Below are 57,671 nucleotides of genomic sequence, written 5' to 3'. Positions count from 1 at the left end.
GAGCGCCGGGGCGAGCTCGTGGCGGCGGACGAGCGCGAGCCCCTCGGCCACGGTCGCGTCGGCCGAGACGATCACCGGCTCGGTCGTCATGAGACCACCGGCCGTGTCCGGCTCGTACTCCAGGAGCATTCGGACGTCCTGCGCCTCCTCCGGCTCCATGAGCTCGAGGAGGGCCTCGCTCCGGTCGTCCGGGAACTGCGCGAGCACGTCGGCGGCGTCGTCCGGCTGCATCTGGTCGAGGACGTCGGCGGCCCGGGCGTCCTCGAGCCGGCTGAGGATCTCGATGCGCTCCTGGTCGGGCATCTCCTCGAGCACGTCGGCGAGGCGGTCGTCGGGGAGCTCCTCGGCCACCTCGAACCGGCGCTCCTCGGGCAGGTCGAGCAGCGTCGACGCGAGGTCGGCCGGCAGCAGGTCGGAGTACGCGGCGATGACGTGCTCGGCGGACTGCGCCTCGCCCGGGAGTTCGTCCTCGGTGACCTCGTTCCACGTCGCGAAGGTCGTCGGGCCCTTGCCGAACGGGGACGGCGTCGTCTTCGGCTTGCGGAGGAAGAGTTGCGAGACCTCCCAGTCGCCCTGCCCGCGGTCCTCGATCGCGACGTCCTCGATGGTGGCGCGGATCCGCTGGTTCTTGATGAGCACCTTGCGACCGAGCATCTCGGCGATCACCCGGACCTCGCCCCCGCGCTGCTCGAAGCGGCGCATGTTCACGAGGCCGGTCGTGATGACCTGGCCGGCACCGATCGACGTGATGCGGCCGATCGAGACGAAGATGCGGCGCTTGCCGGGTACCTCGACGATGAGCCCGACCACGCGCGGGGAGTCGACCCGTCGGTAGACGACCAGGACGTCCCGGACCCGGCCGACGCGGTCGCCCGCGGGGTCGAAGACGGAGCACCCGGCGAGGCGGGCGACGAAGACCTTCGTGGCGCTCACCCGTCCAGCGTAGTCGGTCGCTCGCTGGGCGTCGCCGCGCGGGGTGGGCGGCTTCCCTGAGAGTGCACGTGCGATCGCAAGGTGCCCGGTGGATGATGGCTGGGTGAGCAATCAGAGCCCCTTCGGCGGACGAACTGCCCAGGCCTTCCCGACGCTGCCGCGCGGTGACGTCCTCGGCACCTACGACAGCTACCCCGAGGCCCAGCGTGCCGTGGCGAAGCTCGCCGAGGCGGACTTCCCGGTGGCGAAGATCTCCATCGTCGGCAACGACCTGAAGACCGTCGAACGCGTCACCGGCAAGATGACGTACGGTCGCGCCGCCATCGCGGGCGCCCTGTCCGGCCTCTGGCTCGGCATCTTCTTCGGCATCGTCCTCACGCTCTTCTCGCCGAGCGCCGGCGGTCTCATCCTCGCCGCCGCGATCATCGGCGCGGCGTTCGGCATGCTCTACGGCATCGTCTCGTTCGCGATCACCAAGCGGCAGCGCGACTTCACGAGCGTCCACCAGGTCCTCGCCACGAACTACCAGATCATCGTCGACCCGCAGCTCACCGGGCAGGCGCAGAAGATCCTCGGACAGTTCGGCGCGACGCCCTCGACGCACTGGAACTCGCCGTCGCCGTCCCAGGGCGCCCCGATGCCCCGGCAGGAGCCGTGGCGGCCCGAGCCGCGCCAGCAGCAGTCGCCGTACGGCGGGCACGCGACGCCCCACCAGCAGCCGGGAGGCACGCAGCAGCCCGGCACGTCGGCCTCCGCTCCGCAGGCGGGAGCGCCGCGCTACGGCACGAACGAGGGGCCCCGCTACGGCGAGGTGCCGTCCGGTGCGGGTGCCGGTGCCGCGCAGGCCGGACCGTCGAATGCCCCGGCTGGTCCGCCGCGCTACGGGACGAACGACGGCCCCCGGTACGAGGCCCCCGCAGGGACCACCGGCGCCCCGTCCGAGTCCGCTGCCCGCCCCGACCAGCCGCCGCAGTACGGCGAGCGGGTTACGCCCACCTCGGCTCCATCGTCGGCGCCGACGACCTCAGGCGAGGAGCGTCCGACGTCCGACGAGGACCGTCCGACTGGCAGCAGCGACCGCGCCTGACCCGTCACGCCGGACTTCTGGCGCCGGATGCCCCACGTCGGACGTCGGACGTCGGACGCGCGACCCGGACCGTTGACCCTGGACGGCGAGCGGGCCGCCCGAGGTTCCACGACTCACCGCCCGTCGTACGCCGAGGTTCCACGGAGCGGCGGGTTGGTGGCGCGAGGTTGCATAAATTCGGAACCCCGAGCCGAATCGGGACGCCGGTGCCGAGCGCTGAGCCTGGGCGGCGAGCGGGCCGGCCGAGGTTCCACGACTCACCGCCCGTCGTACGCCGAGGTTCCACGGAGCGGCGGGTTGGTGGCGCGAGGTTCCAGAATTTCGGAACCCCGAGCCGCGAGCGGGAAGCGCGCGGGAAGAACGGACGGGCGCTACAGCACCTTCGAGTAGCAGACGGAGAGCTCGGCGCCCACGTACGGACCGAAGTTCGCGATGCGGCTGAAGCCCTCGCGCTCGTAGAACCCGATCGCCGGCTTCTGCTCGGTCCCGGTCTCGAGTACGAGCGCCGGTGAACCGAGGTCGAGCGCGGCTTCCTCGAGGCGGCGGAGGATCGCGGTCGACACCCCGGCCCCGCGCGACTCGGGCCGCACGTACATCCGCTTGATCTCGGTGATCCCGTCCTGCACGATCCGCAGCCCGCCGCACCCGAGTGGCGTGCCGTCGGCGTCCCGCGCGAGGAAGAACACCGCGATCGAGTCGGCCGTCGGCTTCTCGCCGGGCTCGGTGTCCTGCCCGTACGCGCGGTCGATCTCCAGACGCTGGGCGGCACGGAGCCGCTGCGCGTCGGGGGAGTCGAAGTGCTCGACCTCGATCGAGAGGTCGTCCGTCGGCGTGGTGTCGGGCGTGGTCACCCGCTCAGGCTAGCGGCCGGACCGGGCGATCCACCCCTCCACTTCCGAGGGGGTCCGCGGGATGCCGACCGACAGGTTCTCCGCGCCGTCCTCGGTCACCAGGATGTCGTCCTCGATCCGGACGCCGATGCCCCGGAACTCCTCGGGCACGGTCAGGTCGTCCTGCTGGAAGTACAGCCCGGGCTCGATGGTGAACACCATTCCGGCCTGCACGACCCCGTCGATGTACATCTCGCGGCGGGCCTTGGCGCAGTCGTGCACGTCGAGGCCGAGGTGGTGGCTCGTCCCGTGCACCATGTAGCGGCGGTGGAACTGGTTGTCCTGCTGCAGCGACTCCTCCGCGGTGCCGGGCAGGAAGCCCCACTCGGCGGTCTTGCGGGCGATGACATCCATTGCCGTCGCGTGCACCTGCCGGAAGGTGATGCCCGGCTTTACGATCGCGAACGCGGCGTCGGCGGCTTCGAGGACTGCTTCGTAGACCATCCGCTGCACGTCGGTGAACGTGCCGCTGACCGGCAGCGTGCGCGTGATGTCGGCGGTGTAGAACGAGTCGACCTCGACACCCGCGTCGATGAGGATGAGGTCGCCGGGCTGCACGGCGCCGTCGTTCCGGGTCCAGTGCAGGATGCAGGCGTGGTGGCCGGACGCCGCGATGGTGTCGTAGCCGACCGTGTTGCCGTCGGCGCGTGCCCGGCGGTTGAAGGTGCCCTCGACGATGCGCTCGCCACGGGGGTGGTCGAGCACGGCGCCGAAATCGGCGATGACGTCGTCGAACCCGGAGCCCGTGGCCGCGACGGCCTTGCGGAGCTCGTGCACCTCGTACTCGTCCTTGACGAGCCGGAGCTCCGAGAGGTCGCGCGCGAGCACGTCGTCGGTCGCGGGCGCGCCGTCCTGCTCCGGGGCGCCGCCGACCGTGCTGCCGAGCCGCTCGTCGAGCGACCGCGTCAACTCGGTGTCGGCCTCGCGCACGAGGAGCACCGTCGGGTCGAGGTCGGCGAGCACGGCGTCGAGCTCGCCGAGGTCGGCCGTCGCGAGGCCGAGGTCGGCGGCGACCTCGTCCAGGGACGGCCGCGGCCCGACCCAGAACTCGCCGATCTCCGGGTTGGCGTAGAACTCCTCGGAGTCGCGCCCCGCCGTCGCACGGAAGTAGAGGGTGGCGTCGTGTCCGGTCGCGGTGGGGGTCATCACGAGGACGGAGCCGACGACGGTGTCGGTGCCCCAGCCGGTGAGGTGGGCGAAGGTGGAGTGCGGGCGGAACGGGTAGTCGCAGTCGTTCGACCGGACCTTGGCCTGGCCGGCCGGGACGACGATCGTGCGGCCCGGGTGGAGTTCGGAGATCCGGGCCCGTCGCGCCGCGGCGTACGGCGCCTGCTCACGGGGCTCGGGCAGCGGGCGCTCCCGTTCGGCCCACTGCGACCCGATGTAGTCCTTGAAGGTCGAGGAGCCGGGGGTCGTGGAACGGTTGCTCGTCGCGCGGGGAGTGGTGTCGGCCATGCCCCCATCCTCGCACCGTCCGGTCGTCCGTGGCCTGGACGCCCACCGACCTGTGGATACGATTGGGAACGTGCCCGATCCGTTCATCGACCTGCACACGCACTCGAGCGTGTCCGACGGTACCGAGCGGCCCGCCGAGCTCCTGCACGCGGCGGCGGACGCGGGCCTCGACGGCGTGGCGCTGACCGACCACGACACGACCGCCGGCTGGGACGAGGCGATCGCGGCCGCCCGCGAGCTGCCGCTCACGCTCCTGCCGGGACTCGAGCTGAGCACCCGCGTCGGGTACCGCAGCGTCCACGTGCTCGGCTACCTCGTCGACCCGACGGACGCGGCGCTCGTGGCGGAGACGGCGAGGATCCGCGAGGGACGTCGTTCCCGCGCCCGCCGCATGGTCGACCGGATCGGGGCCGACTACCCGCTCACCTGGGACGACGTGCTCGACCACGCGAGCGAGGGCGCCACGATCGGCCGCCCGCACATCGCCGACGCCCTCGTCGCCCTCGACCTCGAACCGGACCGCAGCGCGGCGTTCCGCGGCATCCTGCACCCGGCGTCCGGGTACTACGAACCGCACGACGCGCCGTCGCCCCTGCGCGGGGTCGAACTCATCCGAGGCGCCGGCGGCGTCCCCGTGATCGCGCACCCCGCGGCCTCCTCCCGCGGCATCGTGATCGACGAACCGGCCCTCCGGGAACTCGTCGACGCCGGACTCGGCGGACTCGAGGTCGACCACCGCGAGAACCAGGCCCACGGCAAGCACACGCTGCTCGAGTGGGCGGGCCGCTACGGGCTGTTCGTCACCGGGTCGAGCGACTACCACGGCACGGGCAAGCCGAACCGCCTGGGGGAGCACCGCACCGAGCGCGTCGCGTTCGACGCGATCGTCGCCGGCGCGACCGGCACCGAACCGGTCGTGGGCGCCGGCTCCGCCCTCACCTGACCGCCGGCCGGCACGGACGACGAAGGGTCCGTCGCGTCAGCGACGGACCCTTCGGTCTGGAGGCGCTACTCGCCGTCCGACGACCCCTGCGGCGCCGAGGCGGTCGCCTCGGACGACCCGCCGCCGGCTCCGCGACGTCGGCGGCGACGCCGACGCTTGGCGGCGCCGTCCGTGGAACCGTCGGCCGACCCGCCCTCGGTGGCCGCGGCCTGCGGAGCCGCTGCGCCGTCGGCCGGGGCCTGCGTGGCGGACTGCCCCGTGCCTCCCGAGCGGGAACCGGACCGGGTCCGGCTCCGCGGCGGACGCGAGCTGCTGCGCTGTCGGTCGCCCGAGGACTTCTCGGCGGGACCGCCGGCGGACGCCGCGTGTGCCGAGGCGCCGGGCAAGCGACCCTTCGTGCCCGCCGGGATGTCGAGGTCGGTGAAGAGGTGCGGCGACGACGAGTAGGTCTCGACCGGCTCGGGGATGCCGAACTGGAGGGCCTTGTCGATCAGCGTCCACTTGTGCAGGTCGTCCCAGTCGACGAACGTCACCGCGATGCCGGTCTTGCCCGCTCGGCCGGTGCGGCCAGCACGGTGCAGGTAGGTGTCGGGGTCGTCGGGGATCGTGTGGTTGATGACGTGCGTGACGTCGTCGACGTCGATGCCGCGCGCGGCGACGTCGGTCGCGATGAGCACGTCGCGCTTGCCCGCCTTGAACGCGGCCATCGCGCGCTCGCGCTGCTCCTGGTTGAGGTCGCCGTGGACGGCTGCGGCGTTGAAGCCGCGGTCCTTCAGCTCCTCGACCAGCTTGGCGGCCGCGCGCTTCGTCCGGGTGAAGATGACCGTCTTGCCGCGGCCCTCGGCCTGGAGGATGCGGGCGATCACCTCGTCCTTGTCGAGCGAGTGCGCGCGGTAGATGACGTGCTTGATGTTGGCCTGCGTCAGGCCTTCGTCCGGGTCCGTCGCGCGGATGTGGACCGGGCGGGACATGAAGCGACGGGCGAGCGCGACGATCGGCGCGGGCATCGTCGCCGAGAACAGCATCGTGTGGCGGACGGCCGGCACGGCCTGGAAGATGCGCTCGATGTCCGAGAGGAAGCCCAGGTCGAGCATGCGGTCGGCCTCGTCGAGCACGACCTCCTGCACGTGGGAGAGGTCGAGCAGTCGCTGGCGCTGCAGGTCGATGAGGCGACCCGGGGTGCCGACGACGATCTGTGCGCCCGCCTTGAGCTGCTCGATCTGGCCCTCGTACGCCTTGCCGCCGTAGATCGACACGACCGTCGTCGGACGGTTGGACGTGGCGAGCTCGAGGTCCTCGGTCACCTGCACCGCGAGCTCGCGGGTGGGCACCACGACGAGCGCCTTGACGCCCGGTTCCGGGGCAGCGCCGAGACGCTGCACGAGGGGCAGGCCGAAGCCGAAGGTCTTGCCGGTGCCGGTCTTGGCCTGGCCGATGATGTCCTGGCCGGTGAGGGCGAGCGGGATCGTCTGCTGCTGGATCGGGAAGGGCTCGGTGATGCCCTTCGTCGCGAGCGCGTCGACGATGTCCTGCTCGATGGAGAGTTCTGCGAAAGTCAAAGAATCACCTTGGTCCTGGTGGAAGTCCCGGCCAGTCTACCGGTGCCACCGACGCAGCCGTTGCCCAGGCGGTCGCCCCCTATGCTGCTGCCGTGGTGTCTTGGTGGAACCGGAAGCGCGCGGCGCGGCTCGCTGCGGCGTGGCTGGCGTCGCGCAACCCCAGGAACGGGTCCGGCGAACGGCTGCAGCTCGACGACGTCAGCCCCGAGCTGGACGTCTACCTCGGCCAGGCCGCCTACCTCCAGCTGTCGATGTACGAGACCATGGGGCGCGCCGGGGCTGCGGCGCCGACCCTGTCCGGACGACTCGTCACGGGCGTCCTCGCGACCACCGCGCTCGAGCGGCACCGCACGATCGTGGCGGAGATCGAGCGCATCGGGCAGGACCCGGCCGAGCTCATGGCACCGCACCGGCAGGCGATCGACCGGTTCCTCGAGCGGACGAGCGGCGCGGACTGGTACGAGTCGATGCTCACGGGCTACGTCACCGCGGGCATCCTCAACGACCTGTTCGACAACCTGCTGCGGTCGCTCCCGATCGACGTCCGGCAGCGGCTCCGCACGGTGTTCGACGCGCGTGAGGAGCCGGCCGTCGTCGAGGAGCTCACGGCGCACATCTCCGACGACCCGCGCGTGGGGTCACGCCTGGCGATGTGGGGACGGCGACTCGTCGGCGACACCCTGCTCGTCGCACGCTCCGCGCTGGCGTCGCACGCGCGTGAGGACCAGTCGCGGCTCGAGCCGGTGTGGACGGAGCTCATCGCGGCGCACAGCCGGCGGATGGACGCGCTCGGCCTGACCGCCTGACGTTCCGCGAGGCCGCTCCCGCTGTCGAGCGGGGGAGGTCCCCTCTGTCGAGCAGGGACGACTCAGGCCCCGCGGGCCTTGGCTGTCGAGCAGGGAAGACTCAGGCCCCGCGGGCCTTGACCTGCTCGTAGTAGCTGGCGTCGGCGCGCTCACGGCGTCGGCCGAGCACCCACTCGACCACGAGCGCGACCACGCCCGAGCCGACGAGGGACACCACCCAGATCCAGGTCGCGTCGTAGCGCCAGCCGGCCCACGTCAGCACCTCCCACAGGACGGCTGCGGCCACGCCGCCGACCACGGGGCCGAGCAGGACGCCGCGGGTGCCGCGCCACGGCAGGACCACGTGGGCGACGGCGCCCAGGATGATCCCGCCGAGGACGGCGAAGAGGAGCTCCACCTCAGGCGACGAAGCCGATGCGGCGCGACTCCTCGGCGCCGACCTCGACGTAGGCGAGCGAGGCGACCGGCACGATGAACCGACGGCCCTTCTCGTCCTGGAGCGAGAGGTGCGTGGCCTTCGCCGTGAGGGCCTCCGACACCGCCTGCTCGATCTGGTCAGCGGTCTGCGCGCTCTCGAACGCGATCTCTCGCGGGCTGTTCATGATGCCGATCTTGATGTCCACGAGCACAGCGTAGCGGGGCCGTCCCGGGCTGCTCCGGACGTTCGCCGCGGGCGCACAGCGTGGGCGGACCGGTCGTGTCGGTCGTGCTCGGTACCGTACGAGCGTGCCCTCGACCTCGCTCGTGCCCGCCCCCGCCGACAGCGGTCCGGCGCGCGCGCTGTCGCCCGATCCCGGCCAGGCCGCGGTGCTCGCCCTGCCGCCCGGACGCCACGCTGCGGTCATCGGCGCCCCGGGCGCCGGCAAGACCACGACGCTCGCGCGGTTCGTCGCCGCCCGTGCCGCAGCCCCTGGGGCGATCTCGGTCGACGGGCACACCACCGTGCTCGCACTGACCTCGTCCCGGTCGGCGGCGACCGCGCTGCGCGACCGCCTCGCCGCCGCGGTCGGTCGTGTCGTGCCGGGTGCACTCGCACGGACCGTCAACTCCTTGGCCTTCCAGATCGTCGGCCACGCCGCCGCCGCGCAGGGCCAGGACGCCCCGACGCTCCTGACCGGCGGTGAGCAGGACCGCATCATCGCCGACCTGCTCGCCGGGCACGAAGCCGACGGCACCGGACCGGACTGGCCGGAGCCGATCACCGCCGTCGTGCGGGAGCGCGCCGGGTTCCGCACCGCCCTGCGCGACGTCATGATGCGGGCCGTCGCCGCCGGCATCGAGCCCGACGACATGCGCGAGCTCGGCGACGACACCGGACACCCCGAGTGGCGAGCCGTCGGCGACTTCGTCGACGGGTACCGCGCCGCGCTCACCGCCTTCCGCGAGACGAGCCTCGACGCGGCCGAACTCGTCGCCTACGCCACGGCGGCCGTCCTCCGCGGGGAGCTCCCGCCCGCGGTCGCCGCCCTCCGCACGGTCCTCGTCGACGACGCGCAGGAACTCGTCGAGGGCGAGATCGCCCTGCTCGGCGCACTGGCACGCTCGGGCGTCCAGGTGGTCGCGTTCGGCGACCCGGACATCGCGGCCTCGGCGTTCCGCGGCGCCGTCCCGGACGTGCTCGGACGGCTCGGGCCACGGCTCGGCGTCGACGACGTCGAGCAGATCGTGCTCGGCACCGTCCACCGCCACCCGGCACCGGTGCGTGCCCTGGTCGCCGGCATCACCGCGCGGATCGGTGCCGCCGCCGCCGGACGGCAGCGCACCGCCTCGGCGAGCACGGCTGGCGCGCGACCCGACTCGGTCGTCCACATCGAGGGCGCGAGCCGGGCCGCCCTCGTCGTCGCCGTCGCACGGCGGCTGCGCGAGCACCGGTTGCTCGACGGGGTGCCGTGGCACCGGATGGTGGTCGTCACCCGGAGCGGGGCGGCGATCCCCGAGCTCGTCCGCGCGCTGAGCGTCGCCGAGGTCCCCGCCACCGCCGGTGCGGCACCGGTGCGGGTGCGCGACGACGGCGCGACCCGGGCGCTGCTCGACGCCGCGGCCGTCGCGCTCGGGATCACGCCCCTCGACGCCGACCTCGCCACGGCCTTCGCGACCGGACCGCTCGGCGGGCTCGACACCCTCGCGATGCGTCGGCTCCGACTCGCGCTGCGACAGGAGGAACTCGCCGGCGGTGGCCACCGGTCCGCCGACGAGCTGCTCGTGGAGGCGCTCGGCGCACCGGAGCGGCTCGCGACCATCGACGCCGGGTTCGCCCGTCGCGCGACCCGGCTGGCCCGGAGCCTCGTGCAGGCCCGGTCGGACGCCGACGCCGGAGCGAGCATCGAGGAGATCCTCTGGGGGCTCTGGGACCGCAGCGGGCTCGGCCCCGCGTGGCGCGCGCAGTCCGAGGCGGGCGGCGTCGGCGCGGGCGAGGCCGACCGGCACCTGGACGCGGTCGTCGGCCTGTTCACCGCGGCCAAGCGATTCGTCGAGCGCACCCCGGACGCGCCGGCGCGGGTGTTCGTCGACGACCTGCTCGGCGCCGACCTGCCCGAGGACTCCATCGGACCGGACCGGACCGCAGGTCGGGTGCGCGTGCTGACGCCCTCGGCGACCATCGGGCTCGAGTGCGACGTCGTCGTCGTGCTCGGACTGCAGGACGGCGTGTGGCCGAACACCCGCGTGCGCGGCAGCCTGCTCGACCCGGACGGCCTGGTGCGCGCGGCGACGGGGGAGGAGCGGTCACCGGTCGACGACCGAGCGGCCGTCATCGCCGACGAGCTGCGGCTGTTCGCCCGCGCCGTGTCCCGCGCGACCACGCAGGTCGTCATCGGCACGGTGGCGAACGACGACGAGGCGCCGTCGCCCTTCGTGCGGCTCGTCCCGACGCCTCCCGACCGGGCGCCCACCGTCCACCCGCTGTCGCTCCGTGGGCTGGCCGGCTCCCTCCGCCGACGGGTGGTGACGACCGGCGACCACGAGGCCGCGTCCGCCCTCGCCCGCCTGGCCGAGGCCGAGGTGCCGGGCGCCTCGCCCGACGACTGGTACGGGCTCGCCGAGCCGACCACCGAGACGCCGCTCGTCGACCTCGACGCCGAACCCGCACCCGAGTACGAGGGCGGGCCGGTCGTGGCACCGACGGTGTCGGTCTCGCCGTCCCGGATCGGGACGTTCGAGGAGTGCCCGGTGCACTGGTTCGTCCAGACGTTCGGTGGTGGGGCCCCGAGCCCGGCGATGGGCATCGGCACGATCGTCCACGACGCCATGGAGCACGCCACGAGCGTCGACGTCGAGTCGCTCTGGGCCCACGTCGAGTCGCGGTGGGACGAGCTGTCCTTCGAGTCGCCCTGGGTCGCGGACCGCGAGCGTGCCCGGACCCGCCGCATGATCGAGGGGCTCAGCGACTACCTGCGCACCTTCGCCGGAGCGGGCCGTCGGCTGTTCGGGGCCGAGACCTCGTTCGCGCTGATGACCGGACCGGCGCGCGTGCGGGGCAGCATCGACCGGATCGAGGTCGATCCCGAGGGCAGGATCAGCGTCGTCGACCTGAAGACCGGGCGCAGCATGCCGAGCGAGAAGAACGACATGCCGGACCACCCGCAGCTCGGCGCGTACCAGCTCGCGGTCGAGGACGGCGCGGTCGAGGGCATCCCGGCGGGCGCCCCGATGACCGACGCCCGCCTGGTGTTCGTGCAGAACGCGCGCGGCGGCCACGCGTACTCCGAGCGGACGCAGCAGGCCTTCGACCCCGATGCCCGTGCGGCCTACCGGGACCGGCTCCACCACGTGGCGCGCGGCATGGCGGGTCGGACGTTCCTCGCGAACGTCGACGACCACTGCGACAAGGCGAGGACCGGCGTCGAGTGCCGGATACACGTCGTGGGGGAGGTGACCTGGTGAGCCCAGACCGCACCAGCCCGGACCACACCAGCACAGACCGCACCAGCCCAGACCACACCAGCACAGACCGCACCAGCCCAGACCACACCAGCCCAGACCACACCAGCCCAGACCACACCAGCCCAGACCACACCAGCCCAGACCACACCAGCACAGACCAGGCCAGTACGTCGCCGGCCGGCGTGCTGGAGCCGACCGCCGCGCTCCGGAGTGCCGACGAGATCGCGGACGCCCTGGGCCGGCCGCGCCCGACGGCCCAGCAGCGTGCCGTCATCGAGTCGCCGCTCGCCCCCGCGCTCGTGGTCGCCGGTGCCGGCAGCGGCAAGACCGAGACGATGGCCTCCCGCGTGGTGTGGCTCCTCGCCAACGGCATGGTCCGCCCCGACGAGGTCCTCGGCCTGACCTTCACCCGCAAGGCCGCCGGCGAGCTCTCGGTGCGGATCAACGACCGCATCCGTGCGCTCGAGGACGTCGGCCTGATCACGCCCGGCGACGCGTTCGAGGCCCCGACGGTGTCGACCTACAACGCCTTCGCCAACGCCGTCTTCCGCGAGAACGCCCTGCTGGTCGGACGCGACGGCGAGTCACAGGTCCTCACGGAGCCCTCGGCCTGGCAGCTCGCCCGCCGCGTCGTCGTCGACGCCCGGGACGACCGCTTGGCCGGACTCGACCGCGACGTCGACACGATCACCGCGGCGGTCGTCGCGCTCGCCGGTGCCGCCTCCGAGCACCTCGTCGAACCCGATCAGCTGCGCCGCTTCGCCGTCGAGTTCGCCGGCGTGCTCGAGCTGCCGGGCAACCGGGGCAAGCCGTACGCCGACGTCGTGAAGGCCGTGGCGGCGGTGGGGTCGCTCGAGCCGCTCGCCGACCTCGTCGAACGCTTCCGTCGACAGAAGATCGACCGGGGGTTCGTCGAGTTCTCCGACCAGATCGCCCTGGCGCTCGCCGCGGCCGAGTCGGCGCCGCGCGTGGTCGAGGACCTCCGGAACCGCTACGGCGTGGTGCTGCTCGACGAGTACCAGGACACGTCCGTCGTGCAGACGCGGTTCCTGGCACGGCTCTTCCGCGGGCACCCGGTGATGGCGGTCGGCGATCCGCACCAGTCGATCTACGGCTTCCGGGGAGCGAGCGCGGCGAACCTCGGACGCTTCCCGCGCGACTTCGGCACGACCACGGCCGCCGGGACCGCCCCCGGAGCGACGCCACCGGAGTCGACGACACCGGCGGAGACCGGCCCCGTGACCTACCCGCTCTCGACGAGCTGGCGGAACCCGGTCGACGTCCTCGCGGCCGCGAACGCCGTGGTCGCCCCGCTGTCCGAGGCCTCCGAGGTCCGGGTCGAGCGGCTCGCACCCCGGCCCGGTGCGGACGCCGGGACGGTCGAGGCGGTCTTCACCGAGACCCTGGCGGACGAGGCGGCCGCGGTCGCCGCCTGGTTCCGGGAGCACCGGCAGCGGGACCCGAAGGGCTCGATGGCCCTGCTGCTCCGGGCCCGCAAGGACCTGGCAGCGTTCACGTCGGCGCTGGCCGACCTGGCCGTGCCGTACCACGTCCTCGGGACCGGCGGCCTCCTGCGGCGTCCGGAGATCGTCGACCTCGTGGCGTGCCTCCGCGTGCTGCACGACCCGGCCGCCGGCAACGACCTCATCCGACTGCTCGCCGGGGCCCGGTGGCGGATCGGTGCCGCTGACATCGCCGCCTTGCACGACCTGGCGAAGTGGCTGTTCGGCCGCGACCACGGCCACCAGCGGCTCGACGACGACCTCACCGCGGCGTTCCGCGCCTCGGTGGCCGCGGGCGAGCACGGTTCGGTCGTCGACGCCCTCGACTTCGTGGCCACCGCGCCCGACGAGCACGGGGCACTCGCGCGGATCTCCACAGAGGGGCGAAGCCGGATGCGCGCGCTCGGCACCCAGTTGCAGTCGCTGCGGACCCGTGCGCGCGGGGACCTCGTCGACTTCGTCACGCTCGTCGTGCAGGAGATGCGGCTCGACGTCGAGGTGGCCGCGCACGAGCAGGGCAGCCAGACGTTCCTCGACGCGTTCCTCGACGAGCTCGCCGGGTTCGTCGCCACCGACGACCGTGCCGACCTCGGATCGTTCCTCGGCTGGATCGTCGCCGCCGCCCGTCGGGACGACATGGGTCCGCGCTCGGAGGAGCCCGAGGCCGGGACGGTGCAGATCCTCACGATCCACGGGTCGAAGGGCCTGGAGTGGGACGCGGTCGCCGTGCCGCGCATGGTCGAGGGCGCGCTGCCGGCACGCCCCCAGGAGGGGTCGTCCGGCTGGATCGGGTTCGGCCGGCTGCCGTACGAGTTCCGCGGCGACGCCGAGGAGCTCCCGCGGTTGGCGTGGCGCGGACGCCAGACGCAGCAGGAGGTCCGCGACGCGATCGACGTGTTCAAGGACGCCGTCAAGGCGCGGAACGAGGACGAGGAACGCCGGCTCACCTACGTCGCCCTGACCCGGGCCCGCCACGACCTGCTCGTCTCCGGGTCGTTCTGGTCGGGCGGGGTGCAGCCGACGGCGCCGAGCCGCTACCTGTCCGACCTCGTCGACGCCGGGGTCGTCCCCCCGGACGCCGTGCCGGAGGCCTCCGTGCACGAGTCGGACCCGCTCGGCGAGTCCGGTGCCTCGCAGTCCTGGCCGCACGAACCGTTCGGCAGGCGTGCCGCGCGGGTGCACGCGGCGGCCGAGCGGGTCCGGAACGCGAACCCGGCTGCGGCCGGACGGTTCGCCGCGGACATCGACCTGCTCCTCGCCGAACGTGCCGCCATCCGGAGTGCTCGGCACGCCGTGGTGGTGCCGCACCGGGTGCCGGCGTCGGGCTTCAAGGACTACCTCGCGGAACCGGACCGGGTCGCCGAGCGACTCCGGCGGCCGATGCCGGAGCGGCCGTACCGGGCGACGCGGCTCGGCACGCTCTTCCACCAGTGGGTCGAGCAGCGGGCGCGGAGCGGCGGCGGTCTCGAGACCCTCGACCTGTGGGACGGGGAGGCCGACCTCGACGCCGACGACCTCCGTGACGCGTCGGTGGACGCCGCCGTCACGGACGACGACGCCCGGCGCCTCGCCGCGTTCCAGGAGACCTTCGCGCGGTCCCGGTGGGCAGCGCTGACGCCGGTCGAGGTCGAGCGCGAGATCCACATCCCGTTCCTCGGGCACAGCATCGTGTGCAAGCTCGACGCCGTGTACGAGATCGACGGGCGCGCCGAGGTGGTCGACTGGAAGACGGGCAAGGCACCGACCGGCGCGCGCGACCTGGAGCAGCGGCAGCTGCAGCTCGCCCTGTACCGGGTGGCGTACGCGGAGTTCACCGGGCGGCCGGTCGACGAGGTCGACGCGGTGTTCTACTTCGTGGCCGACGACCTCGAGGTCCGGCCGACCGAGCTCCTCGACCGTGTCGCGCTCGAGCAGGCCTGGCGCGACGCGATCGGCTGACGCCGCAGGCGCCGACCTGCGACGACGGGCGCGCGGTCTGCGCAGGGTCAGTGCGCTCCGCACCCGGTCGGTGGGGCATCGGACGGGAGGCGCGGGACGGGCCCGCACCGTGCCTCCAGGCCGTCAGCGGGTCGCGTCAGCCGTGTCGATGTTCCGTCGACGACAGCAGCTGCTCGACCTCGCCGATCTCCATCGTCTCGGGGGACACCGACTGCAGCGGCGCCGCGCTCGGCGCGTGCACCGCGTCGACCAGGCGGTGCATCATCGCGACCGCGTCGTCGACGACCTCGGTGCTCTTCGCCTGGACCCCGTGCAGCAGCCACTGCGCGGTCTCCAGCTCGTGGTACACCCGGGCGCGCTGCGCGAGTTGGCGGTCCCGGGCGCCGCCGTTCGCCTCGTAGGCGCTCAGCACGGTCTCGAAGCCGTCCCGCCGCCCCGCGAGCACCCAGGCGAGGTCCTTCGCCGGGTCGCCGAGCCGGAGCTCACCCCAGCCGAGCACCCCGGTGACCGCATCGCGCTCGACGAGGAGCGCATCCGTCCCGAACGCGCCGTGCACGACCGTCGGCGTGAACTGCCAGAGCTGCTGGTCGCGGGCCGCACCCTCCCAACGCTCCTTGAGCGCGGCCGGCACGAGCTTCGTCGCGACCGCGCGGTCCATGACCGACACCGCGGAGCGCAGGACCTCGAACGGTGTGAGCGAGGGCAGGCCCGCGTCCGTCACGAAGCTCGTCGGCAGCTGGTGCACGGCCGCGACGGCCCGGCCGACGCTCGTGGCCAGCTCCGGCCGCTCGGCGAGGTCACGGAGCGCGGGGTGCGCGCCCGGCACGTAGGTGGTGACGATGGCGCGCGTCGAGCCGATCGGCGCCTGACCGCGGTACTCGGCCACGGCGAACGGGAGGCGCGTGCGGATCCCGGCGCTCAGCGCACGGATCGCCACGAGGTCGGCCGACTGTCGCGCCTCGGCGCGCTGGTTGCGCGGCCGGCGGATCGCCAGCACGTCGCCGTCGGCGTCGCGCAGCACCGCCGACTCGTAGTCCCCGGACGCGGCCGAGCCGAGCGTGCGCGTCCCGGTGACGACGAGCCCGGGCACGGCCGTCGTCGCCAACGCGGCTAGAGTGAACTGGGATCCCGCCATGCCCATCAGGGTAGGTCCGCGTCCACGCCAACCGGGCACGCCACGCTGGCCCGGGCGCGGTGCGCTCGCCGGGGCGGTCCCGCTCCGCGACACGATCGCGACACCGCAGCACCGCTGCCACACCGGCGCCGCTGCCGACACCGGACAGCACCGCCGCACCGGACACAACCGCCGCACCTGAACACCGAGGAGCCCTCCGCCGTGACCGTCGAGTTCGCCGCCAGACTGCCGCTGTCCCGCAACGAACTCGACCGCGATGCGGAGTTCCGGACCACCTCGGACCTCGAGCGCGTTCTCCGCGACGACCCGGAGACGCGGTACCTGCCGCTCCGCGGAGCCGAGATGCTGCGGAACGCCGACGGCACGCTCCGGTTCGTGACCGCCGCCGAGGTCCCCGACGGCACGGTGACGCTGTACCTCGGCAGGGCGATCGCCGACGCGCCGGACGCGCCCGCGGGCACACGGTTCGCCGCCGCTTTCGTCGACAGCGCCACCGCCGACGCCATCGAACCCGACGAGGACGCCTGGCAGAGCCTCCGGATGTTCGGCACCGAGCTGTCCGCCCGCGACCAGGGCCTCGCGGTCGAGGCTGTCGCGATGGCGAACTGGCACGCCGTGCACGGGTTCTCGCCCCGCACCGGGTCGGCCACCGACGTGGTCACCGGCGGCTGGGTCCGGCGCGACCCCGAGGGACACGAGCACTTCCCGCGGACCGACGCCGCGATCATCGTCGGGGTGACCGACGCCGACGACCGGATCCTGCTCGGCTCGAACGCCGCGTGGGACGCCGACCGGTACTCGTTGCTCGCCGGGTTCGTCGAACCGGGGGAGTCGCTCGAGGACGCCGTCCGCCGCGAGGTCTGGGAGGAGTCCGGTGTCCGCGTCGAGGAGCCCGAGTACCTCGGCAGCCAGCCCTGGCCGTTCCCGGCATCGCTCATGCTCGGCTTCCGGGCACGCGCCGTCGACGGTGACCCCACGACCGCCCGCCCCGACGGCGTCGAGATCCTCGACGTGCGGTGGTTCTCGCGCGACGAGGTCCGCGAGCGCGCCGGCGATACCCTGCTCCTGCCCGGCCGGACCTCCATCGCCCGCGCGATCATCGAGGAGTGGTACGGCGAGCCGCTGGACCTGCCGTGACCGTGGCCGTCGTGACCACGGCCGTCGTGGCCGCGGCCGTCGTGACCACGGCCGCCGTGACCGCGGCCGTGACCGTGGTGGTGCCGTGACCATGGTGCTGTCGTGATCTCGGTGCTGCCGTGACCCCGGGGCGCCCGGGTGCGGTCCCGGCCGTCCCGCCGCCGTCGCCCGAGCAGCTGCTCGCCGCGCTCGACGCCGAGCAGCGGACGGTCGCGCGCACGCTGCTCGGTCCCGTCGCCGTGCTCGCGGGTGCCGGGACCGGCAAGACGCGCGCCATCACCCACCGCATCGCCTACGGCGTCGCCACCGGGACGTACTCGCCGAACCACGTCCTCGCGCTGACGTTCACCACGCGGGCGGCGGGAGAGCTCCGGTCGCGGCTGCGCGCGCTCGGCGCGGGGACGGTGCAGGCGCGGACCTTCCACGCGGCGGCCATGGCACAGCTCAGCTACTTCTGGCCCGACACCGTCGGCGGACACGCACCGCGCATCGTCGAGTCGAAGGGTCGGGTGATCGCGCACGCGGCGGACACCGTCGGGCTGTACGTCGACACCCCGGTCCTGCGCGACCTCGCCGCCGAGGTCGAGTGGCGCAAGGTCCAGATGCTCACGCTCGAGGAGTACGAGGCGGCCGCAGCGGACCGGGTGATGCCGCGCGACACCACCCCGAGGCGGGTGGTCGACCTCATGAAGGCGTACGAGCAGCTCAAGGACGACCGGCGCCAGCTCGACTTCGAGGACGTCCTGCTCGCCACGCTCGGCATGATCGAGTCCGAGCCGCGCGTCGCCTCGTACGTCCGGCAGCAGTACCGGTTCTTCGTGGTCGACGAGTACCAGGACGTCTCCCCGGTGCAGCACGACCTGCTCCGCGCCTGGCTCGGCGGCCGTGACGACGTCTGCGTGGTCGGCGACGCGAGCCAGACGATCTACTCGTTCGCCGGGGCGTCGAGTCGGTACCTGCTCGGCTTCGGTGCGGAGTTCCCGCGGGGATCGGTCCTCCGCCTCGAGCGCAACTACCGTTCGACGCGCGAGGTCGTGCACGCCGCGAACACGCTCATGCGCGGGCAGCCCGGCGCGCTCGACCTGGTCGCCCAGGACCCGTCGCCCGGACCGGAGCCGACCGTCCTCGCGTGCGCGCACGACGGCGACGAGGCACAGACCATCGCCAGGACCGTCGCGGCGATCGTCGCCGACCCGGCGAACCACGCGTCCCACGGCGACGTCGCGGTGCTCTTCCGCGTCGGTGCGCAGTCCGCCGCCATCGAGTCGGCACTCGGACGCGCCGGTATCCCGTACCGGGTGCAGGGCGGGACGCGGTTCTTCGACCGGCCCGAGGTCAAGCTCGCGGTGCACCACATGCGTGGCGAGGCCGTCCGGCAGACCGATGACGAACTCACGCGGCGGGTCGGCCTCGTGCTGCAGGTCAGCGGATGGACCCCGACACCGCCGGAGGGGACCGGCGCGGTGCGGGAGCAGTGGGAGGCGCTACAGGCGATCATGGCGCTCGCCGAGGACGCCGCGGCGGGCACGACCATGCAGCAGTTCACGCAGGACCTCGTCGACCGGGCCGCGACGCACCACGAACCGGAGCTCGACGCCGTCACCCTCGCCACCCTGCACTCGTCGAAGGGGCTCGAATGGCCCCACGTCGTGATCGCCGGCGTGGCGGAGGGACTCCTGCCCATCTCGCACGCGACCACGGACGCCGAGGTCGACGAGGAGCGCCGGCTGTTCTACGTGGGGCTCACCCGCGCGCGGCGGTCGGTGACGGTCACCTGGTCGCGGCAGGGGTCGTCGCGTGCCGGGGGCCGTGCGCCGAGTCGGTTCCTGGCAGCCCTCGACAGGAACATCGTGGATGGGGGCGCACCGGTCGGCGGCTGACGCGCAGGTCGGCGCGGTCGAAGACGAGTTCCTCGTCGGTGCCGCGGCGGTCGCGCACCGTCGTCCCGCTCGGCAGCCAGGAGAGCACCAGGCCGACGGCGGCCGATGCCACCGCGGCGGTCCGCCAGGCGCCGAGCGAGGCAGCGGGCCGACCCCACACCTGCGCGGCGATCGCCGGCCAGGCGGGATCCGCGTCGACCCGGGCGTACTCGAGGCACTGCAGGCACGGCCCCGCGGGCACGGCGGTCGGACCCGGTCCTGGAGCCGCGCCCGGCACCGCCCCCGCGAGCCCGGCGATCGAGCCCGGTCCCCGCCCCGCCCCCGCGAGGTCGACGACCGGTCCGACGTGCACGGCACCGTCCCCGACGACGAGGGCCAGGTGCGGCACGTCCCGACGACTCCACGCTGCCCGCAGCGCCGGGTCCACCACGTGGTCGGCGACGACCACCGCGAACGACGGCTCGACCGGCTCGCCTGCCGCGGACAGGGCGGTCGACGCGCCGGCTGCGGTGACTGACGCGGACCGGGCGGTCGACGCGCCGGCTGCGGTGCCCGACGCGGACGGGACGGTCGTCGCCCCCGCCGTCCGGGTCACCGTCACGCCTGGCTCGCCGGAGAGCTGTCCGGCGACGGCGTCGGCCACCGGACCGGCGCCGTGCACGTGCACGAGCGACCCCGGGGGCGCAAGCGGCTCGACGACGGTCGGCGCGGCCGCGGCGAGGACGGCGGCCGCCACGGCCGGTGGACATCTCACGGCTGCGGCCAGCGCGCCGAGGGCGTCCCGACCGGTCTCCTGGCGCAGCCCGCAGAGGAACCGCTCCTCTGCCGTGGTCGGCACGGGCACCACCGCGCGCGGCGGGTCGACGCCGAGCTGCACGGTCGCCGGGTCCCGCCAGACGAACTCGAGCGTCGGGTCGATGCGGATGCCCATGCCCCCACCGTCCCGCACGTCGGGTGCGGTCGGGGAGCGCTCGGGCGATCTGTGGAGAACTAGTCCTGCCGGCCGCCGTCCGGGTCCTCGTCGACGCGGCCCTGCTCGTCCTCGTGCGGACGTTCCCCCGTGGCGTCGTTGAGCAGGTCCTCGAGCGCACGGTCGAACTCGTCGTCCTCGGCGGAGCGTCCGGGGTTCCGCAGCCGGAGCACGAGCGCGTCCGGCGAGTCGATGTCCTCCGAGGTCGGGACGGCGTCGAAGTGTGCCCACAGGGCGTCGCGTGCCTCGGCGCCGAGCTCGTCGGAGACCCGCTGCCACATCGCCGCGGCCTCACGGAGGCGCCGCGGACGGAGCTCGAGGCCGACGAGCGTCGCGAACGCGGACTCGGCCGGCCCGCCCGCCGCACGGCGTCGGCGGACCATCTCGGCGATCGCGTCGGACTTCGGCAGCCGCTCGGTCGCGGCCGCGGTCACGGTGTCGACCCAGCCCTCCACGAGCGCCAGCATCGTCTCGAGCCGGGCGAGCGCGGCGTCCTGCTCGGGGGTCCGCGGCGGGATCAGGGCGCCGGACGCGAGAGCGTCGCGGAGCTGCTCCTGGTCGGTCGGGTCGATGTCCGCGGCGAGCTCCTCGACGCGGTCGAACGGGATGTGGATCCCCTTCGCGTAGTCGGTGATCGACGAGATGATGTGCAGTCGCAGCCAGCGGGCCGACCGGAAGAGCCGCGCGTGTGCGAGCTCCCGGACCGCCAGGTAGATGCGGACCTCGTCCTCGGGGACGTCGAGGCCCTCGGCGAACTCCGCCACGTTCTGCGGCAGGAGCGCCGCGACCTGCTCGTCGAGGAGCGGCACGCCGACGTCGCCACCGGAGACGACCTCCTTCGACAGCTGGCCGACGACCTGGCCGAGCTGGATCGCGAAGAGCGCGCCGCCGACGCCGCGCATCGCCTTCGAGACGTCGCCGAGCATCGCCTTGAGCTCCTCCGGGGCGCGCTGCTCGATCGCCTCGGTGAGCGCGTTCGCGATGCTCGTCGCCACCGGGCCGGCGATCTGCGTCCACACCGGGGCCGTCGCCCGCGCCCACTGCTCGCGCGTGTAGAGGCTCGGGGTGGCGGTCAGCTCGGGGACGTCGGTGACCTCGTCGAGCCAGAGTGCCGCGACCTGGAACGCCTGCGTCGCCGCCTGGCTCGTCGCGGGGTCGACGGGGTGTGCGCCGTCGCGGGCGATCGCCGTCGCGCGCTCGGCGGTCACGGAGAAGTCGATGCCGTCCCCGCCCGACTGCGCCGCCCGCTGGAGCTGGCTCATCAGGTTGGCCACGAAGGCCGGGTCGTTCGGCAGGCCCGCGGCACCGGCGAGCTGCGACGGGTCGATCTGGCCCTCGCCGGAGAGCAGCTTGCGCAGCATCTCCTGGAAGTCGTCGTCCGGCCCCGGCTGTGGTTCATCAGGCATGCCGACTACGCTAATCGCTGCTCGCGGGCCCGCGCCTGGGACGCTCCCGTGGGAACGCCCTGACCGCTGCGCCGAGGGCGAACACCCTCGTGGAAGGACCCTGCGTGACGCTCTTCGCCCCCGAGCCCCGCCGTCGATCGCGCTCCCGGACGCTCGGTTGGGCGTTCCTCGTCGGCGCGGTCCTCATCGGTCTCCTCGCGAGCTTCCTGCCGAGCCCGTACCTCATCGAGGTGCCCGGCCCCGTGTACAACACCATCGGCACGCAGCGGCAGGGCGAGGGCAAGGACGCGAAGGACGTCGAGCTCATCCAGATCTCCGGACGGAAGACGTACCCGACGAAGGGCGCCCTCGACATGCTGACGGTCGGCGTCCAGGGCGACGCGACCCACCGGCCGAGCTGGACGAGCGTCATCCGAGCGCTCTTCACGAAGTCCCAGGCCGTGATCCCCGCGTCGGCGATCTACCCGCCCGGCACCACGACCGAGCAGGTCAGCCAACAGGACAGCGCGGACATGCAGTCGTCGCAGCAGTCGGCGGTCGCCGCGGCCCTCGTGCAGCAGGGCATCCGGGTCCCGACCGAGCTCGTCGTCGGCACCGTGCAGCCGGGGTCCGCCGCCGACGGACAGCTCCGCAAGGGTGACGTCGTCACCGCGTTCGACGGCACCGACCTGACCCGCGACGCCGACGCGACGACCCTGCGGGAGGCCGTCGCGAAGCACGGGACGAGCAGCCCGGCGACCGTCGTCGTCGACCGCGACGGCACCGCGCGCACCCTCCGCATCACCCCGCGCGACCAGGACGGCACCCCGCTGCTCGGCGTCGGGGTGACCGAGCGGTACGACTTCCCCTTCGACGTCACGATCACCCTGCAGGACGTCGGCGGCCCGTCCGCGGGCATGATGTTCGCGCTCGGGATCATCGACGAGATCACGCCGGGAGCCCTCAACGGCGGGAAGCACGTCGCGGGCACCGGCACGATCTCGATCGACGGCGAGGTCGGCGCCATCGGCGGCATCCGTCAGAAGATGTACGGCGCGAAGGACGCGGGCGCGACCGTCTTCCTCGCACCCGCCGACAACTGCGACGAGGTCGTCGGCCACGTGCCGGAGGGGCTCGACGTCTACAAGGTCGCCACGCTCGACCAGGCGGTCACCGACCTGCAGACCATCGCCTCCGGCGGGAGCACCGCGAAGCTCGCGCGCTGCACGTCGTAGCGCCGGCCACACGCGCCACGCGACGTGCGCGCACGTCGCGATGCGTGCCTCCAGGCGGACGGACAGGAGGCTCGGATCGCCTTCCTGAGTCGTCGCACAGTTTCACTGTCGGTCACGACCAATAGGATCGGGGCACTGACGGCCCGCCGCGCCGGGCCCGCCGGTCCGACACGTCTGGAGCACATCAAGTGACGTCAACCTCGTCCACCTCGGGTCCTTCCTCTTCCGGGCGGCGGTCGCCGCGGGTCCCGATCGTGGTCACGATCATCGTGCTGGCCGCACTGGTGATCGGCTTCTTCATCTTCGCCAGCCTGTACACCGACTACGCCTGGTACGCGCAGCTCGGCTTCCAGCAGGTCCTCACCACGCGGTGGGTCGCCGGGACGCTGATGTTCTTCGCGGGCTTCCTCGGCATGGCGGTCCCCGTGTACGTGAGCATCGCGCTCGCGTTCCGGTTCCGGCCCGTCTACGCGAAGCTCAACTCACAGCTCGACCGGTACCAGCAGGTCATCGAGCCGCTGCGACGGGCGGTGATGATCGGCATCCCGGTCGTGCTCGGCATCTTCGCGGGGCTGTCCACCGCGGGGCGCTGGAGCATGGTCCTCGAGTACTTCAACCGGACGTCGTTCGGCAAGAAGGACCCGCAGTTCGGCCTCGACGTCGGCTTCTACGTGTTCGAGCTGCCGTTCTGGCGCTCGACCGTGGCCTACTCGTCGGCCGTCGTGCTCATCGCCGGCCTCGCCGCGCTCGCCGCCCTCTACCTCTACGGTGCCATGCGGTTCGGCGGGCGCGAGGTGCGCATCTCCCGCGCCGCGCGCATCCAGCTCGCCGTCACGGCAGCCGTCTACATCGCGCTGCAGGCCGTCAGCCTGTGGCTGGACCAGTACGCCACCCTGATCAAGGACAACTCGATCATCACCGGTGCGCAGTACACCGAGGTCAACGCGACGATCCCCGGCCGCGAGATCATGGCCGGTATCGCCGCGATCGTCGCGATCCTGTTCATCGTCACCGCGGTGATCGGCCGCTGGCGCATCTCGATCGTCGGCACCGGCCTGCTGCTCGTCGCCGCGATCGTCATCGGCGGCATCTACCCCTGGATCGTGCAGCGCCTGCAGGTGAAGCCGTCCGAGCGGTCCTTCGAGTCGTCGTACATCCAGCGCAACATCGACGCCACGCGCGACGCCTACGGGGTGGCGGACGTCCAGGAGCGCAACTACAACGCCACGACGAACGCCTCCACCGGGCAGCTCGCCTCGGACGCGCAGACCACCGCGAACATCCGGCTGATCGACCCGAAGATCGTCTCCGACACCTTCAGCCAGCTGCAGCAGTACCGGCAGTACTACCAGTTCCCGAACACGCTCGACGTCGACCGCTACGACATCAAGGGCCAGACCGAGGACACGGTGATCGCGGTCCGCGACATCAACCTCGACGGGCTGAGCAGCAAGGCGAACACCCAGTACAACCGCACGTTCGTGTACACCCACGGCTTCGGCGTCACCGCGGCGTACGGCAACCAGCGGGCCAGCGACGGCAAGCCGGTGTTCCTCGAGTCCGGCATCCCCGCCAGCGGTGCCCTGGGCGACTACCAGCAGCGGGTGTACTTCGGCGAGACCTCGCCGCCGTACTCGATCGTCGGCGCTCCGAAGAGCGCGAAGGCCGTCGAGCTCGACTACCCGTCGGGGTCCGAGGAGTCCGACGACAACGGCGGCAACGCGACCACGACCTACTCCGGCAACGGCGGGCCGAGCCTCGGCAACTTCTTCAACCGACTCGTCTACGCGGCGAAGTTCCAGTCGGAGCAGATCCTGCTGTCGAACGCGGTCAACCAGGACTCGCAGATCCTGTACGACCGCAACCCGATCCAGCGCGTGCAGAAGGTCGCGCCCTACCTGACGACGGACAAGGACGCCTACCCGGCGATCGTCGACCACCGCATCGTGTGGATCGTCGACGGCTACACCACGACGAACGCCTACCCGTACTCGCAGAGCCAGAGCCTCGACGCGAGCATCAACGGCAGCGACGGCTCGGCGTACAGCACCGACCAGATCAACTACATCCGCAACTCGGTGAAGGCCACCGTGGACGCGTACACCGGCAAGGTGACGCTCTACGCGTGGGACACGTCCGACCCGATCCTCAAGACGTGGCAGAAGATCTTCCCGACCTCGCTCCAGCCGGTCTCCTCGATGAGCGCCGAGCTGCTCGACCACGTCCGGTACCCGACCGACCTGTTCAAGGTGCAGCGGTCGATCCTCGGCACCTACCACGTGACGAACGCCAACTCGTTCTACTCCGGCGACGACGCGTGGGCGACACCGCAGGAACCGACGACCGAGGCGAACTCGACGAGCGACTCGACCGACCAGACGACCACGACGAACGCCCTCGGCACGCAGACGACCACCACGCGGACGAACCTGCAGGACCCGTACTACCTGACGATGAAGGTGCCGGGCTCCCAGACGAAGTACTCGATCTACACCACGTACATCCCCCAGCAGTCGGGGAGTGCCGACAGCCGGAACGTGCTGACCGGGTACCTCGCGGCGGACTCCGACGCGGGCGGGGCCGGCAAGGGCAAGAAGGCGTCCGGCTACGGCAAGCTCACACTGTTGACGATGCCGAAGACCGACAACATCCCCGGTCCGCTGCAGGTGCAGAACCTGTTCAACTCGGACACGAACGTGTCCCAGGAGCTGAACATCCTGAAGCGGGGCAACTCGACGGTGAAGCAGGGCAACCTGCTGACGCTGCCGGTGGGCGGCGGCTTCCTCTACGTGCAGCCGGTGTACGTGCAGTCGACGTCGAGCGGCTCGTACCCGTTGCTGCAGAAGGTGCTCGTCGCGTTCGGTGACAACATCGCGTTCGAGGACACCCTCGACCAGGCGCTCGACAAGCTGTTCGGCGGCAACTCCGGTGCGAACGCCGGCGACCAGGGCGTGTCCGACGGTTCGTCGTCGTCGGGCTCGGGTTCGTCCTCGGGCTCCGGGTCGTCGTCCGGCTCGGGTTCGTCCTCGGGCTCCGGGTCGTCCTCAGGCTCGGGCTCGTCGTCGGGTTCGGGTTCGTCGTCCGGCTCGAGCTCCGGCAGCGTGGACAACACGGCGCTGCAGGCAGCCCTCGACGATGCGAAGCAGGCGCTCGCGGACCGGCAGGCCGCCTACGCGAAGAACGACCTCGTCGCCGCGGCGGAGGCCGACCAGCGCCTCCAGGACGCGATCGAGGCGGCGACGAAGGCCGAGGGCGGGAACTGACACACCGTGGCGGGGCGCTCGATTTGCGCCCCGCCACGGGCCCCGCTAGGCTGTACGACGTGCCGCGGGGTGGAGCAGTTCGGTAGCTCGCTGGGCTCATAACCCAGAGGTCGTAGGTTCAAATCCTGCCCCCGCAACCAAGTGGCGCAAGGCCCCGGTCCGTTGGACCGGGGCCTTCGTCGTGTCTGCGACGTTGTCGACGGTCACCGCGTGCTCGGTACGCTCGGCCCATGGGCTCCCTGACGATCGCCGCAGCGCAGTTCGCTCCCACCGCCGACCCGGACGCGAACCTCGACACCATCCGGTCCTTCGCCGAGCAGGCGGTCGACCGCGGTGCGCACCTGCTCGTGACGCCCGAGTACAGCTCGTACTTCACGTCGGACATCGACGACGCGTTCGTGGCGGCAGCCCAGCCGCTCGACGGGACGTTCGTCACCGGACTCCGGGCGATGGCACGGGAGGTCGGCCTCGCGCTGATCGTCGGCGTGAGCGAGAGGGCCGGCGCGCCGGATCGGTTCCGGAACACGCTGGTGGCCGTGCTGCCCGACGGCTCGATCGCCGAGACCTACCGGAAGGTGCACCTGTACGACGCGTTCGGTTCCCGCGAGTCCGACCGGATCGAGCCGGGGGATCCCGAGCAGCTGTCGGTCGTCACGGTCGCCGGCGTGCGGGTCGGGCTCGAGACCTGCTACGACCTGCGCTTCCCTGAGGTCACCCGTCGGCTCGTCGCGACCGAGCACGGTGCGGCGGACGTGGTGGTGGTGCCGGCGGAGTGGGTGCGCGGTCCCGGGAAGGAGCACCACTGGCGGACGCTCCTCACGGCTCGGGCGATCGAGAACACCGTGTGGGTGGCCGGGGTCGGGCAGACTCCGCCCGTGGGCATCGGCGGGTCGGCCGTCCTGGACCCGAGCGGGGTGGCCGTCGCCGCTGCCGGAGTTGCTCCCGGCCTCGTGGTGGCCACGATCGATACCGGGATGACGGACGCGGTACGGACGGTGAACCCGTCGCTCGGACTCCGTCGTTACGAGGTCGTCCCGCGTCACTGAGCAGACGATGCACGTCGCTGCTGCGGCGCTCGCAGCCGTCGTCGCCGTCGCCGCGCTGCCCTGTGTCCGATCGCGAGCGGGCGTTTCCGGCCGCATCTCGTCGCTCCGTCCGGCAACGATCGCCCGCTCGATCTCAGGGTCGGGCGGGTTGCTGGGCGATGGCGCACGTGACCCCGTCGAACGGGCGAGAACGTCCGGAAGCCCGTCCGCCCACGCGCACGATTCGCCCGCTCGAGCAGCCTGGTGCCGGCGTCGAACGCGGCCTGGGTTCCGGCTGGGGCTCCCGCCAGCTCGAGCGGGCGAATTCCGCCGGTGAACGCGGGCGCTGGTGACCGGAAATACCCGCTCGCGTGTGGTGGGGGTCCGGTCGACCTCAGCGGGCGAATGCTGCGGCTGATCGAAGCTCGGGACAACCGGAATCGCCCGCTCGCGGATACGAGGCGCTGGTGACCGGAAACGCCCGCCCGCGTGTGGTGCTGGTCCGGTCGAGCCCAGCGGGCGAATGCTGCAGCCGCTCGAAGCGTGGGACGACCGGAATCGCCCGCTCGCGGACACGAGGTGCTGGTGAGGGACGCACGAGCAGGTCCCGCAGGCCGAACGGGCGCTTTCCTCCGGTGAGCGCGCGCGCTGGTGACCGGAAATGTCCGCTCGCGTGTGGTGGGGGTCCGGTCGACGTCAGCGGGCGAATGCTGCGGCCGCTTGAGGCGTGGGACGACCGGAATAGCCCGCTCGCGGAAGTGAGGCGCTGGTGACCGGGAACGCCCGCTCGCGGACACGAGGTGCCGTTGACCGGGGACGCCCGCTCGCGGGTGGTGCGGGTTCGGCGGCTCAGCGGGCGGGAGCGAGCGCGGCGAGCCTGCCGGCCGCATCCTCGAGCACGGAGCGCCGCTTGCAGAACGCGAACCGCACGAGCGACCGGTACCCCTGCACGTGCTCGGGACGGACGAACGCGGACACCGGCACACCGACCACCCCGGCGCGCTCGGGGAGTGCCAGGCACAGCTCGCGGGCGTCGTCGAACCCGAGCGGTGCGGCATCGGCGATGACGAAGTACCCGCCGTCCGGACGGAGGACGTCGAAGCCCGCGGTGCGGAGCCCGGCGGACAGCAGCTCGTGCTTCTCAGCCAGGTCGGCAGCGATCCCCGTGAAGACGGCGTCCGGCAGCCGGAGACCCGCGGCCACGGCGGGCTGGAACGGCGCACCGTTGACGTAGGTCAGGAACTGCTTGACGGTGGTGACGGCGTCGACGAGCGCCGGGGGAGCGGTGAGCCAGCCGATCTTCCAGCCGGTGGTGCTGAAGGTCTTCCCAGCGCTCGAGATCGTGACCGTGCGCTCCTCGGCACCCGGCAGCGTGGCGGTCGGCACGTGCGGGGTCGTGAACGTCAGGTGCTCGTAGACCTCGTCCGTGACGATCAGGGCGTCGTGGCGTGCGGCGAGCTCGACGACGACCTGGAGGACCTCGGTGGGGAGCACCCGGCCGGTCGGGTTGTGCGGGGTGTTCACGAGGACCACGCGGGTGCGGTCGGTGATCGCCGCTCGGAGTGCGGCCTCGTCGGGCAGGAACTCCGGGGCGGTGAGGGGGACGGTGACGTGGGTGCCCCCGGCGAGCCGGATCAGGGCCCCGTAGGCGTCGTAGAACGGCTCGAAGGTGACCACCTCGTCACCCGGCTCGACGAACGCCAGGAGGGTCGCGGCCAGGGCTTCGGTGGCGCCCGCGGTGACGAGGACCTCGCGGTCGGGGTCGAGGTCGATGCCGTACCACCGGGACTGGTGCTCGGCGATCGCCGCTCGGAGCTCGGGGACGCCCCGGCCCGGTGGGTACTGGTTCGCTCCCGACCGGATCGCGTCGACGGCCGCGTCGAGCACTTCGCGGGGGCCGTCCTCGTCCGGGAAGCCCTGCCCGAGGTTGACCGCTCCGGTGGCGGCGGCGAGGGCACTCATCTCCGCGAACACCGTCGGTGCCGGCACGCCGTCGGATCCGAGGAGCATCGCACCCTCCGCTGCTCGGAGCCAGGGACCGTCGAGACCCATGCCGTTCCTCCCGGGGACGTCGTCGTGTGGGACGTCCTCAACCTACCGGCGCGCCGTCCTCAGCCCACGCATACGATCGCCATAGGGCGCTCGCAGCCGGGCCAGGACCGGCGCTCAGGTGGGTGCGACAGACTGCACGAGCTTGAAAGGAGCACGTCCAGCATGACCGACACCACGCGCAACGGGCAGGGCGACGACCACCGTCCGGACGACACCAACGACCGCGAGTCCGTCGACCGGACCGCGTCGACGCCCCACGGCACGGACCACGTCGCTGGAGACGGCGCGCCCGCCGACCACGACGCCACCGACCACACGGACGTGATCGAGCCCGCGGCCGCGAACGAGACGGACGTGCTGCCGCGTGCCTCGAGCGACGACCAGGCGACCTCCCAGTACACGGCGCCCTACCCGATCCAGGGCGGTTCCGGCCAGGCGAGTGGCTACGGCCAGGGCGACTCCCAGTACGGCCAGACCAGCCAGTACGGCCAGGCGAGCGGCTACGGCCAGGGTGGCTCCCAGTACGGCCAGGCGAGCGGCTACGGCCAGGGCGGCTCCCCGTACGGCCAGGCGACCGGGTACGGCCAGGGCGACTCCCAGTACGGCCAGACCAGCCAGTACGGCCGAGGCGACTCCCAGTACGGCCAGACCGATCAGTACGGCCAGACGAGCCAGTACGGCCAGACGAGCCAGTACGGCCAGACCAGCCCCTACGGCGCACACGGCTCGCAGTACGGCCAGGACAACCAGTCGTCACCGTACGGCCAGGCTCCCCGGTCCGACGGCGACCGTCCCCGCTACGGCGAGTACGCCCAGCAGCCGTACGGCCAGTACGCCTCGGCCCAGCAGCCCACGTCCGCACACGAGGCCCCGATGTCGGCGACCGACTCGTCCGGCGCTCCCGCCTCCGCCGACGCCTCCGCGTTCGGCAACGTCGACGGCGCAGCCCAGCGCAACGGCCACTACTTCGCCGACGCCTCCGGCCGCTACCCGGGCCAGGGCGCCAGCGCGAACACCGCGACCACCACGCGCCGCTCCGGCCTCGTCATCCCGCTCGTCGCGGCCGCGGTCATCGCCGGCCTCATCGGCGGCGGAGCGGGCTGGCTCGCCGGACACGCGAACACCGGCAGTGGCACCCCGACGAGCAGCTCCGCGCAGAGCGGCGGCAACCTCACGGTGAACGACTACAACAACGCCACGGTCGTCACCGCGGTGGCCGCGCAGGCGACCCCGTCCGTCGTGACGATCAACGTCTCGGCGAGCAGCGAGGCCGGCACCGGCTCGGGCGTCGTGTTCAGCAAGGACGGCTACATCGTCACGAACACGCACGTCGTCACGCTCGACGGTGACAGCTCCAACGGCACCATCACGGTGACCACGTCCGACGGCAAGATCTACCCGGCCAAGCTCATCGGGACGGACCCCACGGTCGACCTGGCCGTCATCAAGATCGACGCGACCGACCTCAAGCCGATCACGTTCGCCGACTCGACCAACCTCAACGTCGGCGACACCGCGGTGGCGATCGGTGCGCCGCTCGGCCTGTCGAACACCGTGACGGACGGCATCGTCTCCACGCTGAACCGCAGCATCCAGGTGACCTCGAGCGCCCCCAGCCAGGGCGGCGACTCGAACCAGGGCGGCAACGGCAACCAGAACGGCCCGTTCAACTTCTGGGGCAACGGCGACAACGGCTCGAGCTCCTCCGCGAGCGACACGGTGTCCCTCCCGGTGATCCAGACGGACGCGTCGATCAACCCCGGCAACTCGGGCGGCGCCCTGCTCGACTCCAAGGGCAAGCTGATCGGCATCAACGTCGCGATCGCGTCGGCGAGCAGCTCGTCGTCGTCCTCGGACTCGCAGTCCGGCAGCATCGGTGTCGGCTTCTCGATCCCGTCGAACCTGGTCAAGCGGGTCGCCAACGAGATCAAGGACAACGGTTCGGCCACGCACGGCCTGCTCGGCGCCACGGTCGGCGACGCCGCCGACGCGTCCAACGCAACGCAGATGGGTGCGCTGATCAAGTCGGTGTCCTCGGGCGGTGCTGCCGCGAAGGCCGGCCTCAAGGCCGGTGACGTCGTCACCAAGATCGGCTCGGCCACGGTGTCGGACGCGACCGACCTGACCGCTCAGGTCCGCTACTTCGCCGGTGGCGCGAAGACGCAGATCACCTACCTGCGCGGCGGTCAGAGCTACACGACGGACGTGACCCTCGGCACCTTCGACAGCAAGGGCTGACGGCCACCACCCACCGGACGGGAGGCACGGTGCCAGCTGGCACCGTGCCTCCCGTCCGTCGGTGCGCAGCCACTTGATAGGCTCATGGTCGCTCTGCGGGGCGGCACCGCGCGCGGTGCGCCCCGCGCACCCAGCCACCACCCCGAGGGACGCATGCAGCCAGACGGACAGCCCCTGCCGGGCGTCTCGTACGTGATGCCCGTGCTCAACGAGGTCACCGAGGTCCGTGCTGCCGTCCAGAGCCTGCTCGACCAGGACTACGCCGGGCCGTTCGAGGTCATCCTCGCGCTCGGGCCGTCGATCGACGGGACGAACGAGCTCGTGGCGGAGATGAGCGCCGCCGACCCGCGCATCCGGGCGATCGACAACCCGGTGGGGTCGACGCCGGCCGGGCTCAACGTGGCGATCCGCGCGTCCGTGCACCCCGTCGTGGTCCGGGTCGACGCGCACTCGGTGCTGCCGCAGGACTACACGCGGATCGCGGTCCGGGTGCTGCAGGAGTCCGGCGCGGACAACGTCGGCGGGATCATGCACGCCGAGGGGCGCACGCCGTTCGAGCGGGCGGTGGCGCTCGCGTACGGCAGCCGGGTCGGTCTCGGTGGCACCCCGCACCACGTCGGCGGGCAGGCCGGACCGGCGGAGACGGCCTACCTCGGGGTGTTCCGGCGTGACCGTCTGTTCGAGGTCGGGCTGTTCGACGAGGGCATCAAGCGCGGGCAGGACTGGGAACTGAACCGCCGACTGCGGCAGACCGGTGGGACCGTGTGGTTCACGCCGGAGCTGGTCGTCACGTACCGGCCGCGCCCGAGCCTGCGGCGGCTCGTGCGGCAGTTCGTCGCGACCGGGTTGTGGCGCGGTGAGCTCGCGCGTCGCTTCCCCGCGCACAACGGCCTGCGCTACTTCGTGCCCCCGGCGATGGTCGCGGCCATGGCCGTCGGGATCATCGCGGGCGTCATCGGTATCGTCGGCGCCGCCACCGGGACGGGCGCGGCCTGGGCGCTGCTCGGGTTCGTCGTCCCCGCCGTCTACCTGCTCTTCGTCGTGCTCGGCGCGGTGGCCGTCGCACGACGATCCGGGGCCGCGACGCTGCTCTGGCTCCTCGTCGTCCTGCCGTGCATCCACGTCGGGTGGGGCGTCGGGTTCATCATCGGCTTCCTCACCAGGACGTCCGAGCTCACCACGCACACGGGACGGTGACCGCCATGTCCGACCAGACCGCCGGCCGCTCCGGGCGCCCGTCGTCCATCGCAGAACTCCGAGCCGTGGCACAGCCCGACGCCGTGCGGATGCGGGCGAACGCCGAGCACTGGACGGCGTCGCTCTACCTCCGTGACGTCTCGCCGTACCTGACGTGGGTGCTGCTGAAGACCCGGGCGAGCGCGAACCAGGTGACCGGCCTGATGATCCTCGTCGGGTGGAGCGTCGCGGCGGCCTTGCTCGTCCCGGGCATCTGGGGTGCCGCGCTCGCGCTCGTGCTCGGGCAGCTGCAGATGCTCGTCGACTGCAGCGACGGCGAGGTCGCACGCTGGCGGGGGACGCACTCGCCCGCCGGGGTGTTCCTCGACAAGGTGGGGCACTACACGACCGAAGGGCTCATCCCGATCGCCCTCGGCATCCGTGCGGCCACGTGGCCGATCCACGACGGCGACTGGATGTGGACGACGATCGGCTGCGCGCTCGGGCTCGTGATCGTCCTCAACAAGGCCCTCAACGACATGGTCCACGTCGCCCGCGCGAACGCCGGCCTCGAGAAGCTGGTCGACCGTCGTGACGCCTCGACCGCACCGTCCGGCCGCCGACTCGCGACGCTGCGGAAGGCCGCGCGGTTCCTGCCGTTCCACCGGCTCTACCACTCGGTCGAGCTCAGCATCCTGGCGTTCGTCTTCGCGCTGCTCGGACTCGTGATCGGCGACACGCTCGCCTCGCGCATCCTCGTCGGTGCCCTGCTGCCGCTCGCGGTCCTCGCCACCGCGGGACACTTCCTCGCCATCATCGCGTCGAAGCGGGTCCGGGCGTGACGCCCGCGACGACCCGGCGGCACGCGGTCGTGCACCGGGACCGGCCGCGGATCGCCGTCGTCAGCCTCACGCAGGGGACCCGGCCGGACGACCTCCGCCGCGGTCTCGAGAGCGTGCTCGCGCAGCAGGACGTCGAGCTCGACGTCGTGTGCGTCGGCAACGGGTGGGAGCCGACCGGCCTCCCCGACGGCGTCCGCCCGCTCGCACTGCCGGAGAACGTCGGGATCCCGGCCGGCCGGAACTCCGGTGCCGAGGTCGTCGACGGCGACTACGTGTTCTTCCTCGACGACGACGCGTCGATCCCGTCGCCGACGTTCCTGCGGGACGCCGTCGACCGGTTCGAGCACGACCCGTCGTTGGGACTGGTCCAGCCGCGGGTGGTCGACCCGTCGGGTGCCGCGAACCCCACGCGGTGGATCCCACGCATCCGCAAGGGGTCGCCGTCGGAGTCGTCGCCGGTCTTCTCCGTGTGGGAGGGGGCCGTCGTGCTGCCCATGGACGTCTACCGCACGGTGGGTGGCTGGGGAGCGCCGTACTTCTACGCGCACGAGGGCATCGAGCTCGCCTGGCGCGTGTGGGATGCCGGACGTCGTGCCTGGTACGCGGGCGAGCTGGTCGCGCACCACCCCGCGATCGACCCCGCGCGGCACCGCGAGTACTACCGGCTGAACGCCCGGAACCGCGTGTGGCTCGCCCGACGGAACCTGCCGCCGGTACTGCGCCCGTTCTACGTCGGGTCGTGGGCGGCGATCCAGGTCGCTCGCTGGTGGCGGCACCCCCGGCGTCTGGCGACCTGGTTCGGTGGCGTCCGCGAGGGCTGGACCACCGACTGCGGCCCGGCCGCGACCATGGGCTGGCTCACCATCGGTCGCATGACGCTCGCCGGCCGTCCCCCGATCATCTGAGGAGACCCATGTCGATCCTGACTGACGCACGCACGGCGGTCCGGCTCGTGCAGCGACTCCTGAAGTCGCGTGCCGACCGCGGGACGCTCGCCCGGCGCCTGGCGACGGTGCCGCCGCTCCGCCCGGGCTCCGTCGAGATCGCGGTGTACTTCGCCGACGGACCCGTGAACATGTACCAGGTCCGGCAGTGGTACGCGCCCCTGGCCGCCCTGGCCGAGGAACACCCCGTGGCGATCGTGTCGCGGAGCCCCGGCACGATGCTCGCGCTGCTGGACGAGTCGCCGGTCCCGGTCGTCTACGCCCGCCAGGTCGTCGACCTCGAACGCTTCGTCGACGAGCAGGCGCCGAAGATCGTCCTGTACGTCAACCAGAACGCCCGCAACTTCCAGATGATGCGGTACGGGCGGATGTGGCACGTCTTCGTCAACCACGGCGAGAGCGACAAGATGTACATGACGACGAACCAGTTCAAGGCGTACGACTACGCTCTGATCGCCGGCGACGCGGCCCGCGACCGACTGGCGTCCGCGCTCTGGGACTACGACCTCGACGCCAGGACGATCGCGATCGGCCGCCCGCAGGCCGACCACTTCGCCGGCGACGTCCCCTGGCCCGCCGACGACCGGACGGTCGTGCTCTACGCCCCGACGTGGGAGGGCGACCGTGCGGCAGCGGCGTACGGCTCCATCGCCAGCCACGGCGTGACCATCGCCGAGCGTGTCCTGGCGTCGCCCCGGCACCGGCTGGTCTACCGTCCGCACCCGCGCTCCGGCGTCCTCGACCCCGCGTACCGTGCTGCCCACGAGCGGATCATCGCTGCGATCACCGCCGCGAACGCCGCCGACGCCGCGGCGCACCACGTGCACGACGACGGTCCGTCGCTCGGCTGGCAGCTCGCCGGCGCCGACGTCGCGATCACCGACATCTCGGCCATGATCTACGACCGCCTGGCACTCGGGAAGCCCCTCATCGTGACCCGACCGGCGTCCTCCGACGCGGACGTCGACGAGCGGGGGTACCTCGGCGACGCGAACTGGCTCCGGGCGGAGGACGCGGCGGACGTCCTGGCCCGGGTCGACGCGGCCGTGACCGACGCGGAGGAGTTGGCACGCCTGCAGCACTGGGTGGAGCGGTACTTCGGGGACACGAGCCCCGGTGCCGCGACCGCGCGGTTCCACGCCGCCGTGGAGCAGCTGCTCGCCCGCTGGCGGACCGTGGCCGCGGCGCACGAGCAGGACTGAGCGGGCGCGGACCCGGACCGCGGTGTGCCGCGTGGTCAGCGGCCCACCGAGGCGCCGGCCAGGGACATCCGCCACAGGTACTCGCTGCGGTCCGGGCGACGCCAGCGCACCACGACCACGCCCGTGTCGTCGGCTCCGGCGCCGAACACGCCGATCGACATGCTGCGCCCGGGTTCGAGCCGCCGCACCGCGAGGGGCGGACAGTACCCCGAGCCGAGATGGGTGAGCGACAGCCCGTCGACCGGCTCCGGGCCGTCGTTGACGAGCTCGTAGCGGCGCGGGGCCTGGCTGCGGTCGATGCGGAAGGGGACGCGGTAGGCGGGGGTCGTCGGGGGCATGTCCGGAACGATAGGAGGGGGCACCGACGCCGGGACGGTCCGGGTGCCCCGGCGGCCCTGCGGTTGTGGAGGGGCGCGATGGGGGCCGTGTTGTTGAGGAGGAGGCGGCCCGGTCAGACGCCGTAGTCGGTCGAGTAGCGCGCGAGTGCCTCGTCGATCGAGCCGTCGAACTGCAGCCGGCCCTTGTCGAGGTAGAGCCCGCGATCGCAGAACCGTCGGAGGTCCTTGTCGCTGTGCGAGACGAAGAACAGCGTGCGGCCGCCGGCCAGCAGCTCCTCGATGCGCCGGTAGCACTTCTCGCGGAACGCCTTGTCGCCCACCGCGAGGACCTCGTCCACCAGGATCACCGGTTCGTCGAGCCGTGAGATGACCGAGAACGCGATGCGGACCTTCATGCCGCTCGAGAGGTGCTTGTACGGGGTGTCGACGAAGTCGCCGATCTCCGCGAACTCGATGATCTCGTCGAACGCGTCCCGGATCTCGGCACGGGACATGCCGTGCAGACCGGCCGTCAGGAACACGTTGTCCCGGACGGACAGGTCGCCGACGAACCCGCCGGTGATCTCGATCAGGGGAGCGACGCCGGCCCCCACCTGGACCCGCCCCTCGTCCGGGAGCATCACCTGGGCGACGAGCTTGAGCAGTGTGGACTTGCCCTGGCCGTTGCGGCCGACGACGCCGATCGCCTCGCCGGGACGCACGTCGAAGGTCACGTCGCGGAGCGCCCAGAACTCGTCCGCACGCTTGCGGCGGGTACTGCCCGCGAACAGGTCCTTGAAGCTCCGGGACGAGCGGCGGTTGCGCTTGAACCGGATCCCGGCGCCGCGGACGGAGATCACCGGACGGACGGTGATGCCCGCGGTCGTCTGTTCGGTGGTGGTCATCACAGCTCCTTGAGGACCCGGTGCTCGCTCCGGCGGAACACGACCGTGCCGATCACGATGACGATGAGCGTCAGCACGAACGAGACGGCGACCTCACGCCAGTCGAGCTGCTTCGGGAAGAACGCGGACCGGTAGATGCCGAAGATGCCGCTCAGCGGGTTCAGGGCGGCGAGGTCGTGCAGCCGGTGGGGGAGTGCCTGCGTGCCGTAGATGATCGGCGACGCGTAGAAGAGGAACCGCAGCACGAGCTTGACGGCGCGCTCGAGGTCACGGAAGAAGACCACGAGCGGCGCGACGATCAGGCCGAGGCCGTACACCAGTCCGGCCTGCAGCACGATCGCGATCGGGTAGAGCGCGAGCTGCCAGTGCACGTGCGCGCCGGTGGCGATCGCGAACACCGCGAGCACCGGCAGGCTCAGCAGGAACTCGATGCCCTTCGACGCGCTGACCCGTGCGACCCAGATGCTGCGCGGGATGGTCGTCGAGCGGATCAACTTGGCCTCGCTCGTGAACGCGCGCGTCGAGTCCGAGACGGCACCGGTGAACCACATCCACGGCAGGAGCGCCGACAGCAGGAACACGATGTACGGAGCCTCACCGACGGAGCCGCGGTGGAAGACCTGCGTGAAGACGAACCAGTAGATGGCCGACATCACCAGCGGGTCGAGGATGGACCAGAGGTAGCCGAGCGCGGACGTGGAGTACCGGACGCGGAGGTCGCGGACGGTCAGCAGCCGGAGCGCGTGACGGTAGCGCCGACCAGCGCTGCGCGATGCCGCTGGTGCGGTCGGCGCGGGCGTGGTCGGCGCACTCGCTGTGGTCACGGGTTCCCTCCGGGCGGAAGCGCCGAGGGGCTGTTGTCGACTCAGGCGAACAGGTTGTTCGCGCGCTCGAGGTCCTCGGCGAAGTCGATCTCGACCGCGTACAGGTCGGAGATGTCGACCGGGGTCCAGCGTAGCCCGTCCTCGGCGATGGCAGCCTCGATGCCGCCCTCGAAGTACTCCTGGTCGTCGACCCGGCCGAGCTGGCGGATCAGAGCCTGCTTGTCGGCCGACGAGACGTAGTTGATGCCGACGGCCTCGCCGAGACCGCCCACGACCTGCTTCGAGAGCTTGTGGATGAAGCCCTCGGCGTCGACGGTGTACTTGACCTCCTCGTCGGAGACCTTCTCGGTGTTGACGCTCACGAACGAGCGGTCCTCGTCGATCATGTCGGCGGCGCGGACGAGGGCACGCGGGTCGAAGACCACATCGCCGTTCATCCACAGCACGCCGCTCTTGCCGGTGGCCTTGAGCGCACGGAGGAGGCTCTTCGAGGTGTTCGTCGAGTCGTAGGACTCGTTGTAGACGAAGTTCGCCTCGGGGAAGGCCTCGACGATGTACTCGGACTTGTAGCCGACGACGATGGTCACGCGGGCGCTCGAACCGAACGCGGCGCGGATGTTGTCGAACTGCTGCTGCATGATGGTGCGGCCGTCGGAGAGTTCGGTCAGCGGCTTCGGCAGGCTCCGCCCGAGGCGGCTGCCCATCCCCGCGGCGAGGATGACGATCTGCGTGCTCATGCTGGTCCCTTCTGGTGTCCGCCCGCGCGCCTTCGGGCACGGGCGGGCCTCGTCGAGTCTGCTCCCGCGCGGTCCGGATCCGCCGGGAGCGGGCGACTCTACGAGCGAACTCACAGCGCGGCTGCTCCACGTACGGGCCGCTCACAGCGGGTTTCGTGGTGGTGAACACTCCGGCGTGCCCAGGTGAATGATACGGAAACTCGGCCGGGAGGGGTACACCCGTGACGGGTTCGTTCTCCATTCGTGACACTCCCGGCGGTCGGCTCGGCGAACCTCGGCCCGGGGCCGCCGACTGTCTCCCCGCGTTGGTACGGTGGGGCGGTGGCCGCTGGAACAGACGACGAGGACGTGTACGCGACGTCCGACGCTGACTGGCTGACCGAGGCCGAGGAAGACATGGGGGACGGGGATGCGCGCGACGCCTCCGATGATGACGACTTGACCGACGACACGACGATCGTCGACCACGACGCGTTCGTGGACGACCCGGCGCGCGCGGACGACTCCGCGCTGACGGACAGCACGGCGACCGAGCCGTCGGGTGACACGGCGACGGGTTCCGGGGCGGTGGACGCTGCACCGGCAGCTGCCGAGGTTGCTCCGACCGCGCCCGCACCGGCTGCGACCGGCACCGCGGCGAAGGGCCGGACCGGGAAGAAGCGCGCGAAGCGACCCGCCGGGGCGGCCGCACCGAGCGCTGCCGCGTCGACCACCGCCGCCGGCCCACGGGGAACCGACCAACAGGTCGACACGCCCGCCGACGACGCGAGGCCGACGGGCAAGCCCGCGCAGGAGCAGCAGCCCGCGCAGAAGCAGCGGACGACCGCCGCGAAGCGGCAGCCCGGCACCAAGCGGCCGACCGTCGCGAAGCCCGCCGCCGAGCAGCAGCCCGTGGTCCTCCGTGCGAGCGGCCTGGTCAAGCGGTACGGCCAGACCCTGGCCGCGGACGAGGTCGACCTCGAGATCCGCCAGGGCTCGATCTTCGGCGTCGTCGGCCCGAACGGCGCCGGCAAGACCACCACGCTGTCGATGGTCACCGGCCTCCTGCGTCCGGATGCCGGGTCGGTGACCGTGCTCGACCACGACGTCTGGGCCGACCCGACCGCCGCCAAGCGCAGTCTCGGCGTGCTCCCGGACCGGCTGCGGCTCTTCGACCGGCTCACCGGCGGACAGCTGCTCTACTACTCGGCGACGCTCCGCGGGCTCGATGGCGCGACCGCTCGGGACCGCAGCGCCGACCTGGCCGAGGCGTTCGGTCTCGGCGAGGCGCTCGGCCGCCAGGTCGCGGACTACTCCGTCGGCATGGCGAAGAAGATCGCGCTCGCCGCCACCCTGATCCACTCCCCGCGGGTGCTCGTGCTCGACGAACCGTTCGAGTCCGTGGACCCGGTGAGCGCGGCCACGATCACCGACATCCTCCGCCGGTACACCGCCGGCGGCGGGACGGTCGTGCTCTCGAGCCACTCGATGGAGCTCGTGCAGCGCACCTGCGACTCGGTCGCGATCATCGTCGGCGGCAAGGTCCTCGCCTCCGGGACGATGGCCCAGGTCCGCGGACGCAAGAGCCTCGAGGACAAGTTCGTGGAGCTCGCGGGTGGCCGCGTCGTCGCAGAGAGCATGGAATGGTTGCACAGCTTCTCCGGCTGAGGGCCGACCTGCTCGCCGGCGAGGTCCGCGGGGGCGCGCGCCGGTCGGTGCTGGTCGTCCTCGGCAGCCTGCTCGGTCTCGTCGCCGCCGTCGCGATCGCCGTCGTGGCGGCGGACCTCCGCAGTGCGTCGCCGGACGCGGCGCGCGCCGTCGTCGTGCCGGTCGGGACGCTCCTGACGTTCGGCTTCACGATCGTCCCGCTCGTGGTCGGTCGGAGCGACCAGCTCGATCCCCGCCGCTTCGCCGTGTTCGGCATCGGGCGGAAGGACCTGGCTGTCGGGCTCGGTGTCGCCGGTCTCGTCGGCGTGCCCGTCGTCGCGGTGGCGGTCGTCGCCGTGGGGCAGTCGGTCACCTGGGCGCGCGGCGGCGGGACGGCGGTCCTCGCGGTCGTCGGCGGAGTCCTCGCCGTGCTCACGTGCGCCCTGCTGGTCCGCGTCGCCTCGACCGTCGGGTCACGGCTGATCGGACAGCACCGCACGCGCGACGCCGGTTGGCTCGTCGCCCTCGTCATCGTCGTGCTCGGCATCCCGACGGTCTCCCTCCTGCTGGACTCGGGGTGGATCGACCCCGCCAGCACGCCGGCGCAGCGGGTCGCCGAGGTCGCCGGGTGGACCCCGTGGGGAGCGGCCTGGGCGGTGCCGGCTGCCGCCGCTGCCGGGGACGCCGGCGGAGCGTTCCTCGAGCTCGTCGTCGCGGTCGCGGTCGTGGCGCTGCTCGCCTGGGCCTGGTGGGCGCAGGTCGGCCGGGCGCTCGAGACCGTGGAGGGTCGGTCGCGCGGTCGGCGCTACCGGGGCCTCGGGTGGTTCGACCGACTCGGTTCCGCGCCCGTCGCCGCCGTCGCCGCCCGTGCACTCACGTACTGGGGACGTGATCCGCGCTACCGCACCTCGTACCTCATCATCGTGTTCGTGCCGATCGTGGTGGTGCCGCTCGGCGTCGCCGGGGTCCCCTGGCACTGGACCGCCCTCGTGCCGCTGCCGCTCATGGCGCTCATCGCCGGGTTCCTCCCGCACAACGACGTCTCGTACGACAACACGGCCGTGTGGCTGCACGTCGCCTCCGGCGCACCGGGGTGGAGCGACCGTCTGGGACGCGTCGTGCCCGTGCTCACGGTCGGTGTCCCCGCACTGGTCGCCGGCGCGGCGGTCTCAGCCTGGTTGTTCGGTGACCCCGTCGCGTTCCCGGTGCTCATCGGTGTCGGTGCCGCGGCGCTCCTGTCCGGTCTGGGACTGTCGAGCGTGGTGTCGGTCCTGCTCCCGTACCCGACGGTCCGCCCGGGCGACCACCCGTTCCAGCAGCCGCAGGCCGCCGGGGTGACGGCCACGGTCGCGCAGTCGACGATGGTCCTCGGCACCGTCGTGTGCTCGGTACCGGCAGTCTGGCTCGCGGTCCTCGCCCTCACCGACGGACCGGACCCGTGGGCCGGTTGGACGCTCGTGGTCGGAGCCGTCGTCGGTGTCCTCGTCCTCACGGTCGGGGTCGTCGTCGGGGGACGGCTCTTCGACCGGCACGGCCCGGACCTGCTGTCCGCGGCGCAGCGCAACTGAGCGAGCGACTGATGCGCGCGCGACCCGGTGGTCGCGGGGCGACCAGCAGCGGACGGGAGGCCCGTGGCGGCGCCGCCACGGGCCTCCCGTCCGACATCGCGGCGGCAGCCGCAGCGTCGTACCCTGGAGCCATGAGCATGACGGAACCCGGCGGCGGCCTCGACGTGATGGACCGCGAGCTCGAGAAGCTCCTCGAGGACGAGGCGATCGAGCCCGGTGACCACGAGCGGTTCTCGCACTACGTGAAGAAGGACAAGATCCTCGAGTCCGCGATCAGCGGCAAACCCGTGCGGGCGCTGTGCGGCAAGAAGTGGATCCCCGGACGCGACCCCGAGAAGTTCCCGGTCTGCCCGGACTGCAAGAAGATCTACGAGCGGATGAAGGCGGAGTAGCCGCCAGCCGCGAGCGCATCACAGCACGAGGGTCGGGACGGCCGGGTCGCCGCGACCGATGCGTGACGCATCGACGGGCAGCTCGGCCTTCGCCATCCGGTGGTGCTGTCGCGCTGCCTCGACCCCGCGTGTGCCGAGGTACGCCTGGTCCACCTCGCCCTGCGTGACCACCGGGACCATGAGCGGCCGCTCGTCGGCGCCGACCTGACCTTGCGTCCGGACCACCTCCGCGGTGGCGACGCCGTTGCGGAGTCGTCGACCGGCCTCCTTCCGGCCGCCCGTCGACGCCTTGTCCGCGGACTTCTTCGCCACCGGCACCCAGGCCTCGTCGGCGGGGTCGCGGTGGGCGACGAGCTTGAACACCATCCCCGCGGCCGGGTGCCCGGAGCCGGAGACGACCGACGTCCCGACGCCGTAGGAGTCCACCGGAGCCGCCCTGAGCGCGGCGATCGTGTACTCGTCGAGGTCGTTCGTCACCGTGATCTTCGTCCCGGTCGCTCCGAGCCGGTCGAGCTGCGCCCGGACGGAGGCCACCACGGACGGCAGGTCGCCGGAGTCGATGCGCACGGCACCGAGCTTGCCGTCCGTGAGGCGGACCGCCGTCTCCACGGCCGCTTCGATGTCGTACGTGTCGACGAGCAGGGTGGTGCCGTTGCCGAGGGCGTCGAGCTGCGACCGGAACGCCGCTTCCTCGGAGTCGTGCAGCAGCGTGAACGCGTGCGCGGCGGTGCCCATCGTCGGCATGCCCCAGGTGCGACCGGCTTCGAGGTTGCTCGTCGCGCCGAACCCGGCGATGTACGCGGCGCGGGCGGCGGCGACGGCGTTCCACTCGCCCGTGCGGCGTGAACCCATCTCCGCGAGGGGGCGGCCGTCGGCGGCGGACACCATGCGGGCGGCGGCGCTCGCGATGGCGGAGTCGGCGTTGAAGATGCTCAGCGCGAGGGTCTCGAGCACGACCGCCTCGGCGAAGGTGCCCTCGACCTGGAGGACGGGCGAGTTCGGGAAGAACACCTCGCCCTCGCGGTACGCGCGGACGTTGCCGCTGAACCGGTAGTCGGCGAGCCACCGCGCGGTGCCCTCGTCGATGACGCGGCGATCGCGGAGGAAGCCGATCTCGTCGTCGCCGAAGCGGAAGTCCGTGAGGGCGGTCAGGAAGCGTCCGAGGCCGGCCGCGACGCCGTAGCGGCGCCCGTCGGGGAGTCGGCGGGCGAACACCTCGAAGACGCACCGACGGTCGGCGGTGCCGTCCTTCAGTGCGGCGTCCACCATGGTGAGTTCGTACTGGTCCGTGAGGAGCGCGCTGGTCACCTGTTCGACACTACGGCAGCGGTCGGCCGGGAGGCACGGCCCGCGTCGTGCGGGTGCGGGTGCGGGTGCGGGTGTGCTGGTGCGGTGCCGGGTGCGATGGGTGCGGGTGTGCTGGTGCGGTGCCGGGTGCGATGGGTGCGGGTGTGCTGGTGCGGTGCCGGGTGCGGTGGGTGCGGTGGGTGCGCGGGTGCGGTGGGTGCGTGGGTGTGCCGTTCGCGAGCGGGCGTTTTCTGCGGGGAGGCGCGGCCGCGGCCCGCAGAGAGTGCCCGTTGGCGGACCCAGGCGCCCTCACAGGCCGAGTGCGTGAGCGGGCCGGGTGCGTGAGCGGGCGGTTCCTGCGTGGAGGAGCGGGCGTGGCCGGCCGAGAACGCCCGCTCGTGGGCCGTGGTGTGTGCGCGGGCGTTTTCTGCAGGGAGGTGCGCGCACGGCCCGCAGAGAGTGCCCGTTCGCGGGAGCGGTGTGCGCACGGGAACGGTTCGCACGTGGCGGGGTGCGTGAGCGGGTGGTTCTCGTGGGTGCGAATTAGTGTGAGGAGCGGAAAACGCCCGCTCGGGTCCTGATGGCGAGCGAGTGCGGGTGGCGCGGGGTGCGCAGGTGACCGCCTGGAGGCGCGGGGCCCGCTCCTGGGAGGCGATCCGTGCCTCCCGGGTCGGCTGGGGCGCTCCCGCGCCCGCGAGCGGGCGGAATCAGCGGGTGGGAGCGATCTTTATCGGCAGAAAACGCCCGCTCGGCGGGTGGGGGAGGCGGATGCGGCGGATGGGGGCGAGCAGTGAGGGCAGGAATCGCCCGATCGGGAGGTTGGGGAGAGAAAGCGCAGGGGCAGCGGGCGAGCGGGCTCCGGGCGAGGCGGGTACCTCGGCGAGCGGGCGGAATCGGCGGGTGGGGGCGCTCGCGGTGCGCAGGAAGCGCCCGCTCGGCGGACCGGGCCCGCTCGGCGGACCGGGCGCGTTCGGCGGACCGGGCGCGTTCGGGGGACGAGCGGGCGGAATCGGCGGGTGGGGGCGCTCGCGGTGCGCAGGAAGCGCCCGCTCGGCGGACGGGGCGGTGCGCACGCGGCGGTCGGTACGCTGGTGCGGTGACGGATGCACCGATCGGAGTCTTCGACAGCGGCGTCGGTGGGCTCACGGTGGCCCGGGCGATCATCGACCAGCTGCCCCGGGAGAGCATCCGGTACGTGGGGGACACGCTGCACTCGCCGTACGGGCCGAAGCGCATCGCCGACGTCCGCCGGTACGCGCTCGAGGTGATGGACGACCTCGTCGAGCAGGGCGTCAAGGCGCTCGTGATCGCGTGCAACACCGCCTCGTCCGCAGTGCTCCGCGACGCCCGGGAGCGGTACGAGCAGGCGTACGGGATCCCGGTCGTCGAGGTCATCCAGCCGGCAGCCCGCGCCGCCGTCAAGCAGACCAGGACCGGACGCATCGGGGTGATCGGCACGGTCGGCACGATCGCCTCCCGGGCGTACGAGGACGCGTTCGCCGTCGCCTCCGGCGTCACGCTGTCGCTCGCCGCCTGCCCGCGGTTCGTCGAGTTCGTCGAGGCCGGGGACACGTCGTCACCCGCCCTCCGCACGGTCGCCGAGCAGTACCTCGCGCCGATCCGGGACGCCGACGTCGACACGCTCGTCCTCGGCTGCACGCACTACCCGCTGATGTCCGCCGCGATCCAGTACGTGATGGGTCCGGACGTGACCCTCGTGTCGAGCGCCGAGGAGACCGCGAACGACGTCTACCGGCGCCTGGTCGAGCACGGCCTCGAACGGACCACGCCGGAGCCGCCGACCTACGCGTTCGAGGCGACCGGCGACGACAAGAACGGCTTCATCCGACTCGCCCGACGCTTCCTCGGCCCCGAGGTCTCGAGCGTCGGACACCTCCAGACCGGGGCGATCCAGCTGCCCCAGACCGAAAGGACCTCATGAGCGACACGCTCCGCATCGACGGCCGCACCGCGACCGACCACCGTCCCGTCACGATCGAGCGGGGGTGGAGCACGCAGGCCGAGGGCAGCGCGCTCATCTCGTTCGGCAACACCAAGGTGCTCTGCACCGCGAGCTTCACCAACGGGGTGCCGCGCTGGCTCACGGGCAAGGGCACCGGGTGGGTCACGGCCGAGTACTCGATGCTGCCGCGGTCGACGAACGAGCGCATGCAGCGTGAGTCGATCAAGGGCCGCGTCGGGGGTCGCACGCACGAGATCTCGCGCCTGATCGGCCGCTCCCTGCGAGCCGTCGTCGACACGAAGGCCCTCGGCGAGAACACCCTCGTGATCGACTGCGACGTGCTCCAGGCCGATGGCGGCACCCGCACGGCGTCGATCACGGGTGCCTACGTCGCCATGGCCGACGCGATCGAGTGGGGCCGGGAGCGGGGCTTCGTCGCGAAGAAGGCGACGCCGCTCTCCGACAGCGTGCAGGCGATCTCGGTCGGCATCGTCGGCGGCGTCCCGATGCTCGACCTGGCCTACACCGAGGACTCGTCGGCCGACACCGACATGAACATCGTGACGACCGGCTCTGGGAAGTTCATCGAGGTGCAGGGCACCGCCGAGCACGCCCCGTTCGACCGCGACGAACTGAACACGCTGCTCGACCTGGGGCTCGCGGGCAACGCCTCGCTCGCCGCGATCCAGCGCGAGGTGCTGGGGGCGGCCTCGTGACCGAGCGGCGCGTCGTCCTCGCCAGCCACAACGCCGGCAAGCTCGTCGAGCTGCGCGACATCCTCGGCGACGCCCTCGGCACCGGCGTCGAGCTCGTCGGGTACGACGGCCCGGAGCCGGTGGAGGACGGTGACTCGTACGCCGCGAACGCCCTCATCAAGGCGCGCGCGGCGGTCGAGCACACGGGACTGCCGGCGCTCGCCGATGACTCCGGGATCGCGGTCGACGCGCTCGGTGGTGCGCCGGGGATCCACTCGGCCCGGTACGCGGGCACGCGGGTCGACGCGGACAACATCGCGCTGCTGCTGCGGAACCTCGAGGGCGTCGTCGAGCGCACCGCGGCGTTCGTCTGCGCCGCCGCGTTCGTCACCCCGGACGGCACCGAACACGTGTTCGAGGCGGTGTGGAACGGTGAGGTGACGACGGAGCCGGTCGGCACCGGCGGGCACGGCTACGACCCGGTGTTCCGTCCGGACGACGCCGACCGTACCTCGGCGGAGTTGACCCGCGACGAGAAGAACGCCCTCAGCCACCGGTCGAAGGCGTTCCGGGGGATCGCGCCGATCGTGCGCGAGTACTTCGGCGCCGAGTAGGCGGCGCGGCGCCGGGCGCAGTGCTGCGCCGCGCGGCGCGGCTGGAGCCCGGTGCTGCCGCACGATCGGAGCCGCTCCGCACCACGTGAGGACGTGGTGCGGAGCGGCTCCGGTCGTGCGAACGTTCGCGCGCAACGACGCACGCGAACGGGCGGGAGCGAACGCACGCACGCGAACGGGCGGGAGCGAACGCACGCACGCGAACGGGCGGGAGCGAACCCACGCACGCGATCCGGCGGGAGCGAACGCACGCACGCGAACGGGCGGGAACGCACGCACGCACGCGAACGGGCAGGAACGAACGCACGCACGCGACGGCGCGCGGCCCCCGCTACGGGCGCTCGACCTCGGTCTCGGCCGCGGCGTCCCGCTTCGCCTTGCGCTGGTTGCGCAGCACGGTGAGCGCCACGGGGACGACCGTCACGACCACGGCGAGCAGCAGGATCACGTCGATGTAGTTGCGCACGAGGTCGCCGACGACCGGCACGAAGCCGAGCACGTAGCCCAGGAAGGTCACGCCGACGCCCCAGACGAGGGCGCCCACCGCGTTGTAGAGCGAGTACTTCTTGTAGTTCATCCGGCCCACGCCGGCCGCGATCGGCAGGAACGTGCGGACCACGGGGACGAACCGGGCGAGGATCACGGCGAGCGGACCGAAGCGGTCGAAGAAGGAGTAGGTGCGGTCGACGTTCGCCTTGGAGAACAGGCCGCTCTCCTTGCGCTCGAAGATCGGCGGTCCGGCCTTCTTCCCGATGTAGTAGCCGAGCTCGCCGCCGAGGAAGGCCGCAGCGGCGATCATCAGCGCGGCGAGCCACACCGGGATCCCGCCGATCTGTCCGCCACGGTCGAACGCGAACAGGCCGGTGATGACGAGCAGGCTGTCACCGGGGAAGATGAACCCGACCAGCAGACCGGTCTCGGCGAAGATGATCGCGCAGACCACGAGCACGGCGACGGCGCCGAAGTGGTCGAGGATGTACTGCGGATCCAGCCAGGGGATGAGGGCGAGAGCGACGGAGTGCATGGTTCTTCCGGTCGGGCGGGCGGGGACACGAGGACGACCCCGCTGGGACGAGGGTACCGCCCCGGGGTGTCCGGACCATCCGCCAGGGGTATGACTTGGCGGGCAGAGTGCGGAGAACCGTCCGTCGTGCGGAAGGAGGGACTCGAACCCTCACGCCGGGGCACAGGAACCTAAATCCTGCGTGTTTACCAATTCCACCACTCCCGCGAGCAGCGGCAGTCTACCGAGCGCGAGCGACGGGGCGGACGCGCACCGTGCCTCCCGGCCGGACCGACGGTCGGTCCACCCACCTGCGCGGCGCGTGTCAGCGCAGGCGACGGGGCAGGTACCGCGGGACGTAGCGGAGCAGCACCCCCGCGCCGACGAGGCCGAGCACGCCCATCACCCCGCTCGCCACCGCGATCGACGCGACGGCGGTGACCGCGGAGATGAGGAGCGGCGCAGCCGCCTGCCCGAAGTCGCCGGTGAAGCGCCACGCACCGAGGAACGGCGCGGGATGAGCCCGCGGGGCGAGGTCCGCCCCGAGCGTCATGAGGATGCCGGAGCCGACGCCGTTGGCGAGCGACATCCCGATGGCGATGCCGACGAACCAGCCGACCCGGGTGTCGAGGTGCCCGGACCAGGCGAGGAGGAAGTAGCTGACGGCGAGGCCGAGCATGCACGGCAGCGCGCTCGCGAGCCGACCCCAGCGGTCCATGATCTGCCCGCTCGTGTAGAAGAGCGCGAAGTCCACGGCTCCGGCGATGCCGATGACGAGGGCGGCGGTCGCGTCGTCCAGGCCGACGCTGACGGCCCACAGCGGCAGGATGACCTGCCGTCCGGCGCGGAGCGCGCCGATGAGACCGGCGCCGCTGCCGAGTCGCAGCAGCACCTTCCGGTGCGTGCGGATGGTGCGGAAGAGTCCGTGCGCCTCGTCCTGCACGAACTGCGCGCCGGTGTCGGTGGGCGGCTCGGTGACGGCGGCCTCGGCTGCGTCAGGCGCTGCGGTCACGTCCGTCGCGGCGGCCGGCCGGGAGGCACGGGGCGGCTTGCGGAAGCCGCGTGCGCCCGTCGCCGGGTCGCGGATGGCGAGGAGCACGACGGCGGCGAGCAGGCAGCAGGTGACGTGGATCCAGAAAGCGCTCTGCGTCGTGCCCGTCAGGTGGACGACGCCGGCCGAGATGAACGGGCCGACGAAGTAGCCGAAACGGAACACGCCGCCGAGGCTCGACAGCGCGCGAGCCCGGATCTGCACCGGGATCGCGGTGGTCATGTACGCGTGCCGCGCGAGCGCGAACACGGCTGTCGAGACCCCGACGAGGAACACCCCGGCGGCGAGCACCCACGGGTTCGGCGACCACGTGCACACGAGCAGGCCGACGACCGACACCGCCGCGGCGCCGATCATCGCGTTGCGCTCGCCGATCCGCGCGACCACGACCCCGGACGGCACGTCGCCGATGAGCTCCCCGACGAGGATGAGCGACGCGACGAAGCCGGCGAACGCGAGCCCGGCGCCGAGGGAGTCCGCGGCGATCGGGATGATCGGGATGATCGCCCCCTCGCCGATCGCGAACAGGGCGGCCGGGAGGAAGCCGGACAACACGACCGCGCGGAAGTCGAAGGCGGGGGCAGCGGAGGGCATCGTTCGACCAACGGTACGCCTCGTGCTTACCCTGGACGCATGCGAGTACTGGCAGCGATGAGCGGCGGCGTCGACTCGGCGGTCGCCGCAGCCCGGGCCGTCGACGCCGGACACGACGTCGTCGGCGTGCACCTCGCCCTGAGCCGGATGCCGGGGACCCTTCGCACCGGCAGTCGGGGCTGCTGCACGATCGAGGACTCCATGGACGCGCAGCGTGCCGCGGCGGCGCTCGGCATCCCGTACTACGTCTGGGACTTCTCGGCGCGGTTCAAGGAGGACGTCGTCGACGACTTCGTCGCCGAGTACCAGGCCGGCCGCACCCCGAACCCGTGCATGCGGTGCAACGAGCGCATCAAGTTCGCGGCACTCCTCGAGAAGGCGCTGGCGCTCGGGTTCGACGCCGTCGCGACCGGGCACTACGCGTCGATCGTCACCGCGCCGGACGGGTCGCGCGAGCTGCACCGGGCGGCCGCGTGGGCGAAGGACCAGTCGTACGTCCTCGGCGTGCTGACCGAGGAGCAGCTGCAGCACGCGATGTTCCCGCTCGGCGCGACCCCCTCCAAGGACGAGGTCCGGGCCGAGGCAGCTTCGCGCGGTCTCACCGTGGCGCAGAAGCCCGACTCGTACGACATCTGCTTCATCCCCGACGGCGACACCCGAGGCTGGCTCGCGGACCGGGTGGGCACCGCCCCCGGCGACGTCGTCGAGCGCGACGGCACGGTCGTGGGGGAGCACCAGGGCGCGGCGGGCTACACCGTCGGGCAGCGGCGGGGCCTCCACCTCGGCCGCCCGGCGCCCGACGGCAAGCCGCGTTTCGTGCTCGAGATCCGCCCGAAGGAGAACACCGTCGTGGTGGGTCCGAAGGAGGCGCTCGACGTCACCTCGATGTCCGGCTCACGGTTTACCTGGGCAGGCAGGGCGCCGGCGGACCCGACGGTCCCGTTCGCCTGCGACGTGCAGATCCGTGCCCACGCCGACCCGGTGTCGGCGACGGCGCGGGTGTCGGACGGAGCGCTCGTGATCGACGTGGACGAGCCGCTCTCCGGCGTGGCCCCCGGGCAGACCGCGGTGGTGTACGTCGGGACGCGGGTGCTCGGGCAGTGCACGATCGACGCCACGGTGTCGGCGGTCCCCGTCGACGCCTGACGGGCTGCGTGCGGGCGGCGCTCCCGGGCGGGGCGTCGGGCGTGGGCGGCGCTGTCGTCCGGTCCCGGCTGCCTGTCCGGGCGGCGCTCCCGGGCGGGGCGCTGGCTGCGCGTCCGGTCGGTGGTTGCCGGTAGAACTGAGGCATGAGCGAGAGCACGCCCGACGACGCCACGCCAGTCGACGCGACCTTCGAGACGACGGACCCGTCCGAGCTCGACGCCGCACAGTCCGCGCGCGAGGTCGAGCGGCTCCGTGCCCGCATCACCGAGCTGCGGCACGAGTACTACGAGGGCAACGCCTCGACCGCGTCGGACGCCGACTACGACGCGCTGCAGCACCGCCTCGCCGCGATCGAGGGGCTCCACCCCGAGCTCCTGACCGAGGACAGCCCGACGCAGACCGTGGGCGGGCAGGCGCAGACGACGCAGTTCGCGCCCGTCGAGCACGCCGAGCGCATGCTCAGCCTCGACAACGTGTTCAGCCCGGAAGAGCTCGCCGACTGGGCCGCCAAGGTCGAACGAGACGCCGGTGCCGAGCGCGTGCGGTGGCTCACCGAGCTGAAGATCGACGGCTTGGCCATCAACCTCCGCTACGAGGACGGCCGGCTCGTCTCGGCCGCCACCCGAGGCGACGGCGTCGTCGGCGAGGACGTCACCGGCAACGTGCGGACGATGGGCACGATCCCGGACCGGCTCGCGGGTACCGGGCCCCCGCCGATCGTCGAGGTCCGCGGCGAGATCTTCTTCCCGGTCGCCGAGTTCGACGAGCTCAACGCCCGGCAGCGCGACGCGGGCGAGAAGGTGTTCGCGAACCCGCGCAACGCCGCCGCCGGTTCGCTCCGCCAGAAGGAAGAGGGCAAGTCCGAGGCGAAGCGCGCGCTCATGGTCGACCGGCTCCGGCGCCTCCGGATGCTCGTGCACGGCATCGGTGCGTGGCCGGTGCGGGAGCTCGAACGCCAGACCGACGCGCACTCGCAGTCCGAGGTCTACGAGCTGCTGCAGACCTGGGGGCTGCCGACGAGCTCGCACTACCGCGTGTTCGACACGGTCGACGAGGTCCTCGGGTTCGTCCGCGACTACGGCGACCGGCGGGCATCGGTCGAGCACCAGATCGACGGCATCGTCATCAAGGTCGACGACCTCGCACTGCACGAGGAACTCGGCTCGACCTCGCGCGCGCCGCGCTGGGCGATCGCCTACAAGTACCCGCCGGAAGAGGTGCACACGAAGCTCCTCGACATCGTGGTGAGCGTGGGGCGCACGGGGCGTGCGACGCCGTTCGCGGTGATGCAGCCGGCCGAGGTCGCCGGTTCGGTCGTGCGCCAGGCCACCCTGCACAACCAGGACGTCGTCAAGGCCAAGGGCGTCCTCATCGGCGACACGGTCGTGCTCCGCAAGGCCGGGGACGTCATCCCCGAGGTGCTCGGCCCCGTGGTCGAGCTCCGCGACGGCTCGGAGCGCGAGTTCGTGATGCCCGAGACGTGCCCGGAGTGCGGCACGCCGCTCGCGCCCGCGAAGGAGGGCGACAAGGACCTCCGGTGCCCCAACGCGGAGAGCTGCCCGGCCCAGGTCCGCGGGCGCGTCGAACACATCGCCTCCCGCGGCGCCCTCGACATCGAGGGTCTCGGCGAGGTGGCTGCCGCCGCCCTCACCCAGCCGCTGCACCCGGAGACCCCGCCGCTCGTCACTGAGGCCGGGCTCTTCGACCTGACGATGGAGGACATCGTCCCGATCGAGGTCATCGTCCGCGACGCCGAGACCGGCATGGAGAAGACCGACGACGCCGGCGTGCCGAAGCGCGTCACGCCGTTCAGCCGTGCGCGCAAGAAGACCGACCCGCCGTTCGACCCGGACGCCCACGGCGCGGACTACACGGGCGAGCCGAGTCGGTACCCGTCGAAGAACGCGTTCGAGATGCTCGCGAACATCGACGGCGCGAAGACCAAGGACCTCTGGCGGCTGCTCGTCGCGTTGAACATCCGCCACGTGGGACCGGTCGCCGCCCGGGCGCTCGCCGCCCACTTCGGCTCGCTCGACGCGATCCGCGCGGCTTCTCGCGACGACCTCGCCGCGGTCGACGGCGTCGGGGGGATCATCGCGGACGCGCTGCTCGCCTGGTTCGAGGTCGACTGGCACCGCGAGATCGTGGACCGCTGGAAGGCCGCCGGGGTGCGGTTCGCGATCCCGGACCACCCGGGGCCCGGTGCGGCGGCTGCCGAGGGTGGGGTCCTGTCCGGCATCACGGTCGTGGCGACGGGGACCCTCGAGGGGTACACACGCGAGGGTGCGCAGGAGGCGATCCTCGCAGCGGGCGGGAAGGCCGCGTCGAGCGTGAGCAAGAAGACGGACTTCGTCGCGGCCGGTCCGGGCGCCGGATCGAAGCTGACTAAGGCCGAGCAACTCGGTGTACGGATCATCGACGCGGAGCAGTTCCGACTGCTCGTGACCGAAGGTCCGGACGCCCTCGCGGACTCAGCGGAGGCGACGTCGGAGGCGTGAGTCCGTCTCAAGAGCACGTCACGGCGTCGTCCGCACGGCGCGGCGCGCCGGATCGTGAACCCAGTTCAGGGGACAAGTTGCAGCGCGCACGACCGAGAACGGCCAGATTTCCTTACACTCGGTAGAGCATCACTCGCCGCCTGCAGGGAGACGGCGAGCAGGCCTTCCCGGGGGAGACCCGATTGCTGCTCATCGCCGCGGCTCTGCTCACCGCCTCGATGCACTCGCTGGGAGTGGTCGAGGCCCCCGACGCGCCTCCGACCCCGGCTGTCGTCGCCGTGCACTCCGTGAGCGCTCTCAGCGAGGACGCTCCGGTACCCCTGCCGGTCATGACCGGGGGACAGATCACGCCCGACGAGGTCGCTCACGCGCGTGGGCGGACGTTCCTCGACGACCTCACGCGCCTGAGCACCGACGACCTGCGAACAGCCGGCACCGACGCCGCCGTCGTGGCGGTGCCGCAGGACGACCCGCCGGAAGCGGCCGAGGTGGCCGTCTGGTGGGCCGGTCTCGACGGGGACGAACGGCAGGTGTTGGAGACGCTCGCGCCCGCGGTGGTCGGCAACCTCGACGGGGTGCCGTACGACGTCCGGGACCGGGCCAACCGTGTCGTCCTGACCGCAGCCCTGGCCGCCCCGACGACGCCGGCCTCCGAGTCCGCGATGCTCGGGCAGGTCCGCAAGTCCCTCCACACCGAACCGGGCGATCCGTACCGTTCCCTCATCACCCTCGACACCCGCGGTGCGGGCCGTGCGGCGATCGCGATCGGCGACCTCGCCACCGCCGCCGACGTCACGGTCGTGGTCCCGGGCATGTTCTTCACCGTGACCGGCCAGATGGTCGACTTCACCGCGACCGCGAACGACCTCGCCGCCGAACAGGCCACGCTCGCGCCGGTCGCGGCCGCCGTGCCGGGAGACGGTACCGGCAACGGCGTCGCGGTCGTGGCCTGGATGGGGTACCGCACGCCGGACCTCTCCAACATCCTGTCGCTCGGCCTGGCCGAGACCGGCGCAGCCCGCCTCGAACGAGCCGTCGCCGGACTCCGGGCGGTGCGTGGGGTGCAGGAGCCGCGGCTGAACATCGTCGCGCACTCGTACGGGTCCACGACGGCGTTGATCGCGCTCGCCTCGGGGCGGATGACGGCCGACAGCCTGACGGTCCTCGGCTCCCCGGGCAGCTCGGTCCGGACCGCGTCGCAGCTGGCGGTCGATCCCGATGAGGTGTTCGTCGGCAACGCCCACAGTGACCCGATCGCGGGTTCGGGCTACTTCGGTACCGACCCGGGCTCGGCGTCGTTCGGGGCGACCGCCCTCGACCTCGGTACATCCGCCGGCATCGTCGACGGTGACGTGTTCCGGCGGCCCGTCGGGCACAACGACTACCTCAAGCCCGGGACCGCCTCCCTGCACGACGTCGCGCTCGTCGCCGTCGGACGCGGTGACCTGGTCCGTGAACGGCAGCGGCGCGGCGAGGGGGGTGGGGACTCGGTCGTGCCGGGCTCGCCCGACATGTACCTCGTGCGCCCTCAGGACCTGCAGCAGCAGCGCGACTGAGGCACAGCGCAACCCAGGGCCGCGAGGAGCCGGAGGTCCACGCTGTACGGCGCGCGATCATGCGGGCCCGGTCGCTTGTCCCGCCCTCCACGCCGCCCGTTCTCTCCCGCTCTCTCGCTCTCTCGCTCTCTCGCTCTCACGTTCTCTCGCTCTCTCGCTCTCTCGCTCTCTCGCCCTCCGTCTCTCACCCCCTCGGTGCCGAGCGGGCGCTTCCTGCTGCCCGCCCGCGCCTGCACCCGTGGGAACCGCCCGCTCGCGAACGCAGCGTCCGCTCCTGCCGGAATCAACCGCTCTCTCGCTCTCACGTTCTCTCGCTCTCCGTCTCTCACCCCCTCGGTGCCGAGCGGGCGCTTCCTGCTGCCCGCCCGCGCCTGCACCCGTGGGAACCGCCCGCTCGCGAACGCAGCGTCCGCTCCCGAAGAGATCACCCGCGACCGCGCCCGCGCCAGCGCTCGCCCGCGAAGCTCAGGTCGCCCTTACCCGCCCGTGCCGTGGCGATTCCGCGAGCGGGCGGTTCTTGCGGCTTGCGCGCGCCTGCACCCGCACGAAACCGCCCGCTCGCGAGCGGTCCGCCGCCGCGCCCGGACGCCTCAGCACAGATGGGCCTCCGAGCGGGCACTTCCGGTGGCCCGGGAGCACCTCGACATGCAGGAAGCGCCCGTTCGCGAACATCCGGGCACACAGACGTCTCCGTACCGCACCCGCACCCACGGGAAGCGCCCGTTCGCGCGCGCGAGCCTTGCATCCCGCAGTTGGCGGGACGGGGCCGAGCCGCGCCTCCAGGCCGTCCGCGTGACCACGCGACGGATCAGCCTCCGAGCGGGCTCTTCCTGTGGCCCGAGCGCACCAGCACGCGCAGGAAGCGCCCGTTCGCGCGGACCGACCTCGCACCCGACCCCGCACCCGCACCGAGCCCGGGCGACCACACGCCCCCACGACACCGCTCCCTGGACGACTCCCTGAACGCGGGCGCAGCCTGCGGTGCCCCCGCGGCAGAACCGACCCAGGGCGGGCCCATACCGTGCACCGCATGCGTGTGATGCGGTGGCCCGGTGCCCTCCTGATGTTCGTCGGCCTGTCGGCGCTGGCCGGCATGCTCGTCACCGTCGCCGTGACCCCCGCCGTCGCCATCGCCGGAGAGGGCGCTTCCGGAGCCGTCTCGTTCTTCGAGGACCTCCCGGACTACCTCGACATCCAGACCCCGCAGCAGGTGTCGTCGGTCTACGCGACGAAGGACGGGCAGCAGGTCAAGATCGCGTCGTTCTACGCGGAGAACCGGGTGAACGTCACCGGCGCACAGATGGCGAAGACCCTCAAGGAAGCGGCCATCGACACCGAGGACCCCCGCTTCTACGACGAGGGCGGCATCGACGTGATCGGCACGCTGCGCGGTGCTGCGGCCACGGCGGTCGGCGGCGACGTCCAGGGCGGGTCGAGCATCACGCAGCAGTACGTGAAGAACGTCCTCGTGCAGCAGTGCGAGTCGCTGACCGGGAAGACGGAGGCCCAGACCCAGGCGAAGGTGCAGGCCTGCTACCAGGACGCGGCCGGCGTGACGCCGCAACGGAAGCTGCAGGAGATGCGCTACGCCATCGCGGTGAACAAGAAGTACACGAAGGACCAGATCCTCACCGGCTACCTCAACATCGTCGGACTCGGTGGTCGGGTGTACGGGGCCGAGGCCGGTGCCGAGTACTACTTCGGTGTGCACGCGAAGGACCTGTCCCTCGTGCAATCCGCCACCCTCGTCGCGATCCTGAACAACCCGTCGAACCTCCGGATCGACCAGCCGTCCGACAAGGCCAACGGCAAGGCGAACGGGTACGCGCTCACGAAGACCCGCCGCGACTACGTCCTGCGGCGGATGGAGGCGCACCACTCGATCACGAAGACCGAGATGGAGCAGGCGATCGCGACGCCGATCCAGCCGAAGATCACCGCGACGGCGAACGGCTGCTCAAGCGCGGCGACCGGGTTCGACGCCGGCTACTTCTGCGACTACGTGCGGGACCAGGTGCTGCAGGACCCGGCGTTCGGGGCGACGACCGCCGAGCGCATCGCGACCCTCGACACGAAGGGCCTGCAGATCCACACGTCCCTCGACCTCGACCTGCAGTCCCAGGCGCAGGCCTCGCTGTCCGCGTACGTGCCGGCGACCATGGCGGGGGTCGACGTCGGCGGGTCGAACGTCACCGTCGAGCCGGGCACCGGGCGGATCCTGTCGATGGTGCAGAACACGTCGTACACGCAGTCCGACGCGGCGGGCGCGGGGTCCACGGCCGTCAACTACAGCGCCGACACCGCGTACGGCAACTCCGGCGGCTTCCAGACCGGCTCGACGTTCAAGGTGTTCACGCTCGCAGAGTGGCTGGCGACCGGGCACACCCTGAGCGACACGGTGAGCACGACCGAGCACTCGTTCCCGACCTCCGAGTTCACGAACTCCTGCGTGAACATCGCCGGTCCGAACTGGTCGGTGGCGAACGCCGAGGCCGTGCCGTCCTCCATGACCGTGCAGGCCGCGACCAGTGAGTCGATCAACACCGCGTTCGGCGCGATGGGCAAGCAGCTCGACCTGTGCCAGATCGCGAACCTCGCGGCGAACATGGGCATCCACCTGGCGAACGGCGGGAAGATCAGCTCCGTCCCGTCGATGATCCTCGGGACGAACAACCTGTCGCCGATCGACCTCGCCGAGGCGTACGCGGGCTTCGCGAACGCCGGGGTCGTCTGCACCCCGACGGCCATCGACTCGGTGACCGAGGCCGACGGCACCAAGATCACGCCCACGAAGCCCTCGTGCACGCAGGGCGTCAGCGCCGAGGTCGCCGGCACGGTCGACTACGCGCTGCAGGGCGTGCTGCAGGGGAACGGCACCGCGGTCACGGCGAACCCGAACGACGGCACGCCGAAGTTCGCCAAGACCGGGACGACCGACAGCGACGTCCAGAACTGGCTCGTCGCGTCGACCACGAAGTACACGAACGCGACCTGGATCGGGAACGTGCAGGGCAACGTCGGCCTGGCGAACACGCCGTTCCTGCAGGGCACCACCGGGTACAGCGCGAAGTTCGGCGTCGGCAAGCAGCTGATGACCTACCTGGACCAGCACTACGGCGGCGATGCGCTGCCGACGCCGGACGCGGCGATGATCGGCCAGGCGTCGTCGCAGTCGCAGTCGCAAACGTCCAGCGGAGACCCCGCCGGCACGTCGGCCGGGACCACCGGCACCGGCACGGCCGGCTCGAGGTCGGGGAACAGCACCGGCCAGCAGGCGACGCCGCAGCAGACCACAGCGCCGGTTCCGGCTGCCACGACGGCTCCCGCCACGGGCGCGAACGCGCCGACGTCGGGGAAGTCGGGCAAGTCCGGCAAGTAGCCAGGTCGGGCGATCAGGCCGGCCGGGAGGCGCGGCT

At 72.3% G+C, this 57,671-nt stretch carries 41 protein-coding genes, 2 tRNA genes and 1 pseudogene (1 of these 44 running past the window's edge); 26 read left to right on the top strand and 18 right to left on the bottom strand.

Translation table 11 applies throughout. From position 1 onward, the window contains the following. Nucleotides 1-933 carry the 5' portion of a magnesium transporter MgtE N-terminal domain-containing protein gene (locus Csp2054_RS00220; protein WP_096897239.1) on the bottom strand. Its footprint begins 387 nt before the window's first position, so only the first 933 of its 1,320 coding nucleotides appear in the window; it begins with the start codon at nt 931-933; its stop codon lies off the left edge, out of view. Nucleotides 934-1,036: 103 nt separating this feature from the next. On the opposite strand from Csp2054_RS00220, the gene Csp2054_RS00215 reads away from it, so the two are divergent. Then, on the top strand, nt 1,037-2,020 hold the full coding sequence (locus Csp2054_RS00215) for a general stress protein (RefSeq protein ID WP_176491475.1): 984 nt from the start codon (nt 1,037-1,039) through the stop codon (nt 2,018-2,020). A gap of 371 nt (nt 2,021-2,391) precedes the next feature. Here Csp2054_RS00215 and Csp2054_RS00210 read toward each other — a convergent pair whose 3' ends face one another. Both Csp2054_RS00210 and Csp2054_RS00205 read right to left on the bottom strand, forming a co-directional pair. Continuing rightward, nucleotides 2,392-2,871 (bottom strand): GNAT family N-acetyltransferase, encoded by a 480-nt coding sequence (locus tag Csp2054_RS00210; protein ID WP_096897237.1) that lies wholly within the window; start codon nt 2,869-2,871, stop codon nt 2,392-2,394. A 9-nt stretch (nt 2,872-2,880) separates the two neighbouring features. Further along, nucleotides 2,881-4,365, bottom strand: coding sequence for an aminopeptidase P family protein (locus Csp2054_RS00205; RefSeq protein WP_096897235.1), 1,485 nt, complete (start codon nt 4,363-4,365; stop codon nt 2,881-2,883). 70 nt (nt 4,366-4,435) lie between these two features. Here Csp2054_RS00205 and Csp2054_RS00200 point away from each other — a divergent pair, with 70 nt between their 5' ends. Then, a complete protein-coding gene (locus Csp2054_RS00200) occupies nt 4,436-5,308 on the top strand; it encodes a PHP domain-containing protein (RefSeq protein WP_096897234.1) in 873 nt (290 codons plus the stop codon). A gap of 65 nt (nt 5,309-5,373) precedes the next feature. Here the strand turns inward: Csp2054_RS00200 and Csp2054_RS00195 are convergent, their stop codons facing one another. Continuing rightward, a complete protein-coding gene (locus tag Csp2054_RS00195; RefSeq protein WP_096897232.1) occupies nt 5,374-6,867 on the bottom strand; it encodes a DEAD/DEAH box helicase in 1,494 nt (497 codons plus the stop codon). A 92-nt stretch (nt 6,868-6,959) separates the two neighbouring features. Here Csp2054_RS00195 and Csp2054_RS00190 point away from each other — a divergent pair, with 92 nt between their 5' ends. Beyond that, nucleotides 6,960-7,673: a ferritin-like fold-containing protein gene (locus Csp2054_RS00190; RefSeq protein ID WP_255252538.1), complete on the top strand. Its 714-nt coding sequence runs from the start codon at nt 6,960-6,962 to the stop codon at nt 7,671-7,673. 100 nt (nt 7,674-7,773) lie between these two features. On the opposite strand, the gene Csp2054_RS00185 is transcribed toward Csp2054_RS00190, so the two are convergent. Continuing rightward, entirely contained in the window at nt 7,774-8,070 is a 297-nt protein-coding gene (locus Csp2054_RS00185; RefSeq protein WP_096897230.1) for a hypothetical protein, read from the bottom strand. A 1-nt stretch (nt 8,071) separates the two neighbouring features. Further along, entirely contained in the window at nt 8,072-8,296 is a 225-nt protein-coding gene (locus Csp2054_RS00180; protein WP_058726247.1) for a DUF3107 domain-containing protein, read from the bottom strand. 103 nt (nt 8,297-8,399) lie between these two features. Between Csp2054_RS00180 and Csp2054_RS00175 the strand changes: the two genes are divergently transcribed. Then, nucleotides 8,400-11,555: an ATP-dependent helicase gene (locus Csp2054_RS00175; RefSeq protein ID WP_096897229.1), complete on the top strand. Its 3,156-nt coding sequence runs from the start codon at nt 8,400-8,402 to the stop codon at nt 11,553-11,555. A gap of 182 nt (nt 11,556-11,737) precedes the next feature. Continuing rightward, complete coding sequence (locus Csp2054_RS00170; protein WP_176491474.1) at nt 11,738-14,995, top strand: ATP-dependent DNA helicase; 3,258 nt, start codon at nt 11,738-11,740, stop codon at nt 14,993-14,995. 136 nt (nt 14,996-15,131) lie between these two features. Here Csp2054_RS00170 and Csp2054_RS00165 read toward each other — a convergent pair whose 3' ends face one another. Then, nucleotides 15,132-16,130 carry a phosphotransferase gene (locus Csp2054_RS00165; protein ID WP_096897611.1) on the bottom strand — a complete coding sequence of 333 codons (999 nt, stop codon included), beginning with the start codon at nt 16,128-16,130 and terminating at the stop codon, nt 15,132-15,134. Nucleotides 16,131-16,331: 201 nt separating this feature from the next. On the opposite strand from Csp2054_RS00165, the gene nudC reads away from it, so the two are divergent. Together nudC and Csp2054_RS00155 are read left to right on the top strand one after the other, a co-directional pair. Continuing rightward, complete coding sequence (gene nudC, locus Csp2054_RS00160; protein ID WP_096897227.1) at nt 16,332-17,267, top strand: NAD(+) diphosphatase; 936 nt, start codon at nt 16,332-16,334, stop codon at nt 17,265-17,267. A gap of 119 nt (nt 17,268-17,386) precedes the next feature. Further along, a complete protein-coding gene (locus Csp2054_RS00155) occupies nt 17,387-19,147 on the top strand; it encodes an ATP-dependent helicase (protein WP_096897225.1) in 1,761 nt (586 codons plus the stop codon). Here the strand turns inward: Csp2054_RS00155 and Csp2054_RS00150 are convergent. Both Csp2054_RS00150 and Csp2054_RS00145 read right to left on the bottom strand, forming a co-directional pair. Continuing rightward, on the bottom strand, nt 19,038-20,078 hold the full coding sequence (locus Csp2054_RS00150; RefSeq protein ID WP_096897224.1) for a hypothetical protein: 1,041 nt from the start codon (nt 20,076-20,078) through the stop codon (nt 19,038-19,040). The two genes, Csp2054_RS00155 and Csp2054_RS00150, sit on opposite strands and share 110 nt — an antisense overlap. Before the next feature lie 59 nt (nt 20,079-20,137). Next, nucleotides 20,138-21,523 (bottom strand): zinc-dependent metalloprotease, encoded by a 1,386-nt coding sequence (locus Csp2054_RS00145; RefSeq protein WP_096897222.1) that lies wholly within the window; start codon nt 21,521-21,523, stop codon nt 20,138-20,140. Nucleotides 21,524-21,627: 104 nt separating this feature from the next. Between Csp2054_RS00145 and Csp2054_RS00140 the strand changes: the two genes are divergently transcribed. From Csp2054_RS00140 to Csp2054_RS00125, 4 genes are all read left to right on the top strand, one after another. Next, the gene (locus Csp2054_RS00140; RefSeq protein ID WP_096897220.1) at nt 21,628-22,737 is read left to right on the top strand and encodes a PDZ domain-containing protein; all 1,110 of its coding nucleotides are present in this window, start codon (nt 21,628-21,630) and stop codon (nt 22,735-22,737) included. 254 nt (nt 22,738-22,991) lie between these two features. Then, complete coding sequence (locus tag Csp2054_RS00135) at nt 22,992-26,000, top strand: UPF0182 family protein (RefSeq protein ID WP_176491473.1); 3,009 nt, start codon at nt 22,992-22,994, stop codon at nt 25,998-26,000. 63 nt (nt 26,001-26,063) lie between these two features. Further along, nucleotides 26,064-26,140, top strand: a tRNA-Met gene (locus tag Csp2054_RS00130). 90 nt (nt 26,141-26,230) lie between these two features. After that, nucleotides 26,231-27,046 (top strand): carbon-nitrogen hydrolase family protein, encoded by an 816-nt coding sequence (locus tag Csp2054_RS00125; RefSeq protein WP_096897218.1) that lies wholly within the window; start codon nt 26,231-26,233, stop codon nt 27,044-27,046. A gap of 828 nt (nt 27,047-27,874) precedes the next feature. Here Csp2054_RS00125 and Csp2054_RS00120 read toward each other — a convergent pair. After that, nucleotides 27,875-29,077: an aminotransferase class I/II-fold pyridoxal phosphate-dependent enzyme gene (locus Csp2054_RS00120; protein WP_096897215.1), complete on the bottom strand. Its 1,203-nt coding sequence runs from the start codon at nt 29,075-29,077 to the stop codon at nt 27,875-27,877. A gap of 162 nt (nt 29,078-29,239) precedes the next feature. On the opposite strand from Csp2054_RS00120, the gene Csp2054_RS00115 reads away from it, so the two are divergent. The 5 genes from Csp2054_RS00115 to Csp2054_RS00095 all read left to right on the top strand — a co-directional run bounded on the left by Csp2054_RS00115 (nt 29,240) and on the right by Csp2054_RS00095 (nt 35,479). Beyond that, nucleotides 29,240-31,315 (top strand): S1C family serine protease, encoded by a 2,076-nt coding sequence (locus Csp2054_RS00115; RefSeq protein WP_255252537.1) that lies wholly within the window; start codon nt 29,240-29,242, stop codon nt 31,313-31,315. A 153-nt stretch (nt 31,316-31,468) separates the two neighbouring features. Beyond that, nucleotides 31,469-32,512 carry a glycosyltransferase family 2 protein gene (locus Csp2054_RS00110; RefSeq protein WP_096897213.1) on the top strand — a complete coding sequence of 348 codons (1,044 nt, stop codon included), beginning with the start codon at nt 31,469-31,471 and terminating at the stop codon, nt 32,510-32,512. A 5-nt stretch (nt 32,513-32,517) separates the two neighbouring features. Beyond that, complete coding sequence (locus Csp2054_RS00105) at nt 32,518-33,333, top strand: CDP-alcohol phosphatidyltransferase family protein (protein WP_096897608.1); 816 nt, start codon at nt 32,518-32,520, stop codon at nt 33,331-33,333. Further along, nucleotides 33,330-34,238 carry a glycosyltransferase family 2 protein gene (locus tag Csp2054_RS00100; protein WP_176491472.1) on the top strand — a complete coding sequence of 303 codons (909 nt, stop codon included), beginning with the start codon at nt 33,330-33,332 and terminating at the stop codon, nt 34,236-34,238. The genes Csp2054_RS00105 and Csp2054_RS00100 overlap by 4 nt, the downstream gene beginning before the upstream one ends. An 8-nt stretch (nt 34,239-34,246) precedes the next feature. After that, nucleotides 34,247-35,479 carry a CDP-glycerol glycerophosphotransferase family protein gene (locus Csp2054_RS00095; RefSeq protein WP_096897211.1) on the top strand — a complete coding sequence of 411 codons (1,233 nt, stop codon included), beginning with the start codon at nt 34,247-34,249 and terminating at the stop codon, nt 35,477-35,479. Nucleotides 35,480-35,514: 35 nt separating this feature from the next. Here Csp2054_RS00095 and Csp2054_RS00090 read toward each other — a convergent pair whose 3' ends face one another. From Csp2054_RS00090 to Csp2054_RS00075, 4 genes are all read right to left on the bottom strand, one after another. Further along, nucleotides 35,515-35,817, bottom strand: a complete 303-nt coding sequence (locus tag Csp2054_RS00090; RefSeq protein WP_096897209.1) for a hypothetical protein — start codon at nt 35,815-35,817, stop codon at nt 35,515-35,517. A gap of 113 nt (nt 35,818-35,930) precedes the next feature. Further along, nucleotides 35,931-36,701 (bottom strand): ABC transporter ATP-binding protein, encoded by a 771-nt coding sequence (locus Csp2054_RS00085; RefSeq protein ID WP_096897207.1) that lies wholly within the window; start codon nt 36,699-36,701, stop codon nt 35,931-35,933. Beyond that, the gene (locus Csp2054_RS00080; RefSeq protein WP_096897205.1) at nt 36,701-37,525 is read right to left on the bottom strand and encodes an ABC transporter permease; all 825 of its coding nucleotides are present in this window, start codon (nt 37,523-37,525) and stop codon (nt 36,701-36,703) included. Before Csp2054_RS00080 ends, Csp2054_RS00085 begins: the two co-directional genes overlap by 1 nt. Nucleotides 37,526-37,566: 41 nt before the next feature. Next, nucleotides 37,567-38,262: an NTP transferase domain-containing protein gene (locus tag Csp2054_RS00075; RefSeq protein WP_096897203.1), complete on the bottom strand. Its 696-nt coding sequence runs from the start codon at nt 38,260-38,262 to the stop codon at nt 37,567-37,569. A 321-nt stretch (nt 38,263-38,583) separates the two neighbouring features. Here Csp2054_RS00075 and Csp2054_RS00070 point away from each other — a divergent pair, with 321 nt between their 5' ends. The 3 genes from Csp2054_RS00070 to Csp2054_RS00060 all read left to right on the top strand — a co-directional run bounded on the left by Csp2054_RS00070 (nt 38,584) and on the right by Csp2054_RS00060 (nt 41,848). Further along, nucleotides 38,584-39,909 carry an ABC transporter ATP-binding protein gene (locus Csp2054_RS00070; RefSeq protein WP_255252536.1) on the top strand — a complete coding sequence of 442 codons (1,326 nt, stop codon included), beginning with the start codon at nt 38,584-38,586 and terminating at the stop codon, nt 39,907-39,909. Next, nucleotides 39,885-41,456 (top strand): ABC transporter permease, encoded by a 1,572-nt coding sequence (locus Csp2054_RS00065; protein WP_096897201.1) that lies wholly within the window; start codon nt 39,885-39,887, stop codon nt 41,454-41,456. The genes Csp2054_RS00070 and Csp2054_RS00065 overlap by 25 nt, the downstream gene beginning before the upstream one ends. Nucleotides 41,457-41,587: 131 nt before the next feature. Next, nucleotides 41,588-41,848, top strand: coding sequence for a DUF3039 domain-containing protein (locus tag Csp2054_RS00060; RefSeq protein WP_096897605.1), 261 nt, complete (start codon nt 41,588-41,590; stop codon nt 41,846-41,848). Between the two features lie 18 nt (nt 41,849-41,866). On the opposite strand, the pseudogene Csp2054_RS00055 reads toward Csp2054_RS00060, so the two are convergent. Beyond that, a pseudogene (locus Csp2054_RS00055) lies at nt 41,867-43,162 on the bottom strand (nicotinate phosphoribosyltransferase); the annotation flags it as partial. A 1,069-nt stretch (nt 43,163-44,231) separates the two neighbouring features. Between Csp2054_RS00055 and murI the strand changes: the two are divergent. Genes murI through rdgB form a run of 3 tightly spaced genes read left to right on the top strand, consistent with a single transcriptional unit; the run spans nt 44,232 to nt 46,407 of the window. Beyond that, nucleotides 44,232-45,077, top strand: coding sequence for a glutamate racemase (murI, locus tag Csp2054_RS00050; protein WP_096897197.1), 846 nt, complete (start codon nt 44,232-44,234; stop codon nt 45,075-45,077). Next, on the top strand, nt 45,074-45,814 hold the full coding sequence (rph, locus tag Csp2054_RS00045; protein ID WP_096897196.1) for a ribonuclease PH: 741 nt from the start codon (nt 45,074-45,076) through the stop codon (nt 45,812-45,814). The genes murI and rph overlap by 4 nt, the downstream gene beginning before the upstream one ends. Continuing rightward, entirely contained in the window at nt 45,811-46,407 is a 597-nt protein-coding gene (gene rdgB, locus Csp2054_RS00040; protein ID WP_096897194.1) for an RdgB/HAM1 family non-canonical purine NTP pyrophosphatase, read from the top strand. The genes rph and rdgB overlap by 4 nt, the downstream gene beginning before the upstream one ends. Before the next feature lie 331 nt (nt 46,408-46,738). Here rdgB and Csp2054_RS00035 read toward each other — a convergent pair whose 3' ends face one another. The 3 genes from Csp2054_RS00035 to Csp2054_RS00025 form a co-directional block, all read right to left on the bottom strand. Continuing rightward, entirely contained in the window at nt 46,739-47,431 is a 693-nt protein-coding gene (locus tag Csp2054_RS00035; RefSeq protein ID WP_096897192.1) for a DedA family protein, read from the bottom strand. Nucleotides 47,432-47,558: 127 nt separating this feature from the next. Then, nucleotides 47,559-47,638, bottom strand: a tRNA-Leu gene (locus Csp2054_RS00030). Nucleotides 47,639-47,735: 97 nt separating this feature from the next. Further along, nucleotides 47,736-49,055: an MFS transporter gene (locus tag Csp2054_RS00025; RefSeq protein WP_096897190.1), complete on the bottom strand. Its 1,320-nt coding sequence runs from the start codon at nt 49,053-49,055 to the stop codon at nt 47,736-47,738. 39 nt (nt 49,056-49,094) lie between these two features. Here Csp2054_RS00025 and mnmA point away from each other — a divergent pair, with 39 nt between their 5' ends. The 4 genes from mnmA (at nt 49,095) to Csp2054_RS00005 (ending at nt 57,634) form a co-directional block, all read left to right on the top strand. Further along, nucleotides 49,095-50,201, top strand: coding sequence for a tRNA 2-thiouridine(34) synthase MnmA (mnmA, locus tag Csp2054_RS00020; protein ID WP_096897188.1), 1,107 nt, complete (start codon nt 49,095-49,097; stop codon nt 50,199-50,201). A gap of 143 nt (nt 50,202-50,344) precedes the next feature. After that, nucleotides 50,345-52,699, top strand: coding sequence for an NAD-dependent DNA ligase LigA (ligA, locus tag Csp2054_RS00015; RefSeq protein ID WP_096897186.1), 2,355 nt, complete (start codon nt 50,345-50,347; stop codon nt 52,697-52,699). Between the two features lie 287 nt (nt 52,700-52,986). Then, the gene (locus Csp2054_RS00010) at nt 52,987-54,255 is read left to right on the top strand and encodes an alpha/beta hydrolase (protein WP_176491471.1); all 1,269 of its coding nucleotides are present in this window, start codon (nt 52,987-52,989) and stop codon (nt 54,253-54,255) included. A gap of 1,030 nt (nt 54,256-55,285) precedes the next feature. Then, on the top strand, nt 55,286-57,634 hold the full coding sequence (locus Csp2054_RS00005; RefSeq protein WP_096897182.1) for a transglycosylase domain-containing protein: 2,349 nt from the start codon (nt 55,286-55,288) through the stop codon (nt 57,632-57,634). Nucleotides 57,635-57,671: the final 37 nt, after the last annotated feature.

The sequence above is a fragment of the Curtobacterium sp. 'Ferrero' genome, from assembly GCF_002412165.1.
Taxonomy (GTDB): domain Bacteria; phylum Actinomycetota; class Actinomycetes; order Actinomycetales; family Microbacteriaceae; genus Curtobacterium.
This window is presented reverse-complemented; position numbering and strand designations above follow the sequence as displayed.

Bases quoted from the DNA above. Each gene is read 5' to 3' on its own strand.
- Csp2054_RS00145 (WP_096897222.1), bottom strand. From the start codon at position 21,523: ATGCCTGATGAACCACAGCCGGGGCCGGACGACGACTTCCAGGAGATG.
- Csp2054_RS00110 (WP_096897213.1), top strand. From the start codon at position 31,469: ATGCAGCCAGACGGACAGCCCCTGCCGGGCGTCTCGTACGTGATGCCC.
- Csp2054_RS00035 (WP_096897192.1), bottom strand. From the start codon at position 47,431: ATGCACTCCGTCGCTCTCGCCCTCATCCCCTGGCTGGATCCGCAGTAC.
- Csp2054_RS00105 (WP_096897608.1), top strand. From the start codon at position 32,518: ATGTCCGACCAGACCGCCGGCCGCTCCGGGCGCCCGTCGTCCATCGCA.
- ligA (WP_096897186.1), top strand. From the start codon at position 50,345: ATGAGCGAGAGCACGCCCGACGACGCCACGCCAGTCGACGCGACCTTC.
- Csp2054_RS00150 (WP_096897224.1), bottom strand. From the start codon at position 20,078: ATGGGCATCCGCATCGACCCGACGCTCGAGTTCGTCTGGCGGGACCCG.
- Csp2054_RS00115 (WP_255252537.1), top strand. From the start codon at position 29,240: ATGACCGACACCACGCGCAACGGGCAGGGCGACGACCACCGTCCGGAC.
- Csp2054_RS00120 (WP_096897215.1), bottom strand. From the start codon at position 29,077: ATGGGTCTCGACGGTCCCTGGCTCCGAGCAGCGGAGGGTGCGATGCTC.
- rph (WP_096897196.1), top strand. From the start codon at position 45,074: ATGAGCGACACGCTCCGCATCGACGGCCGCACCGCGACCGACCACCGT.
- Csp2054_RS00165 (WP_096897611.1), bottom strand. From the start codon at position 16,130: ATGGCGGGATCCCAGTTCACTCTAGCCGCGTTGGCGACGACGGCCGTG.
- mnmA (WP_096897188.1), top strand. From the start codon at position 49,095: ATGCGAGTACTGGCAGCGATGAGCGGCGGCGTCGACTCGGCGGTCGCC.
- Csp2054_RS00060 (WP_096897605.1), top strand. From the start codon at position 41,588: ATGAGCATGACGGAACCCGGCGGCGGCCTCGACGTGATGGACCGCGAG.
- Csp2054_RS00025 (WP_096897190.1), bottom strand. From the start codon at position 49,055: ATGCCCTCCGCTGCCCCCGCCTTCGACTTCCGCGCGGTCGTGTTGTCC.
- Csp2054_RS00125 (WP_096897218.1), top strand. From the start codon at position 26,231: ATGGGCTCCCTGACGATCGCCGCAGCGCAGTTCGCTCCCACCGCCGAC.
- Csp2054_RS00095 (WP_096897211.1), top strand. From the start codon at position 34,247: ATGTCGATCCTGACTGACGCACGCACGGCGGTCCGGCTCGTGCAGCGA.
- Csp2054_RS00075 (WP_096897203.1), bottom strand. From the start codon at position 38,262: ATGAGCACGCAGATCGTCATCCTCGCCGCGGGGATGGGCAGCCGCCTC.
- Csp2054_RS00065 (WP_096897201.1), top strand. From the start codon at position 39,885: ATGGTTGCACAGCTTCTCCGGCTGAGGGCCGACCTGCTCGCCGGCGAG.
- Csp2054_RS00090 (WP_096897209.1), bottom strand. From the start codon at position 35,817: ATGCCCCCGACGACCCCCGCCTACCGCGTCCCCTTCCGCATCGACCGC.
- Csp2054_RS00085 (WP_096897207.1), bottom strand. From the start codon at position 36,701: ATGACCACCACCGAACAGACGACCGCGGGCATCACCGTCCGTCCGGTG.
- Csp2054_RS00005 (WP_096897182.1), top strand. From the start codon at position 55,286: ATGCGTGTGATGCGGTGGCCCGGTGCCCTCCTGATGTTCGTCGGCCTG.
- Csp2054_RS00205 (WP_096897235.1), bottom strand. From the start codon at position 4,365: ATGGCCGACACCACTCCCCGCGCGACGAGCAACCGTTCCACGACCCCC.